At 66.2% G+C, this 55,452-nt stretch carries 63 protein-coding genes (2 of these 63 cut by a window edge); 38 read left to right on the forward strand and 25 right to left on the reverse strand.

Going from position 1 to position 55,452, the window contains the following annotated elements; all coding sequences use genetic code 11:
• The 4 genes from R4P95_RS22140 to R4P95_RS22155 form a co-directional block, all read left to right on the forward strand.
• Positions 1-235, forward strand: partial view of a metallopeptidase family protein gene (locus R4P95_RS22140; protein ID WP_109326000.1) — the 3' portion only. Its footprint begins 116 nt before the window's first position; only the last 235 of its 351 coding nucleotides appear in the window; its start codon lies off the left edge, out of view; the stop codon is at positions 233-235.
• Positions 236-386: 151 nt separating this feature from the next.
• On the forward strand, positions 387-692 hold the full coding sequence (locus tag R4P95_RS22145; protein ID WP_159918788.1) for a PE family protein: 306 nt from the start codon (positions 387-389) through the stop codon (positions 690-692).
• A 34-nt stretch (positions 693-726) separates the two neighbouring features.
• Positions 727-1,932: a PPE family protein gene (locus R4P95_RS22150; RefSeq protein WP_317745281.1), complete on the forward strand. Its 1,206-nt coding sequence runs from the start codon at positions 727-729 to the stop codon at positions 1,930-1,932.
• Positions 1,929-2,720, forward strand: a complete 792-nt coding sequence (locus tag R4P95_RS22155) for an ESX secretion-associated protein EspG (protein ID WP_397517701.1) — start codon at positions 1,929-1,931, stop codon at positions 2,718-2,720. Before R4P95_RS22150 ends, R4P95_RS22155 begins: the two co-directional genes overlap by 4 nt.
• Positions 2,721-2,737: 17 nt before the next feature.
• Here R4P95_RS22155 and R4P95_RS22160 read toward each other — a convergent pair whose 3' ends face one another.
• From R4P95_RS22160 to R4P95_RS22175, 4 genes are all read right to left on the reverse strand, one after another.
• Positions 2,738-4,132 carry a lipase maturation factor family protein gene (locus R4P95_RS22160; protein ID WP_317745283.1) on the reverse strand — a complete coding sequence of 465 codons (1,395 nt, stop codon included), beginning with the start codon at positions 4,130-4,132 and terminating at the stop codon, positions 2,738-2,740.
• Positions 4,133-4,196: 64 nt separating this feature from the next.
• Positions 4,197-4,868: a histidine phosphatase family protein gene (locus tag R4P95_RS22165; protein WP_317745284.1), complete on the reverse strand. Its 672-nt coding sequence runs from the start codon at positions 4,866-4,868 to the stop codon at positions 4,197-4,199.
• Positions 4,865-5,782, reverse strand: a complete 918-nt coding sequence (pheA, locus tag R4P95_RS22170) for a prephenate dehydratase (protein WP_213574760.1) — start codon at positions 5,780-5,782, stop codon at positions 4,865-4,867. Before pheA ends, R4P95_RS22165 begins: the two co-directional genes overlap by 4 nt.
• A gap of 53 nt (positions 5,783-5,835) precedes the next feature.
• Positions 5,836-6,537, reverse strand: a complete 702-nt coding sequence (locus R4P95_RS22175; RefSeq protein WP_317745285.1) for a hypothetical protein — start codon at positions 6,535-6,537, stop codon at positions 5,836-5,838.
• Between the two features lie 93 nt (positions 6,538-6,630).
• Here R4P95_RS22175 and R4P95_RS22180 point away from each other — a divergent pair, with 93 nt between their 5' ends.
• The 5 genes from R4P95_RS22180 to R4P95_RS22200 all read left to right on the forward strand — a co-directional run bounded on the left by R4P95_RS22180 (position 6,631) and on the right by R4P95_RS22200 (position 10,999).
• Entirely contained in the window at positions 6,631-7,395 is a 765-nt protein-coding gene (locus R4P95_RS22180; protein WP_213574764.1) for a DUF2470 domain-containing protein, read from the forward strand.
• Between the two features lie 37 nt (positions 7,396-7,432).
• Complete coding sequence (locus tag R4P95_RS22185; protein ID WP_213574766.1) at positions 7,433-8,245, forward strand: CPBP family intramembrane glutamic endopeptidase; 813 nt, start codon at positions 7,433-7,435, stop codon at positions 8,243-8,245.
• A 264-nt stretch (positions 8,246-8,509) separates the two neighbouring features.
• Positions 8,510-9,733, forward strand: coding sequence for an LCP family protein (locus tag R4P95_RS22190; protein ID WP_283254044.1), 1,224 nt, complete (start codon positions 8,510-8,512; stop codon positions 9,731-9,733).
• Positions 9,734-9,757: 24 nt separating this feature from the next.
• Positions 9,758-10,309: a ferritin gene (locus tag R4P95_RS22195; protein ID WP_317745286.1), complete on the forward strand. Its 552-nt coding sequence runs from the start codon at positions 9,758-9,760 to the stop codon at positions 10,307-10,309.
• A 144-nt stretch (positions 10,310-10,453) separates the two neighbouring features.
• Complete coding sequence (locus R4P95_RS22200) at positions 10,454-10,999, forward strand: ferritin (RefSeq protein ID WP_213574770.1); 546 nt, start codon at positions 10,454-10,456, stop codon at positions 10,997-10,999.
• 68 nt (positions 11,000-11,067) lie between these two features.
• On the opposite strand, the gene R4P95_RS22205 is transcribed toward R4P95_RS22200, so the two are convergent.
• The 3 genes from R4P95_RS22205 to R4P95_RS22215 are packed head-to-tail and all read right to left on the reverse strand — an operon-like array spanning position 11,068 to position 13,745.
• Entirely contained in the window at positions 11,068-11,982 is a 915-nt protein-coding gene (locus R4P95_RS22205) for a DUF5926 family protein (RefSeq protein ID WP_317745287.1), read from the reverse strand.
• 33 nt (positions 11,983-12,015) lie between these two features.
• Positions 12,016-12,777, reverse strand: coding sequence for a glycerophosphodiester phosphodiesterase (locus R4P95_RS22210; protein ID WP_317745288.1), 762 nt, complete (start codon positions 12,775-12,777; stop codon positions 12,016-12,018).
• Entirely contained in the window at positions 12,774-13,745 is a 972-nt protein-coding gene (locus R4P95_RS22215; RefSeq protein ID WP_317745289.1) for a DUF4328 domain-containing protein, read from the reverse strand. Before R4P95_RS22215 ends, R4P95_RS22210 begins: the two co-directional genes overlap by 4 nt.
• Positions 13,746-14,206: 461 nt before the next feature.
• Between R4P95_RS22215 and R4P95_RS22220 the strand changes: the two genes are divergently transcribed.
• A complete protein-coding gene (locus tag R4P95_RS22220) occupies positions 14,207-15,994 on the forward strand; it encodes a hypothetical protein (RefSeq protein ID WP_317745290.1) in 1,788 nt (595 codons plus the stop codon).
• 17 nt (positions 15,995-16,011) lie between these two features.
• Here R4P95_RS22220 and R4P95_RS22225 read toward each other — a convergent pair whose 3' ends face one another.
• Positions 16,012-16,881 carry a S49 family peptidase gene (locus tag R4P95_RS22225; RefSeq protein ID WP_317745291.1) on the reverse strand — a complete coding sequence of 290 codons (870 nt, stop codon included), beginning with the start codon at positions 16,879-16,881 and terminating at the stop codon, positions 16,012-16,014.
• A gap of 41 nt (positions 16,882-16,922) precedes the next feature.
• On the opposite strand from R4P95_RS22225, the gene R4P95_RS22230 reads away from it, so the two are divergent.
• Complete coding sequence (locus R4P95_RS22230) at positions 16,923-17,852, forward strand: LLM class F420-dependent oxidoreductase (protein ID WP_317745292.1); 930 nt, start codon at positions 16,923-16,925, stop codon at positions 17,850-17,852.
• 29 nt (positions 17,853-17,881) lie between these two features.
• Positions 17,882-18,373 carry a metallophosphoesterase gene (locus R4P95_RS22235; RefSeq protein WP_317745293.1) on the forward strand — a complete coding sequence of 164 codons (492 nt, stop codon included), beginning with the start codon at positions 17,882-17,884 and terminating at the stop codon, positions 18,371-18,373.
• 12 nt (positions 18,374-18,385) lie between these two features.
• Here R4P95_RS22235 and R4P95_RS22240 read toward each other — a convergent pair whose 3' ends face one another.
• Complete coding sequence (locus R4P95_RS22240; RefSeq protein WP_213574782.1) at positions 18,386-18,979, reverse strand: hypothetical protein; 594 nt, start codon at positions 18,977-18,979, stop codon at positions 18,386-18,388.
• Positions 18,980-19,079: 100 nt separating this feature from the next.
• The gene (locus R4P95_RS22245; RefSeq protein ID WP_317745294.1) at positions 19,080-20,051 is read right to left on the reverse strand and encodes an AraC family transcriptional regulator; all 972 of its coding nucleotides are present in this window, start codon (positions 20,049-20,051) and stop codon (positions 19,080-19,082) included.
• A gap of 81 nt (positions 20,052-20,132) precedes the next feature.
• Between R4P95_RS22245 and R4P95_RS22250 the strand changes: the two genes are divergently transcribed.
• The 3 genes from R4P95_RS22250 to R4P95_RS22260 are packed head-to-tail and all read left to right on the forward strand — an operon-like array spanning position 20,133 to position 21,000.
• Positions 20,133-20,270 (forward strand): hypothetical protein, encoded by a 138-nt coding sequence (locus R4P95_RS22250; RefSeq protein WP_317745295.1) that lies wholly within the window; start codon positions 20,133-20,135, stop codon positions 20,268-20,270.
• Positions 20,267-20,533 carry a hypothetical protein gene (locus tag R4P95_RS22255; protein ID WP_317745296.1) on the forward strand — a complete coding sequence of 89 codons (267 nt, stop codon included), beginning with the start codon at positions 20,267-20,269 and terminating at the stop codon, positions 20,531-20,533. Before R4P95_RS22250 ends, R4P95_RS22255 begins: the two co-directional genes overlap by 4 nt.
• 2 nt (positions 20,534-20,535) lie before the next feature.
• The gene (locus R4P95_RS22260) at positions 20,536-21,000 is read left to right on the forward strand and encodes a DUF1772 domain-containing protein (RefSeq protein ID WP_317745297.1); all 465 of its coding nucleotides are present in this window, start codon (positions 20,536-20,538) and stop codon (positions 20,998-21,000) included.
• 1 nt (position 21,001) lies between these two features.
• Here the strand turns inward: R4P95_RS22260 and msrA are convergent, their stop codons facing one another.
• Together msrA and R4P95_RS22270 are read right to left on the reverse strand one after the other, a co-directional pair.
• Positions 21,002-21,712, reverse strand: coding sequence for a peptide-methionine (S)-S-oxide reductase MsrA (msrA, locus tag R4P95_RS22265; RefSeq protein WP_213574788.1), 711 nt, complete (start codon positions 21,710-21,712; stop codon positions 21,002-21,004).
• On the reverse strand, positions 21,672-22,865 hold the full coding sequence (locus tag R4P95_RS22270) for an acyltransferase family protein (RefSeq protein ID WP_213574790.1): 1,194 nt from the start codon (positions 22,863-22,865) through the stop codon (positions 21,672-21,674). Before R4P95_RS22270 ends, msrA begins: the two co-directional genes overlap by 41 nt.
• A 255-nt stretch (positions 22,866-23,120) precedes the next feature.
• Between R4P95_RS22270 and R4P95_RS22275 the strand changes: the two genes are divergently transcribed.
• Positions 23,121-23,744, forward strand: a complete 624-nt coding sequence (locus R4P95_RS22275) for a superoxide dismutase (protein ID WP_109334800.1) — start codon at positions 23,121-23,123, stop codon at positions 23,742-23,744.
• 124 nt (positions 23,745-23,868) lie between these two features.
• Positions 23,869-25,305 (forward strand): amidase, encoded by a 1,437-nt coding sequence (locus tag R4P95_RS22280; protein ID WP_213574792.1) that lies wholly within the window; start codon positions 23,869-23,871, stop codon positions 25,303-25,305.
• Here the strand turns inward: R4P95_RS22280 and R4P95_RS22285 are convergent.
• The gene (locus R4P95_RS22285; protein ID WP_317745298.1) at positions 25,290-26,654 is read right to left on the reverse strand and encodes a hypothetical protein; all 1,365 of its coding nucleotides are present in this window, start codon (positions 26,652-26,654) and stop codon (positions 25,290-25,292) included. The two genes, R4P95_RS22280 and R4P95_RS22285, sit on opposite strands and share 16 nt — an antisense overlap.
• Positions 26,655-26,870: 216 nt before the next feature.
• Here R4P95_RS22285 and R4P95_RS22290 point away from each other — a divergent pair, with 216 nt between their 5' ends.
• The 5 genes from R4P95_RS22290 to R4P95_RS22310 all read left to right on the forward strand — a co-directional run bounded on the left by R4P95_RS22290 (position 26,871) and on the right by R4P95_RS22310 (position 31,960).
• Positions 26,871-27,398 carry a peptidase gene (locus R4P95_RS22290; protein ID WP_213574795.1) on the forward strand — a complete coding sequence of 176 codons (528 nt, stop codon included), beginning with the start codon at positions 26,871-26,873 and terminating at the stop codon, positions 27,396-27,398.
• 284 nt (positions 27,399-27,682) lie between these two features.
• The gene (locus R4P95_RS22295) at positions 27,683-28,381 is read left to right on the forward strand and encodes a TMEM165/GDT1 family protein (protein ID WP_317745299.1); all 699 of its coding nucleotides are present in this window, start codon (positions 27,683-27,685) and stop codon (positions 28,379-28,381) included.
• A gap of 100 nt (positions 28,382-28,481) precedes the next feature.
• A complete protein-coding gene (locus R4P95_RS22300; RefSeq protein ID WP_109334799.1) occupies positions 28,482-30,158 on the forward strand; it encodes an FAD-dependent oxidoreductase in 1,677 nt (558 codons plus the stop codon).
• A 13-nt stretch (positions 30,159-30,171) separates the two neighbouring features.
• Positions 30,172-31,620: an ATP-binding protein gene (locus R4P95_RS22305; protein WP_213574799.1), complete on the forward strand. Its 1,449-nt coding sequence runs from the start codon at positions 30,172-30,174 to the stop codon at positions 31,618-31,620.
• A complete protein-coding gene (locus R4P95_RS22310; protein WP_159918760.1) occupies positions 31,613-31,960 on the forward strand; it encodes a UBP-type zinc finger domain-containing protein in 348 nt (115 codons plus the stop codon). Before R4P95_RS22305 ends, R4P95_RS22310 begins: the two co-directional genes overlap by 8 nt.
• 9 nt (positions 31,961-31,969) lie before the next feature.
• Here R4P95_RS22310 and R4P95_RS22315 read toward each other — a convergent pair whose 3' ends face one another.
• From R4P95_RS22315 to R4P95_RS22325, 3 genes are all read right to left on the reverse strand, one after another.
• Positions 31,970-32,323: a hypothetical protein gene (locus R4P95_RS22315; RefSeq protein ID WP_213574801.1), complete on the reverse strand. Its 354-nt coding sequence runs from the start codon at positions 32,321-32,323 to the stop codon at positions 31,970-31,972.
• Between the two features lie 58 nt (positions 32,324-32,381).
• Positions 32,382-32,972 (reverse strand): dihydrofolate reductase family protein, encoded by a 591-nt coding sequence (locus tag R4P95_RS22320; protein ID WP_213574803.1) that lies wholly within the window; start codon positions 32,970-32,972, stop codon positions 32,382-32,384.
• Positions 32,973-33,090: 118 nt separating this feature from the next.
• Complete coding sequence (locus tag R4P95_RS22325) at positions 33,091-33,381, reverse strand: type VII secretion target (protein ID WP_317745300.1); 291 nt, start codon at positions 33,379-33,381, stop codon at positions 33,091-33,093.
• Between the two features lie 98 nt (positions 33,382-33,479).
• Here R4P95_RS22325 and R4P95_RS22330 point away from each other — a divergent pair, with 98 nt between their 5' ends.
• The 9 genes from R4P95_RS22330 to R4P95_RS22370 all read left to right on the forward strand — a co-directional run bounded on the left by R4P95_RS22330 (position 33,480) and on the right by R4P95_RS22370 (position 42,411).
• Positions 33,480-35,132 (forward strand): alpha/beta hydrolase, encoded by a 1,653-nt coding sequence (locus R4P95_RS22330; RefSeq protein WP_317745301.1) that lies wholly within the window; start codon positions 33,480-33,482, stop codon positions 35,130-35,132.
• Positions 35,133-35,236: 104 nt separating this feature from the next.
• Positions 35,237-35,722: an LppA family lipoprotein gene (locus R4P95_RS22335; RefSeq protein WP_317745302.1), complete on the forward strand. Its 486-nt coding sequence runs from the start codon at positions 35,237-35,239 to the stop codon at positions 35,720-35,722.
• A 102-nt stretch (positions 35,723-35,824) separates the two neighbouring features.
• Positions 35,825-36,592, forward strand: a complete 768-nt coding sequence (locus tag R4P95_RS22340) for an SDR family NAD(P)-dependent oxidoreductase (protein WP_213574809.1) — start codon at positions 35,825-35,827, stop codon at positions 36,590-36,592.
• An 84-nt stretch (positions 36,593-36,676) separates the two neighbouring features.
• Entirely contained in the window at positions 36,677-37,306 is a 630-nt protein-coding gene (locus tag R4P95_RS22345; protein ID WP_317745303.1) for a class I SAM-dependent methyltransferase, read from the forward strand.
• Between the two features lie 54 nt (positions 37,307-37,360).
• Positions 37,361-37,696 (forward strand): hypothetical protein, encoded by a 336-nt coding sequence (locus R4P95_RS22350; protein ID WP_317745304.1) that lies wholly within the window; start codon positions 37,361-37,363, stop codon positions 37,694-37,696.
• A complete protein-coding gene (locus R4P95_RS22355) occupies positions 37,693-39,978 on the forward strand; it encodes a hypothetical protein (protein ID WP_317745305.1) in 2,286 nt (761 codons plus the stop codon). The genes R4P95_RS22350 and R4P95_RS22355 overlap by 4 nt, the downstream gene beginning before the upstream one ends.
• Before the next feature lie 28 nt (positions 39,979-40,006).
• Positions 40,007-40,768: a hypothetical protein gene (locus R4P95_RS22360; RefSeq protein ID WP_317745306.1), complete on the forward strand. Its 762-nt coding sequence runs from the start codon at positions 40,007-40,009 to the stop codon at positions 40,766-40,768.
• 73 nt (positions 40,769-40,841) lie between these two features.
• Positions 40,842-41,591 carry a hypothetical protein gene (locus tag R4P95_RS22365; RefSeq protein ID WP_317745307.1) on the forward strand — a complete coding sequence of 250 codons (750 nt, stop codon included), beginning with the start codon at positions 40,842-40,844 and terminating at the stop codon, positions 41,589-41,591.
• Between the two features lie 73 nt (positions 41,592-41,664).
• Complete coding sequence (locus tag R4P95_RS22370; RefSeq protein ID WP_317745308.1) at positions 41,665-42,411, forward strand: hypothetical protein; 747 nt, start codon at positions 41,665-41,667, stop codon at positions 42,409-42,411.
• Positions 42,412-42,451: 40 nt separating this feature from the next.
• On the opposite strand, the gene R4P95_RS22375 is transcribed toward R4P95_RS22370, so the two are convergent.
• Positions 42,452-43,126, reverse strand: coding sequence for a YoaK family protein (locus R4P95_RS22375; protein WP_159918731.1), 675 nt, complete (start codon positions 43,124-43,126; stop codon positions 42,452-42,454).
• Between the two features lie 36 nt (positions 43,127-43,162).
• Positions 43,163-44,719 (reverse strand): TM0106 family RecB-like putative nuclease, encoded by a 1,557-nt coding sequence (locus R4P95_RS22380; protein WP_317745309.1) that lies wholly within the window; start codon positions 44,717-44,719, stop codon positions 43,163-43,165.
• A gap of 162 nt (positions 44,720-44,881) precedes the next feature.
• Between R4P95_RS22380 and R4P95_RS22385 the strand changes: the two genes are divergently transcribed.
• The 5 genes from R4P95_RS22385 to R4P95_RS22405 are packed head-to-tail and all read left to right on the forward strand — an operon-like array spanning position 44,882 to position 48,258.
• The gene (locus tag R4P95_RS22385; protein WP_159918729.1) at positions 44,882-45,535 is read left to right on the forward strand and encodes a DUF6474 family protein; all 654 of its coding nucleotides are present in this window, start codon (positions 44,882-44,884) and stop codon (positions 45,533-45,535) included.
• Between the two features lie 19 nt (positions 45,536-45,554).
• The gene (locus R4P95_RS22390; RefSeq protein WP_317745310.1) at positions 45,555-46,073 is read left to right on the forward strand and encodes a hypothetical protein; all 519 of its coding nucleotides are present in this window, start codon (positions 45,555-45,557) and stop codon (positions 46,071-46,073) included.
• 45 nt (positions 46,074-46,118) lie between these two features.
• Positions 46,119-46,784 carry a YcnI family protein gene (locus R4P95_RS22395; RefSeq protein ID WP_317745311.1) on the forward strand — a complete coding sequence of 222 codons (666 nt, stop codon included), beginning with the start codon at positions 46,119-46,121 and terminating at the stop codon, positions 46,782-46,784.
• Positions 46,781-47,314 (forward strand): copper resistance protein CopC, encoded by a 534-nt coding sequence (locus R4P95_RS22400; RefSeq protein ID WP_317745312.1) that lies wholly within the window; start codon positions 46,781-46,783, stop codon positions 47,312-47,314. Before R4P95_RS22395 ends, R4P95_RS22400 begins: the two co-directional genes overlap by 4 nt.
• Positions 47,315-47,319: 5 nt before the next feature.
• Positions 47,320-48,258 (forward strand): CopD family protein, encoded by a 939-nt coding sequence (locus R4P95_RS22405; RefSeq protein WP_317745721.1) that lies wholly within the window; start codon positions 47,320-47,322, stop codon positions 48,256-48,258.
• 32 nt (positions 48,259-48,290) lie between these two features.
• Here R4P95_RS22405 and R4P95_RS22410 read toward each other — a convergent pair whose 3' ends face one another.
• Positions 48,291-49,208 (reverse strand): NADP-dependent oxidoreductase, encoded by a 918-nt coding sequence (locus tag R4P95_RS22410; RefSeq protein ID WP_213577424.1) that lies wholly within the window; start codon positions 49,206-49,208, stop codon positions 48,291-48,293.
• A gap of 113 nt (positions 49,209-49,321) precedes the next feature.
• Complete coding sequence (locus R4P95_RS22415) at positions 49,322-49,966, reverse strand: UdgX family uracil-DNA binding protein (RefSeq protein ID WP_317745313.1); 645 nt, start codon at positions 49,964-49,966, stop codon at positions 49,322-49,324.
• A 102-nt stretch (positions 49,967-50,068) separates the two neighbouring features.
• On the opposite strand from R4P95_RS22415, the gene R4P95_RS22420 reads away from it, so the two are divergent.
• Together R4P95_RS22420 and R4P95_RS22425 are read left to right on the forward strand one after the other, a co-directional pair.
• Positions 50,069-50,434 (forward strand): RidA family protein, encoded by a 366-nt coding sequence (locus R4P95_RS22420; RefSeq protein ID WP_109325915.1) that lies wholly within the window; start codon positions 50,069-50,071, stop codon positions 50,432-50,434.
• A 138-nt stretch (positions 50,435-50,572) separates the two neighbouring features.
• Complete coding sequence (locus R4P95_RS22425; RefSeq protein ID WP_317745314.1) at positions 50,573-51,100, forward strand: MarR family transcriptional regulator; 528 nt, start codon at positions 50,573-50,575, stop codon at positions 51,098-51,100.
• 36 nt (positions 51,101-51,136) lie between these two features.
• On the opposite strand, the gene R4P95_RS22430 is transcribed toward R4P95_RS22425, so the two are convergent.
• The 5 genes from R4P95_RS22430 to R4P95_RS22450 all read right to left on the reverse strand — a co-directional run.
• On the reverse strand, positions 51,137-51,802 hold the full coding sequence (locus R4P95_RS22430; RefSeq protein ID WP_249354113.1) for a TetR/AcrR family transcriptional regulator: 666 nt from the start codon (positions 51,800-51,802) through the stop codon (positions 51,137-51,139).
• A gap of 42 nt (positions 51,803-51,844) precedes the next feature.
• Entirely contained in the window at positions 51,845-52,876 is a 1,032-nt protein-coding gene (locus R4P95_RS22435; RefSeq protein ID WP_317745315.1) for an aromatic ring-hydroxylating dioxygenase subunit alpha, read from the reverse strand.
• A 2-nt stretch (positions 52,877-52,878) separates the two neighbouring features.
• A complete protein-coding gene (locus R4P95_RS22440; RefSeq protein ID WP_159918720.1) occupies positions 52,879-53,094 on the reverse strand; it encodes a recombinase-like helix-turn-helix domain-containing protein in 216 nt (71 codons plus the stop codon).
• A 12-nt stretch (positions 53,095-53,106) separates the two neighbouring features.
• Positions 53,107-54,066, reverse strand: a complete 960-nt coding sequence (locus R4P95_RS22445) for a PDR/VanB family oxidoreductase (protein ID WP_317745316.1) — start codon at positions 54,064-54,066, stop codon at positions 53,107-53,109.
• A gap of 141 nt (positions 54,067-54,207) precedes the next feature.
• Positions 54,208-55,452: the 3' portion of a catalase gene (locus tag R4P95_RS22450; protein WP_317745317.1), read on the reverse strand. It continues 897 nt past the right edge of the window; the window shows 1,245 of its 2,142 coding nt (coding positions 898-2,142); the start codon falls outside the window, past its right edge; the stop codon is at positions 54,208-54,210.

The raw sequence follows: 55,452 nt of genomic DNA on the forward strand, positions 1-55,452 counted from the left end.
CAACGAAGACGATCCGCATCTCCTCGGGCTGTACCACGGAATAGCGCTGACCGAACGGGACAGTCATTACGGCGGTTCGCTACCCGATACGATTACCATCTACCGCGACGCCCTCCTCGAAATGTGCAGTTCAGAGGAGGAAGTCGTTCACGAAGTGGCCGTTACCGTGATCCACGAGGTTGCACACTACTTCGGGATAGAAGAAGATCGCTTGCACGAGCTCGGCTGGGGATGAACGGTTTTCCCGAGAATTTTTTTCTCGGGATCGGGGGGAACCGAAGAGCGCGTGGCGGCGTCCAAGGAAGTAGGGACGCTGCACCATGCAGTTCGCTTGCCGGGGGGCAGCTGCCTTCCGCACCCGCCTAGGTCAGAAGGAGTTCGACGCAATGCCAGCTCTGCACGTCGCACCCGAAGCTCTTGTCGCCGCCGCCGTGGAACTCGACGCGCTCGCCGCGCGCCTCGAGGCTTCGGTCGCACTGAACTCCGCAGCAATCCGGGTACTCCCGTCGGGGAGCGAAGAAGTCTCCCTTCATGCCGCCGGTTACTTCAACACGGTCGCAGGAACGTTCACTCCTGCTGTCGCCCAAGGAATTCTCGAGATGCGGGAGACCGCGAACACGCTCCGCACCCAAGCCGCTCTGTACGCCGCCGAGGACCTTGCCCTGGGCGCGTCGCTCGCTGCGGGCATGTGACCGGAACGCCTCGAGACCAGTAGGAGAATCGCACATGACCATGGGACTGACAGGTGTCATCTGGTTGCCCCGCGGGGCCACCGTCAACTCGACCACACTCATCGCGGGCGCAGGCCCGGTGCCGCTCAGCGTGGCGAGCGCTGCGTGGACTGCGCTGTCCACCAGCTTCGTCGACGCCAACCTCACGCTCGTTCGGGTGATGGCCGAGCTGGCGGCCGGCTGGCAGGGCGTATCGGCCGTGGCCGCACTCGCCAAGATCACGCCGTTCACGGTATGGACGGCCGAGTGCGCCGAACTGGCGGCAGACACCGCCGTCAAGGCCGGACTCGAGGCGGGCGCATACACGACGGCCGCCCTCATCATGCCCAGCATTCCCGAGATCGTGGCAGTCAAGACCGCGAAGGCCACCGCCTACTCGACGGGCGGTGCCCTCAACGGTTCCGCGGCAGTCGCCGAGGCCGCCGACCGGGCGATGGACTTCCGGGCCGGGCTCGTGATGGAGGGGTACGAGGCCGCATCCAACATCCTCGCGCTCAAACGCACGTACAAGCAGCCCCCGCGCATCGTCACCAAGGCCGATTCCAAAGAGGTCGGAACCTTCGAGGACGTCCCGCAGGACGGCAACTTCGACCCGACACGGGCCGCCGCCGCCGCGTTGATGGCGGCCGGTCAGAATCCCGCGGTCACCACCGCCGCATCGCAGGTCGGCAGTATCGCCGGTACCACCGTGTCCACCGCCACGTCGGCGGCGAGCAACATCGGTGGGGCGGCGCTGTCCGCAGCCACCAGCTCGGCGGCCACCCCGATGATGGCTGGTGCGCCGATGCTGTCGGGTGGCTCGTACAGCGGTGGCGGCGCAGCTTCCACGTCGACGGCGGCAGCACGGACGTCGGCCGGTGCGCTCGGTGCCGGGACGGGAGCCGGCGGTGCGACGCTTCCCGACGGCTGGGGAAAGACGGATGCCCTGGGCCAGGGTGCTCGGCCCGGAGCGCCCGCGGCCACACCGGGCGCAGTGATCGGAGACGTCCGGGCCGACATGAATCCCGCTACGGCGGCACGTGGAGCAACGGGTAGCGGACCCATCATGAGCGGGCGCGGCGCGGGTACGGCCGGTTCGCAAGACGACGAAGAACGGGACACCCCCGATTATCTGAAGAACTTCGAGCACTTCGCCGACGGACGTACGGTCATTCCTTCGGTGATCGGCGCCAACCCCGACCACCCGGAGAGCGGACGTTGATAGACCTGGGCACCCAGGCGGGTCCGACCCTGCCGGCGGTGACCCTGAGCCTCGACGAGATGGCTGTCCTCGTCGACCGGCTCGCGCTCGACGTCCTGCCGGTTGTGCTCGACGCCGGCCCGCGGTACGACTCGTACGCAGCCAGGGACACAGCGTTTCGCGACGCCGTCGCCGGCCTCACCGCCCGGGATCTCCTCCCGGGCGGTGAGGTTCGCGCCGAGCTTGCTGCGGGACTGCAGGTTCTTGCCCGCCCGCGGTGGGAAATTGCTCTGCGCTGGTACGTCGACGGAAGCATCTCGCGGTTGTGTGTGTCCCGGGGCGACATCATGTCGGTGCTCACCATGCGCGCCGGCGACACCTACGTGGTGCAGGACGCGGGCGTCGACATCTTCGCGCCGGTCATCGCTGCCCTCGGCACCGCGGAGCCGATGGACCTCGGCGTGGTCAACGCACCCACTGCCCAACTCGGTGAGGTGTTCGATGCGGGGGGTGACGGTAAAGCTCTCGCGGCCGGCCTCACCGCACTCGGTGTCGCGCCGTTCGATGCCACCGCGTTGGGCACCGCGATGGCAACCTGCAACACCTACGCCGAAATAGTGGGAATCGTGTACGGCGACGGGCAGTACGACCCCGTCGGTGGTCCCGTCACCGTATTCGACACGCACAAGGGGCGAATCGTCGGCACGTCCAGCGTGTCCGCGCACGGCGTCGCCTGGTCTTCTCTGAGCCCGGGTACACCACAACGTCTGCGCCAGGCCCTCGAGTTCCTGGCCGACAGATTGCACTGAGCTCAGATTGCACTGAGTTATACCGGTTCACGCTTCCACCACGCCCCCGTCTCGCGGCGCTCCTTCCAGGTAGTGAACCGGTAGCGGTACAGACGTGCACGCACATGTTGCGGAGGAGAGTCAGGGAAAGGATTGTGCCGCAGCAGTTTCAGCGTGTCGTGGTCGTTCCTCAGCAGCCGCTCCACGAAGTCGGGAAACCATGGATCGGCGTAGCCCGGTGAGATCGGAATGAACCAGAACAACCAATCGAGCCGCAGATGGTACGGCGCGAACTGCCGTGGCCGGCGATTCACATCGCCGGGTTTTCCCTTGAACTCGTACTCCTTCCATTCGGACTGCGCGGTGATCGCCGAGTCGGACGTCCCCTCCACAATCACTTCGTACCGAACCTTGGTGACGCTGCCGAAGGCACCGTAGGTGTTCACCAGATGCCACGAGTTGAACGACGCATTCATCCGCTGACCGTGCGAGATCATGTTGCGGATCGGCCAGTAACTCAGCACCACCACCAACGCTGTCACGGCGACCACCAGGACGACGAAATACAACGGCGCCGACGAACTTCCCTCCGGGAGCGATACCGGAACAAGCATCTCGAACACGCTGTCCGGGATGACCGACAGGGCCAGCACGATCGTGATCCAGTTCAGCCAGGAGAAGTTACCGCTCGCCACCAGCCACAGTTGAGTGATGATCATGACGGCCGCGGCGATCGCGGCCACCGGTTGCGGCGCAAACAGCCCGAACGGCATCACTAGTTGCGCAAAGTGATTCCCCAACACCTCCAGCCGGTGGAATCTTTTCGGCAATCGGTGGAAGTACCAGCTGAGCGGTCCGGGCATCGGCTGGGTTTCGTGGTGATAGTAGAGGCAGGTGAGATCACGCCAGCATTTGTCACCGCGCATCTTGATCAGTCCGGCGCCGAACTCGAGCCGGAACAATAACCACCGCACCGCGATCAACACCAGAATCGGCGGACCGACGGAGGAGTTACCGAGGAAAATCGCCAGAAACCCGGCTTCGAGGAGGAGCGACTCCCAGCCGAAGCTGTACCAGATCTGCGAGACGTTGACGATCGACAGGTAGAGGATCCACAGCACCAACCACACCAGCATGCAGGCGGCAAGCGGGATGAACTGCGTCGCGCCCAGCAGAGTCGCGAGTGCCAACCCGGCGCCGGTCCAGGCAACTGCCGCGAAGAACCGATCCGAGTAATGGAAGTGGAAGACACTAGGTGCACGCGCGAAAGGGACTGCCCTCAGGAACCGCGGAATCGGCATCATTCCGTCACTACCGACAAGCGGCCTGAACTGATGCACCGCGCCCAGGAAGGCGACAAGGTAGATCGCCGCGAGCCCCTCGGTGACGAGCAGCCGCCCGAGGGAATAGTCTTCGGCTACGAACCATTCCATTGCCGTCACTCCTCGAGGACGGTTTTCTCCATCGTCGCGCAGCGGGTGGAAGTCCGCAACGCATTCACCCCATCGGGTCGTCGGCCCCGGGAATCACGCGATGTTCGAACGGCGGCTCGATCGTTCCCCACCGCACACATTCCCAGCCTCCGCCGGGGGTCGGTACCAACTCGACCGACTCCGTGTTCGCGAGGTGGTTATTGGCGGCGAACAGCCCGGGAACATCCGCCAGCTGTGCGGCGACGAGGCGGATCGCGGCGCCGTGGCTGACGAGGACGACATCTCCTGATCGGTCCGGATCGTCGAGATACTCCGCGCGGAGGGCATCGACGACCGGCACGTAGCGGTCGAGGATGTCGTGAGCGGATTCGCCACCGGGTACGCGGGCTCCCAGCTCACCCGCGTGCCACAGGTGGAAAGTCTTCATGAACAGAGCGTGCGATTCATCGTCACGGCGATCCTCGAGTTCACCCGCCTGCGCTTCGTACAACCCCTCGCGGGTCTGGGCGGAAAGCCCAGTGGCACGTTCGACCGCACCCGCCGTCTGCCGGGCGCGCAGGGCCTCCGAGTTGACGAGCGCAGCGAGCGACGCACGGGCCGCGAGCCGGGCCCCGAGAGCGTCGGCCTGGGCCTGCCCCTCGGTTGTCAGCGGTGCGCCGGGTAGACGGGTGTCGAGTCGGCGTTCGACGTTCGCCTCGGTCTGTCCGTGCCGTACCAGAATCAGCTTGCCGCTCACAGTTCCCTGTCTCCCTGACGGATTCGTTCGATCCAGTCCGCCGCGTCTCCGTCGGACGGCGGGGGCGGACCACTCGGGTTCGCGGCCGGCCACGAGCCGAGGAACCGCACGGTCGACTTGCGGTGCAGCGCGCGGAACGCCTCGGCGACCAGCGGATCGTCGAGGTGACCGATGCAGTCGACGAAGAACCGGTAGGAGCCGGGTTCGGTGCGAACGGGCCGGGATTCGATGCGAATGAGGTCGATTCCGCGAGTGGCGAACTCGGAGAGGACGCTGACGAGCGATCCGGGTTCGTTGTCGGGCTGCAGAACCGCGGAGCTCCGGTCGCTACCGGTGCGCGGCGGAACCCGCGTCGGGGCGGTGACGAGCACGAACCGCGTCCGCGCGCCGGCGACATCCGCGACACTGCTGGCCAGTGCGTGTAATCCGAGACGCCTGCCGGCCAGCGCGGTCGATACCGCGGCATCGGCGAGACCATGCGAGACGTCCTCGGCCGCACCCGCATTGGACGATGCGGTCTGGATCTCGGCGCCGGGGCAGTTCTTCTCCAGCCAGGTCCGCACCTGGCCGGCGGCGACGGGATACGCGCGCACGGTCCGCACCTGGTCGAGGCGCTCGATTCCGGGTCGACCCAGGATTTCGAAGGCCACGTCCAGTTCGGTCTCGGCGACGATCTGTAGCCGTTCGCCCAGGGCGAGGGAGTCCAGCGTAGGCACCACAGCCCCTTCGACAGAACTCTCGATGGGGACGACGGCACCGTCGACCACACCGTCGCGCACCAGCTCGAGCGTGGCAGGGGGGCTGGACGCGGCGACGCGTTCGACCGGCCCGTCGAAGGCGCCCGCCCCCTCGAGTTCGGCGAGCGCCATTTCCGTGAAGGTTCCCGAGGGTCCGAAGTACGCGATCTTTGGCACGCCTATGAGATTACGCACCGAGAGTTGACGGCCCGGCGCTATGCGGTGAATCTTTATCGCAACCCGGCGGCGGCGAGTTCGCGACTCACCCGGGCGGGATCGCTCACCTCGATGCCCAGCAGCACTTCCCGGACTGCCTCGGCCGCCTCCGGACCGAGCGCCGCAAGCTTCTCCGCGGTCGGGTCGGCGAGAGCCGACCGGACGTTGTCTCCGCGCAGCGACGCGACGGTGCCGGACAGCAGGGCGAGCACCTCGGCGGCGTCACGCGCTCTGGCCACATATCCGACGTCCGCATGGGCGAGGACCGCCAGGAAATCGGCCACCTCCCCGATGGAGAATCCACTGCCCAGGCCGGGGATGCGTCCGGCATCGGCGAGTTGCTGCGCCGATTCTGCGAGTCCGAGGTCGCCGCCGCCGACGAACACGGCGAGCGGCGAGGGCAGTCGCAACGCGAGTGCGTCGCCGAGCTGCGCCGCGGGGCAGTCGAGGTGGAATCGGACCGCCTCGTAGGACGCCTGTTCTCGGGTACGCAGCTCGGCGGGGTCGATGTCGAGGCCGACGATGATGCGGCCCGCGTCGGTGCCGTGGCAGCCGATCAGAGTGGACGCAAGAACCACCCGGGGCCCGACTGTTCCTTCGACCGTGTCCGCGGGGTCCGCGGATATTCCGGCGGTGGGTGCCCCGCTGAGCAAGCCTTCGAGCAGCGACTGCGGTCCGCGCGAACGCGGAACTCCGAGTGAAAGAGGAATTGCCACCTTCACACCGTAATCCTGCGGTGGTCTTGCCAACCGACGCACGTCACATTAGGTTAGGTTTACCTCATTACCGCTGCTCCCGAAGGAGGCTCCATGCCCGTCACGACTACCGGACCGACCACCGCCGAGCGTGTGCGTAGTTCGTGCGCACGGACCCAGGAGGCAGTACTCGCTGTCGAGGGCAGCGCTCCTACGGTCACGTCCGTCCACCACCTGCGCGCCGGCGGAGACGTCGTCGTCGCGGTGCCGACCGACTCGGCGGCAGCCACCCTGTCCTGGTTGGCCGGTGGCGGCGGAATCCCCGCAGTCCTGGAGCTGACCGACAACTCACCGCTCCCACTCCGCGAACCCGTGCGATCACTCGTCTGGCTACGGGGCACCCTCCACTCCCTGTGCGAGGCGCACACCCGCGCCCTCGCGGACGAGGTCGCCTCCGAATACCCGCATCCCGGACTGCTCGACGTCGGGCATGACGCCACGCTGTTGCAGTTACGGCTCGAATCGGCCGTCGTCGCCGACTCGACCGGCGCCGAACCCGTCTCCCTTCCCGAACTGCTCGCGGCCAAACCCGACCCGTTCTGGGAAATGGAAACGGCCTGGCTTCAGCACCTCGACGAGGATCACACCGACCTCATCGACCTGCTCTCCCGCAAGCTTCCGCCGCACATGCGGCAGGGACGCATCCGTCCGCTCGGCATCGACCGCTACGGGTTGCGGTTGCGCGTCGAGAGCGACAACGGTGACCGCGACATCTGGATGCCGTTCGCGAATCCGGTGGACGACGCCCTGTCGCTGAGCCGGGCGATACGACTGCTCGTCGGTTGCCCCTTCGTCAACGGTCTGCGCGCCCGCGGCTGATCGGCGAAACCACGGACCCGCGCGCTAGCGTTGCCGCGTGATCTCGCGGACAACGCTCGACTCCTGGTTACGCCCCGCATCACCCGAGATACCGGTGGTGCCGGCGAGGGAACGCCGCGGGCTGTGGATCGAAATCACGATCGTCCTGCTCGTCACCTTCGGGACCAGCGGGTTGTCGGGACTGCTGTCGCTGACCGAGTCCCTGCTGACGCCCGGTGACCTCGCCGACCAAGCGGTGGCGCTGAACGTCGCACGCGCGGAGAACCAGTCCATCGATGCGGCACGGCAACTGCTCGGTGTCGTGAAACTGCTGTCCTGGGCGGCGCTGGGTCTGTATCTCCTGTGGCGTGGCGGCATCAGCCTCGCCTCGGTGGGGCTGGGGCGGATCCGGTGGCGACCCGACGCGGTACAGGGTGTCGGGCTGGCTGCGCTGATCGGGCTCCCCGGCCTCGGCTTCTACTTGCTGGCGCGTGCGGTGGGCGCCAACCTGACCGTCGTCCCGAGCACGATCGGTGACCATTGGTGGCGGCTTCCCGTCCTCGTCCTCTGGGCGATCGCCAACTCGGGGGCCGAGGAGGTACTGGTCGTCGCCTATCTCGTCACCCGACTGCGGCAACTGGGGTGGAGCGAGAACTCGTCCCTGCTGGCGTCGGCGCTGCTGCGTGGCACCTACCACCTCTACCAGGGCTTCGGCGGCGGGCTGGGCAATGTGGCGATGGGTGTGGTGTTCGGCCGGTACTGGCAGAAGACCGGCCGGCTGTGGCCACTCGTGATCGCGCATGCCACCATCGACTCGGTGGCTTTCGTCGGCTACGCGGCCCTGCGTGGCCACGTCGGCTGGATTCCGTAATCCTTCGAGACCAGTAAAGTCGTGCGGGTGACCGGCGACGCACCCTATCCACCGCTGCCACCCCGTCCGCCTCGGCGGACGCAGGGCGGCGGACCCGCGCCGCAGTCGCCGAACCGCCGGACCCCACCTCCCGGCCCGCACGGTTCCGCCCCGCCTCCGCCTCCTCGCGTTCCGCCACGAGGATCTCCGGGACCGCCGCCGCCGCGACCCCGGCACCCGGCGCCCCGCCCCGGCCCGGCAGGTCCGCCTCCGGAGGGAACCCAGGTGATCCGGCGAGACGGGCGAGGCACCCCACCCGCCCCGCAGCAGGCGTGGTCGCAGGCGCCCGAACCGCGATTGTCGCGGTCCGCGCCTCCTCGCCCGGACGGCTACGCGCCCACCCAGACGCCGCAGCCCTATCGTGAGCCACCGCAGTATCGTGAGGCGCCGCAGAACCGACAGGCGTATGCCCCGGATCGGCGCACCCCTCGCAACCCGCCGCCCCCGCTCGCACCTCCCCGCAACCCCGAACCACCGCGTCAACGCAGACCCAGACGCCGGCGAAACTGGGGCAGTCGCATCGGCATCCTCTTTCTGGTGTTGATCCTTGCCCTCGCCGGCATGACCTACTACCTGGACACCTCCCTGAACCGGGTCGACGCACTCGCCGATTACGACGGCCGGGTCGGCGACACCCCCGGCACCAACTGGCTGCTGGTCGGGTCGGACAGCCGCACCGGGCTGACACCGGAACAGGAGCAGGAGTTGTCGACCGGCGGCAACAGCGGTCCCGACCGCACCGACACCATCATCGTGATGCACCTCCCGAGCAGTGGCGGGCCGGCGACCATGGTGAGCATCCCCCGCGACTCCTACGTATCCATACCGGGCTACGGCGAGGACAAGATCAACGCGTCGTTCGCATTCGGTGGTCCGCAATTGCTGGTGCAGACGGTCGAGGAAGCGTCCGGGCTGCACATCGACCACTACGCCGAGATCGGGTTCGGCGGTTTCGCCGGGATCGTCGACGCCATCGGTGGTGTCGAGATGTGCCTGGATGCCCCCATCGACGACCCCCTCGCCGGCATCAATCTGGCGCCCGGCTGCCAGGAGCTGTCCGGCTCGGACGCCCTCGGATTCGTCCGCACTCGCGCAACGGCGCTCGCCGATATCGACCGCATGAACCACCAGCGGAAGTTCATGGCCGCGCTGATGGCGAAAGCCACCAGCCCGGCAACGTGGCTGAACCCGTTCCGGGTGTGGCCGCTGGTCACCGACACAGCCAAGTCGTTGCGCGTCGACGAGGGCGATCACATCTGGAACCTCGCAATGCTCGCCTGGGCCGTGCGCGGTGACATGGTCACCACCACGGTCCCGGTGGCCGGCTTCGAGGACGTCGACGGTTCGGGGAACGTGCTGGTGTGGGACGACGAACGGGCCTCGCAGTTCTTCGGCGCTCTCGCCGAGGATCGGCAGGTTCCCGCCGAACTGGTCACCACAGGCCAGTGACGCCGCATCCGTAAACTGAGCCGCATGACACAGTCGGCGCCTACGAAACCCAGTGAATTCCACCACCTGCTTCAGCAGCAGATCCGCAACGAATTCACGGCGTCACAGCAATACATCGCGGTGGCCGTCTACTTCGATTCCCATCATCTCCCGCAGCTGGCGAGGCGGTTCTATACGCAGGCCACCGAGGAACGCCGCCACGCGATGATGATGATCCAGTACCTCCTCGACAATCACGTGGACGTGACCGTTCCGGGTATCGACGACGTGATCACGGAATTCGACTCGGTGCGGGCACCGGTGGAACTGGCGCTGAAACAGGAAGAAGCGGTCACCGAGCAGATCACCAGGCTCGCCCGCACCGCCCGCGACAACGGGGACTACCTCGGCGAGCAGTTCATGCAATGGTTCCTCAAGGAGCAGGTCGAGGAAACTGCAGGCATGAACACCCTGCTGACCATCGTCGACCGCGCGGGCCACGATGTGTTCAACATAGAAGACTTCGTCGCCCGGGAGATGAACGCCGCCCCGCGCGCCGATTCGACCGCGCCCAAGACCGCAGGTAGCGGAGCTTGAAGGCACCCCTGATAAACCCGAAACGGTGCGCGATAATTCGGTGGAATTCGCGCCGAATTAGGCCGCATTAAGTTTGGGAACCCTTGCCATAATTAGGCAGAACTTGCATGACAACGCCGTCTGACCAGCTATATCGTGTGTCCCATGACTTCCGTTGACGCGCACAAGACAAAATTCCACGCCCTGCTGCACGACCAGATTCGCAACGAATTCAACGCGTCACACCAGTACACCGCGACTGCCGTCTATTTCGATAATGCGGACCTTCCGCAGCTGGCCAAGCACTTCTACAAGCAGGCCGTCGAGGAACGCAATCACGCGATGATGATCATCCAGTACTTCCTGGATCGCGGAATCAACGTGGAGCTGTCGGGTGTCGACGCCGCGAAGGGCAACTTCGAGAATGCGCGTGAGCCGATCGCGTTGGCTCTGACGCAGGAGAAGACGGTCACCGAGCAGATCGTGCAGCTCGCGAGCACCGCCCGCGAAGAGGGCGACTACCTCGGCGAGCAGTTCATGCAGTGGTTCCTCAAGGAACAGGTCGAGGAGGTCGCCAGCATGACCACCCTGCTCGCCATCGCCGACCGCGCGGGCGCCAACCTGTTCCATCTGGAGGACTTCGTCGCTCGCGAGATCAGCGTCGTCGACGACACCGCCGGAGCACCTGCCGCTGCCGGCGGCGCCATCTAGGCGGCTCCGCCGCTCGTGAGTGGTTAACGAGTGTCCGCACTCCTTAACCACTCACGGGCCCGGAGGGCCTAGCGCAACGTGACCTGGCGACCGCGGAGGCCGTCGCGGGCGCGTCGCTCGTCGGTGGTGAGCGGAGCATCGACGGCCAGCGCCTGCGCGAGGCGGTCACCGAGCTCGACCGTGGCGGTTGCCCACTCGTTGGGGTGCTTCTCTCGATCCAGGTCGAAGACCGGAACGAGAAGGCCGTGCGTCCGGAAAGAGCCGGCATAGCGCGACCCTTCACCCAGGTGCAGCCCGCCGGTGGCGTGGACCCGCGCCAGCGCCAGCATCAGGTCGTCCTCGTTCTCGGGACGCACCCAGCGGATGTGCGCCTTTTCACCCGCATCCACCCACCACGCCGCCACGACGCCTTCGGCTTCGACCCGCGCGGACGGCATGATTGCCGCGTTGGCGTGCTGCACCGTGGTCGCGACCTCGGGTGCCGGTTCCACCCCTTCAGGGATCCACCAGTTGAAATCCTGGTGCACCGTGATGTCGAGCAGAGCGTCCGCGTCGATCACCTCGGCCGGTGCGGGGGTGTCGGCACCGGGGTTGGCGGAGGCCAGCGATTCTCCGGCCGCGGCGTCTCGAACCCATACGACGGAGGCCGCCAAGTCGGCACCGAGGTCCGCAGAGTGTGCCTGGACCTGCACACCGACGAACCCGGTGGCGTCCTCGCCTTCGTCACGGACGAGCGCCGCCACGGCACCCGGCAGGACGGTCGCCAACGTCACCGGACGCGAAGAGTCCTTCACCGGCAGCGGTGCTGTTGCGGAGGGGACGAATTCACGCAGCGCGACGAGGTCGCATTCCGCGGCGAGGCCTTCGAAGGGTCGCGTCACGGCCGCGGCGGCACTTTCCCGTTCCGCCTTCCGCTGCGCGAGCTTCTCGGCGCGGGCACTGTCGGGCTTCGGTCCACTGTTTCTCTTGCTCTTCTTTGCCACGACGCCAAAACCTACACGCCTGAAGAGGCTCGGTCAGGAGGCCAGCCAATTCTTGGTGCGCCCGGGGTGGTTGGTAGCCACCCAGCTGACACCGAGTTCGCGACACAGAGCGACATCGGTCCGATCGTCGACGGTCCAGCAGTAGGTGGCCCGCCCTGCGGCCGCGGCCTTGTCGACCATGTCGGGGTGCTCGTGCAGGGTCTTGACCGAGGGACCCACCGCGGTGGCGCCGACCGTCGTGGCCGCTCCTCCGCCGAGATAGCGGGCCGACTCCCCCAGCAGCACGGTCGGAAGCATCGGCGCCGATCTCCGGATCCGCCACACGGCTCCTGCCGAGAACGACATCACGACGGCGCGCGAGTGGTCGGCCGACGGCGGGGACGCGATGCCGAACCGCTGCAACTCGGCCAGGACCTTGCTTTCCACGAGCCCGCCGAACCTGACGGGATGCTTGGTTTCGATGAACACCTTCACGGGCCTCGCCGAGTCGAGAGCGAGCTCGATGAGCGCACTCAATTCGAGAAGTTCGGCGGGGTCTTCCGCGGTGCCGTAGTTGTATTGGGCGAGCTCGTCGCGCGTCATCTCGCTGACGACGCCTACGCCGTCGGAGGTGCGATCGATCGTGCGATCGTGGACGCACACGAGGTGGCCGTCCTTCGTGAGCCGCACATCGCATTCGAGCCCGTCGGCACCCTCTCTCAGCGCGAGTTCGTACGCGGCGAGGGTGTGTTCGGGCTTGGCTGCGGACGCACCACGATGCGCGACGACGAGCGGTCCGCGCCGATCGGGGCTCACGAGGCGAACGCTTCCTGATCAGGTGTTCCCGAGTTCTTCGCCGGTGGTTCCGATTCGGACGGCGGATCGGTGGCAATCACCCAACGGGTGACCGCTTCCTTCGTCCCCTTCAGAGTGCGGCCCTCGAGTCTGCGCAGAACCAGCAGGGCGAGCAGCGCGGTGGCCGCCGCGACCATTGCGGTGAACGCAGACAGGAGGACGCCGTCGGCCATGGCCTGCAACCCCGGACGGGACCGCCAGAACCAGTTGAAGACGAGGAGGACGACACCGAAGACCCACATGGCCCACCAGGCGCGCACGAGCGTGACAGCTCGGGGATCTCGCCGAACGACCTCCAGTAGGAACACACCCGGCATCACCAGATTGAGCCCGGGGACGGCGCAACCGACGATCAGTTCACCGGCGGAACGCGGATCCGACCTTCGCTCCCGGGCGAACGTGCGGCGGCGGATCCGCAGCAGCCAGCACACGCCACCGATGCCGGACAGCAGGGCGAAGAGCATTCCACCGGCTTGGGTGACGAAGACGGCGGCGTCCGAGACGGCGAGCACGGTCGGGTCGACCAAACGGGTCCTGTTCCAGACGAGGACGGCGTAGCGACCCAGTTCGGCCGGCACGGCCAGCGCGTACAGGCCGGCGGTGACGATCAGGAAGGTGGCGGCCTTGTCGGCGAGTGCTTCCGGCCAGTTCCTCCCCCCACGAGACGCATCGACATGGTCGTGAAGTCCCCAACGCGGAACGTCGGTGTAGTGGGGTGTCGGACTGGGCGCAGGAGGATCAGCGGCCAGCCCCCCACGCCGGAGCGGTGGTCGCGCCACCCAGCGGAAGCCTCGCTGATCGGGAGAAAGCTGCTGCTCGGTCCGGATCGGTGCGAGGAGCACGCCGTGACAGCGAGGACACCACTGTGCCGGGGCGCCGAGAACTGGCCACCGGCCGGCGCATCGTGCGCACACCTGAATGACGCTCATGCCGTCCGCACCCACTTCACAGTTCCGATTCTGTCACGACACACCTGTTGGGGTCGGGCAGCGACCGATTCGTCCCTTTCCCACCAATTTTGTGAGCTGCGCCACGGGGATTCTCGAGTTATCCACAGTTTCCACAGGTTCATCCACAGTTATGAACACTGCTCACACCGCGCAATTCCTGGTCAGAAGGCGTGGACAATCTCCGTTGTTGACAGCCTCGACATGAACGGTCCACAACCGTGGATGAACTTGACACCGCAGGTCGGTGAACGATGCGATTCGGCTGGGCGACGGCGCGGCCCGGAATTACCCCTCCATGCCGGGTTGCCCGCGAAGCAACCCGAAAACTCCGGACCGGCCGTCTTCTCCCCCACCGCCTGCCGGGGCAGATTTTCCCCGACACCTGATCTGACGCAGCCCGGCGCCGTTTGGTTCCACTCGATCTGTAATCTCGGAAAACGATGACGGACGACGTCGGATCGCGGTGGCAGCTCGGACCCGCCCGCGTCCTCCACCTGGCTCTGGGCCTCATCGCCGGTTCGCTACTCGTCCGGTCGTGGGTGGCAGCTCGCAGCGACTTCTACTGGGACGATCTGATCCTCAGTGGGCGGGGCGGGAGCCTGCCGCTCCTGTCAGCCGACCTTCTTGTCTACGACCACGACGGTCACTTGATGCCCGGCGCCTTCCTGGTCGCCGGTATCGCGACACGAATCGCGCCCTACCAGTGGGTCCTGCCGATGATCACGATGATCGCGCTTCAGGCGGCGGCGTCCTACGCGGTCTTCCGATTGTTGCGCAAGATCCTGGGACTGCGGCCCGCGGTGCTGATCCCTCTGGCGCTGTACCTGTTCACGCCGTTGACGGTGCCCGCGTTCGCGTGGTGGGCGGCGGCGCTCAACGCACTACCTCTGCAGATCGCGCTGGCCTGGGTGGCGGGTGACGCACTGGAGCTGTGCCGGACGGGACGACGCAGATACGCGATCTCCGCCATCCTCGTCACCGTCGCGGGGTTGCTCTTCTTCGAGAAGTCTGTGGTGGTGCCTTTCGTGGCGTTCGCGACCGTGGCGTTGCTCGCGCACGTCGACGGCGCTCCTCGACCGCTGTGGTCCACACTGCGGCGCGGCGCTCTCCTGTGGATCGGTTCGGGAGTGGTGCTCGGTGGGTGGGCGGCGCTCTACCTGTTCACCGTGGAGTCGCAGTTCGAGTGGGCAGGACCGTCTCGGGCGTTCCAGTTGTTCCACCACGCGACCTCGCTGGGTCTCGTGCCGACGCTGCTCGGGGGGCCGTGGACGTGGGACCGCTGGATTCCGAGTCCGCCGTGGGCGTCTCCGTCCCCGGCTCTCGTGGTGGTGAGCTGGCTGGTTCTTCTCGCGGTGGTGGTCGCGACGATGCGATCGAAGCGTCGCATCGGTGCGGTGTGGATTCTCACTGCCGCGTATTTCCTGCTGTCGGTGGCCGCGATGGTGGTCACCCGGTGGGGTGCCGACACCACCTACGAGCTGGCCCAGACTCTGCGTTATTTCACCGACACGGCGGTCGTCCTGGCGATCGGTACCGCGCTGATCGTGCGGGCACCCGCGCGGGGACCCGTCCCGGTCCCGTTCCTCACCCGGCCGGTCGTGGCGGCGACCGTGGTCGCCGCGGTCGTGGTCGGCAGCCTGTGGTCGACGTACACGTTCACGCGGAGCTGGGCGGAGAACCCGACCACCGACTACCTGACCACGGCCCGCGCCTCCCTGGCCGAGCATCAGGACGCCGCTCTGCTCGAACAACCGGTGTCGATCTGGGTGCTGCTTCCGGTGGCCTATCCGAACAATCTGGTCAGCAGCGTCTTCGCGCCCCTCCCGGACCGTCCTGCATTCGCCGACAGCACCGACCGGCTACGGATGCTCGACGACTCCGGGAAGTTGGTCGACGCGCAGGTGACGTGGGTGCGGTCGCTCGAGCCCGGGACGGTACCGGACTGCGGGCATCTGGTGGACCAGCGCAGCTTCGTCCCAGTCGCTCTCGACGGCCCGCTGACGGGATGGGAGTGGACGGCCCAGCTGAACTATCTCGCCAGTGCGGACGGTGAGCTCTCCGTGGCCATGGAGGTCGGTGATCCCGTGCGGGTGCCGGTGCACCGCGGGCTCAACTCGGTGTATGTGCGCCTCACGGGCGGCGGGCAGAGTCTGCGGGTGAAGACGCTGACTCCTGACCTGTCGGTGTGTGTGGGTGTGGGCCCGGTCGGGGTCGTCGTACCGAAGTAGCCGGGCGTCCCGGGAGATCAGAGGCCGTACCGGGACCAGGCGACACGGGCCCTCGTCGCCCCGACCACGGCTGCCACGGCGTCGTCCCATCCGGCGGCGGGCACACCGAGTTTGGCGAAAAGTGACCGGCGCGGGCCCGTCAGTTCGATGGTGGCGTCGGGGAATCGCTTCTCCACCACCTCGCGAAGGGTACCGATTCCGTCGACGACGCCGAGTTCGACGGCCCGTCGCCCCAGCCACACTTCGCCGTTGAACAGCTCTTCCTCGGTCGCCTTCAGCTTGTCACCGCGACGTTCGATCACCCAGTTCCGAAACTCGTCGTGGATGCCCTCCTGGATCTGTTCGAGCCACCGCACGTCCTCCGACTTCTCGGCGAAGAACGGGTCGAGGCGGGCCTTCGCCTCACCTGCGGAGTGCAGCCGCCGCTCGATGCCCATGCGGTCGATCAGTTCGGAGAATCCGAACCCCGCCGAGATCACGCCGACGGAACCGACCACCGACGTCGCGGTGGCATAAATTTCGTCGGCCGCACACGCGAGCCAATATCCGCCGGACGCCGCGACATCTTCACAGAACGCGAGCACCGGCAGTTCGTGCTCGGACGCGAGCTGCCGAATGCGGGCGCCGATGTACTCACTCTGCGTCGGCGAACCACCGGGACTGTTGATGAGGAGTGCCACGGCCTTGGCGCCGTGTGCGGTGAAGGCCCGGCGAAGCGGTTCCTCGACCGACTCCGCGCTCAGGACCCGCCCGAAACCGGCGCCTCCCGACGCGATCATTCCGTGCAGGCGCACCACCGGGACCACGCCCGCACCGCCGCCACCGAGTGCGTCGGGCAACCTGTCGGCCAGCGGTTTCGGCAGGGAGAGCGGGATCTTCTTGGCCATGAATTCAGCGTACCGACGACGCATCGGGCAAAGTGGCTGCCATGGAGTTGCGAATCTTCACCGAACCTCAGCAGGGCGCTACCTACACCGACCTTCTGGCCGTGGCGCAGGCCGCCGAACGATTCGGCTATGGCGCATTTTTCCGCTCCGATCACTACCTCGCGATGAACAGCGAGGGCTTGCCTGGCCCGACGGACGCGTGGATCACCTTGGCCGCTCTGGCCCGGGAGACCTCCACCATCCGGCTGGGCACCCTTGTCACCTCTGCGACCTTCCGCCATCCGGGACCGTTGGCCATCTCGGTGGCGCAGGTCGACGACATGAGTGGTGGACGCGTCGACCTCGGGATCGGCGCCGGCTGGTTCGAGGAAGAGCACAAGGCCTACGGCATCCCGTTCCCTGTTCTGAAAGAGCGTTTCGAACGACTCGAAGAGTCGCTGGCAGTGATCACCGGGCTGTGGCGCACACCTCGTGGTGAGTCCTTCTCATACAGCGGGAAGCACTTTCAGATCGAAAACTCACCTGCCCTTCCCAAACCTCGACAGCCGCAGGGCCCTCCCGTCGTGATCGGCGGTGCGGGCAAGAAGAAGACGCCGGCTCTGGCCGCGAAGTACGCCGACGAGTTCAACGTTCCCTTCGCCTCCATCGAGGACACGCGCGACATCATCGAACGAGTCCATCTCGCGTGCAAGGCCATCGACCGCGACCCCACCGAGTTGGTGTACTCCAACGCGCTGGTGTTGTGCTGCGGCCGCACCGAGGAGGAAGTGTCCCGACGGGCCGCGAACATCGGGCGTGAGGTGAGCGAACTGCGGGAGAACGGACTCGCCGGGTCGCCCGCCGAACTGGTCGACAAGATCGGCCGTTACACCGAAGCGGGATCACAGCGGATTTACCTGCAGACCCTCGACCTGAGCGACCTCGACCACCTCGAACTGGTCGCGAGCGAGGTACTTCCGCAGCTGAGCTGAAACAGGACAACTTACAGCACAATCAAGGTATGAGGTTGCTGCTTCTTGCCGACACCCATGTGCCCAAGCGTGCGCGGGATCTCCCCGCCCTCGTCTGGGAGGAGGTCGACAAGGCCGATGTGGTCATTCACGCCGGGGACTGGGTGGACGTGGCGCTGTTCGATGCCCTCGAGGAACGGTCCACCCGGCTCGTCGCCTGCTGGGGAAACAACGACGGCGACGACCTGCGGGCGCGGATGCCCGAGACGGCTGAGGTGACACTGGAGGGGGTCCGCTTCACTGTCGTGCACGAGACCGGGGCGTCCACCGGCCGGGACAAACGGATGTCCGCCGCATACCCCGACACCGACGTTCTCGTCTTCGGGCACAGCCACATTCCGTGGGACACGGTCTCCGACACGGGTCTGCGACTGCTCAATCCGGGGTCACCCAACGATCGGCGTCGTCAGCCGTTCTGCACCTACATGACGGCCGAGGTTCGGGACGGGGAACTGCGCGAGGTCGAACTGCACCGACTGTGACGGGCCGCCCGGTCAGTGGCGGGTGGTCGAGTCCAGGAACTGGCGGAGGTCGCGGTCCCACTGGGCGTCGCGGGCACGGTTGAGGGACGCCCGGGTGATGAGGAATCCGGACATCGCGATCATCATCACCACGAACCAGGTGAACAGTCCGGCGATCACTCCGGCCACTCGTGCGGCCGACGCCGACATCGGCTGGGTGGTCAAGTTCCCTTCGCCGTCGACCCAGATTTGTTCCTCGGTGCCGGCGGGGGTGGCGGGATCGACGGTGATGTCGGCGCGGCGGGTCTGGTCACCCCACGTCCACTTGGCCGGGGCGGTGTCGACTCCGGACGGTGCGACATCGGAGGACATCGTCACTCCTGTGGAGTCGGCGAGGGTGGTCGCGGTGACGGTCCGGAACTCGGAGGTCTGCTGCTCGGCCAGCACCTGTTGGCTGGCGGCGGTCTTCGCACCCGCGAAGATGGCGAGCGGAAGCATCGCGAAGGCGAGAACGATCACTGCAAGCGTGAGAAGGTTCTCGATGCGGTCGGAACGTCGCATCAGTGGGTTGCGCCGGGTGGAGCCGGGCCGCAGCGGCAGCCCTCCCGCTCGAGAGTTCTTCCACATGTCGTTCCGGTCCTCTCGCCGACAATCTCCTGCTTCCAGGGTCGTACGCTTCGCAAACAAGATCAAGTCATCGAGGTGTGTGTTTGGGCACTGTGTGGTATTACACCTCCACTGATACTCCTCCCGGGGTTCGTCCGCATAGGGCCAGTTCCCGGTGTTCTTTGGGGCTCATGCCCCGTACTCGCTTGAATGCCGCACTCAGCGCGAAACCGCTGCCGTACCCGACTCGTTGGGCAACCGCGGCCACGGTGGCGTCGGGCTCGCGGAGCAGATCGGCGGCCAGAGCAAGCCGCCAATGAGCCAAATAGGTCATCGGCGGCTCCCCGACCAGTTCGGTGAACCTGCGGGCAAGGGCGGCCCGGGACATCCCGGTCTCGGCGGCAAGCGAAGCGACGGTCCACGGTTGCGCCGGATTGTTCTGCAGGATGCGCATCGCCTTGCCGACCACCGGATCGGTCTGTGCCCGCACCCACGACGGCGCCTCGACCGCAGGCCGGGCGAACCACACACGCAGCACGGCGATGAGCAGTAGATCGAGCAGCCGGTCGAGAACCGCTTCCTGACCGGGCTCGTCGCGCACCACCTCGTCGTGCAGAAGGGTGACCAGCCGGGAGTCCCAGTCGGTGCGGCGTTGCACCACCAGCGGGGGCAGCGCCGACAGCAGACGGCGGCTGATTTCGCCGGGAGTCGTATACGTTCCGGTCAACAGCACGGTGCGGCCGCTGGGGTTGTTTCCCCACGTCCGGACGCCCAGATCCATCGATTCGGCGAGCGGTTCCCCGTGCAGCGTCGTGCAGCTCTGGTCGGGATTGATGACGACGCGCGGCGCCCTCGCCGGGTCATCCGCGACGACGTAGCGTTCCGGTCCACGCACGACGGCGATGTCCCCCTCGGTCAACCGGATGGGTTCGCCGGCATGGGGGGAGATCCACGCCTCGCCGCGGCCCACGGCCACGAGACTGAGCGGTGCACGGTCGTCGATCTGCAGTGACCACGGTGGTTCCATGATCGAGCGGAGCACGAAGGCTCCGGTGGCCCGGGGACCGCTGATGAGACCGGCGAGGGGATCCATAGTCGCGATCGTAGACGCTGGCGTATGGATGAGCGCTTCTCGACCATGGATAGTCTCATCACTTCCGTCTTGACTGGACGCATGACAACGACAACCTCCACCCTCGTCCTGACCGGCACCGGCAAGATCGGCGGTCGCGTTCTCCGCGGACTCGCCGCCGCGGGAGCGTCCGCCCGCAGTGGTTCACGATCCGGCCTGGTTCAGCCAGAACTTCAGTGAAAGTTTCATGGCCGACTCGTTGCGCAACGGGGCGCGACTTCCGTTATGTCGCCACCACTTCGGCGGACTATGCGTCACTGCTGGCCGCGGCAGGGTTGGCCACCGATGCGATCGGTCTGCTCACCTACCTGTTCGAGGACGTTCTCGACGGGCGAAATGCATATCTCACCGACGGTGTGGAGCGGGATCTCGGACGGGCACCGAAGGACTTCGCCGACTACGCCCGCGCCGCGGCGGCAGCGGGCGTCTGGAAGGAGAGGTGACGGTGCGTTCACTGCTGATCGTCACGGCCGTGGGGGCGGGGTTGATCGGCGGTGTGATGTTCGCGTTCTCGACATTCATCATGCCGGCACTGAGCCGCCTCGAACCGCGACAGGGCATCGCGGCCATGCAGGCAATCAACCGTGCAGCGCCGAATGCGTTCTTCATGACTGCGTTGTTCGGAACGGCGGTGACCTCGATTGCGCTGGCGGTGGCGACGGTGGTCCGGCACGACGCGTCGGCGAGCTACGCAGTGGTTGCGTGCGTTCTCTATCTCACCGGGATCGTGTTGACGGTGGTCTATCACGTCCCGCGCAACAACGCGCTGGACGCGGTCGATCCCGGCGGGAACGACGCAGCGGACGTCTGGGGAAACTACGTGCCCGGGTGGACTGCATGGAACCACGTGCGCACGGTCAGCGCACTGTCGGCCTCGGCGGTGCTCGTATGGGCGGCGACCGGAACCTGAGCTACGACGGCGGAAGCACGTCCGTCTGAGAGGGGACCTCGTCCTGCTTCAGCACTCCGACGGGGCAGCTGACTCCGGTGGCGTGCACCGGGCAATAGCCGCCGGGGTTCTTGGCGAGGTACTGCTGGTGGTAGTCCTCCGCGTAGAAGAACTGGGTGAGCGGGGCGATCTCGGTGGTGATTGCCCCGTAACCGGCTTCGGCGAGGCGTTTTTCGAAAGCCTCGGCCGTCGCTTCCGCGATCTCGACCTGCGACTCATTCATCGTGTAGATCGCGGACCGGTACTGCGTGCCCTGGTCGTTGCCCTGCCGCATGCCTTGGGTGGGATCGTGATTCTCCCAGAACTCCTTCAGAACTTCGGCGTACGAGATGACCTGCGGATCGAACACCACGAACACGACCTCGGTGTGCCCGGTACGGCCGGAGCAGGTCTCCTCGTAGGTGGGATTCGGGGTATAGCCACCTGCGTATCCGACAGCGGTCGTGTACACGCCGTCGAGCTGCCAGAACTCTTTCTCGGCGCCCCAGAAACATCCCATCCCCAGCACCGCGGTCTGCATTCCTTCGGGGAACGGCGGCTGCAGCGGATGACCGTTCACGAAGTGCGTCGCCGGAACCGGCATCGGCCGATCCCGGCCGGGGAGCGCACCCTCGGCGGTGACCATCGTCGACTTAGCGGTTGCCCGACCCAGCAGCTCGTCGTACCAAGACATGACTCGATGCTACGCGCGCAGTCGCAGGCGTCTCCTCGACCGATGTCGCCGTTTCACCCGGGTCCGGAACGCGAGCGGCGACCCACCGCGAGGCAGGCAATTCCACCCATCGGTACAGCGCCTCCGAGATCAGCGCGGTCACCAGGAGGAAGACGACGATGGCACCGGTCGCGCCGAAATGGCCGACGGTGTGCTCGTACACCCGGTACAAAACGAGCGTATGGACGAGGTAGATCGCGTAACTGCGCGTCGCCGTCCAGCGGACGACGGCCCAGTGGGCGGCCGGTCCGTCGTACCGGCCGACGAGCACGACGCACGCGGTGACGACGGCGAATGTCCACAGGTAGTGCTCCCCTGCCCAGTACACCCGGAAGTCGGTGGCGAGGTGGATGACGTTCACCTGGGCGAGCCCGGCGATGATGATCCATCGCGGCTCCGCGAGCCTGGCCCAGCCGAGGTAGATGAGTTGACCGAGCAACACGGCGGGCATCGTCGCGGCGATCTTGGACAGCATCGGGACCGTGTAGGGCTGCGGTACGTACAGGTTGTAGAGCAGGATCAGCGAGCAGATCGCGGCGCCGGCGAGAGGCATCGCAATGGGTGTGGCGCGTAGGACCGGCCGCGCGGCGACGCAGGCCACATAGAAGAAAATCTGCACGGCCAGGGTCCACGTGACGCCGAGTACCGCGACTTCCGGTTTGAGGAAGAATCCGCCGAGCACGAAGCTCAGGAGGGCGTCGACGTTGGAGATTCCGTCCTGCCCGCTGAACATGCCGTTGATTCCCAGGCGTACCAGGACAACGGCGGCGAGAATCGCCACCCAGAATGCGGGCAGGATGCGCCCGAGCCGGTTGAACAGGAATCGCCCGGGAGGGTGACGAATAGCCGAACGGGTGATCAACACACCGGTCAGCATCATGAATACGGCGACACCGAGAAAAGACAAATGCTGATTCAGTCCGGCCCGTTCGATAAATATCTGATAGACGACGTCGATGAACCACCATCCCGTTCCGAGATCGTCGATCAGATAGAACGAGATGTGCGAATAGATGACGGTCAGGACCGCGAAGAAACGCAGCAGATTCGCGCCCGTGAGCTCCACGCGCGGTGCGGCCGCGTGTGAATCTGCAACAGGTATCAGCAAAGGCACCGCGACAGCTTAAGGTTCCGTTCACCGGGCAGACGAATTTTCACGACCGCCGGAGCCGCCGTGTCAGATTTTTTTCGGGTAGCCGAACTTTACTGTGAGGGAATCGCCCCCTGTGCCCCGGTGTTGCGCACGGTGTACCAATGAGATTGGGTATACACCCGAGAACGATTGGAAAAGGCGGGTGCGTGACGCATGCTCACGCGGCGTTCGCACCCGGAAGAATCAGGGCCACACGCCCACAAAGAAGGGACCCTCGTGTCTGAATACACGCTGCCGGAACTCCCCTACGATTACGCAGCTCTCGAGCCGCACATCTCCGGCAAGATCATGGAGCTGCACCACGACAAGCACCACGCCACCTATGTCAAGGGCGCCAACACCGCCCTCGAGAAGATGGCCGAAGCCCGCGAGGACGGCACCATCGCCGACAAGGCGCTGCTGCTCTCCCGCAACCTGGCCTTCAACCTCGGTGGACACACCAACCACTCCATCTTCTGGAAGAACCTCTCGCCCAACGGTGGCGACAAGCCCACCGGCGAGTTGGCCGCCGCGATCGACGACCAGTTCGGTTCGTTCGACAAGTTCCAGGCTCACTTCACCGGTGTCGCGACCACCCTGCAGGGTTCGGGCTGGGCACTGCTCGGCTACGACACCATCGGCCAGCGCCTGGTCATCGAGCAGATGACCGATCAGCACGGCAACATCACCGCCGCGCTGATCCCCGTGGTCATGCTCGACATGTGGGAGCACGCCTTCTACCTCGACTACCAGAACGTCAAGCCGGACTACGTCAAGGCTTGGTGGAACATCGTGAACTGGGCAGACGCCGAGGAACGCTTCACCCGCGCCCGCACCCAGGGCGCCGGCCTCATCGGCTGATCTCCTCTCTTCTCTCACGAGCGCACAGAACGCCTCCGGGCATTTCTGTGCGCTCGTGCCGTTCCGGTACCCTCACCACTCCGGAATTCGTCCGAGTTGGCCGTGCGTCCAATAGCCTTGATCCGTGACCGACAACAGCACGCCACGTAAAGACTCCGCCGTCCACGCCTTCCGCGACGATGCGCTGGGCGATCTGGACGCCACCGGTATCGCGGAGCGGATCGCGTCCAAGGAAGTCTCGGTCCGTGAGGTGACCGAAGCGGCAATCGCCCGAGCCGAGTCGGTCGAACCATTACTGTGCGGGCTGGCGTTCCCCGACTTCGACCGCGCCCTGACAGAATCGGGACGCCCCCACGAAGGCGTGTTCGCCGGGGTGCCGACGGTCATCAAAGACAACGTCGACGTCGCCGGCCAGCCCACCCAGCACGGCAGCGCAGCGTTCACCGCCACCCCGGCCCGGGCCGACAGCGACTTCGTGGCGCAATACCTGTCCACCGGAATCGTCTCGCTCGGGAAGAGCCGGCTACCGGAATTCGGGTTCAGTGCCTCGACGGAATTCATGGACGCAGAACCGGTGCACAACCCGTGGAACCTCGCGTACTCCCCCGGCGCCTCCTCCGGCGGTTCGGCCGCGCTCGTCGCGTCCGGGGTGATTCCGATCGCCCACGCGAACGACGGCGGCGGCTCCATCCGCATTCCCGCCGCGGCCTGCGGGCTCGTCGGACTCAAACCGTCCCGGGGTCGCACGGTGCCCGATGCCATGGACAAGACGCTGCCCGTCAGGATCATCTCGCAGGGCGCCGTCACCCGGTCGGTCCGCGATACCGCTCGGTGGATGGCCGCGGCCGAACGCTACTACCGCAACCCGACGCTGCCGCCCATCCGATTGGTGGAGGGGCCCAGCACCACCAGGCTCCGCATCGGCGTGGTCGTCGATTCCGTCACCACGTCTCCCACCGACGACGAAACGCGAAAGTCGGTTCACGCCACCGCCGACCTGCTCGCAGCGCTGGGACATCACGTCGAGGAAGCACCGATGCCGGTGAACCAGTCCTTCGTCGACGATTTCTGCACCTACTGGGGATTTCTCGCGTTCGTCATTTCCAACAACGGCAAGCGGATGCTCGGGCCGGATTTCGATCGAGCAGGTACCGACAACCTCACACGCGGGCTGGCTGCGATGTACCGAAAGAAAATGGCCAGGACACCCCAGATGCTGTATCGGCTGCGTCGTACGTACCGCGAGTACGCCCAGGTGTTCCAGACGTACGACGTGGTGCTCTCACCCACTCTTGCACACACGACGCCCGAACTCGGATACCTCTCCCCCAGACAAGGTTTCGAGGAACTGTTCGACAAGCTCATCGCCTACACGGCGTTCACGCCGCTCAACAACGCATCCGGTGGCCCTGCCATCTCCCTTCCGCTGCACGAGACGTCGCAGGGGCTTCCGCTCGCCTCGCATTTCTCCGCGAACCACGGGGACGAGCGCACCCTGCTCGAGTTGGCGTTCGAGTTGGAGCAGGCAACTCCCTGGCGACGCATTCAGGATGCGCGCTGAAAGTTACCTCTTCGCAGGCTCATCCAGACAACGATGCCGGCGAGTAGCACCGTCGTGCACCCGAATCCGACGGCCAGGTGACCGGCGGTCAGGATCGGTGTCGAGCCGCTGACGCTGCGTGACACCGCGACCGGGTCCGCGAGAACTGTCGCCAATTGCGTCTGCTGCGCCCCGGACCGGGCAGGCATGGCGGCCACCCCGGCATTGAGGTCGGTCGACAGTTGCCCCGACAGTGCCTTCAATTTCGCAAAGCCGTCGACGATCTGCGTGGTGGCACCGGCCAGCAGCTCGGGAGCCTGATCAGCGATCGGGACGATGCCGTCGTTCAGTTGGCGCGCGCCACTGCTCAGTTCGGCACTTGCGTCGGTCAGCTGTCCCATCGCCACCCGGACGAGTTCACCCAGGTCGGTGTCGGGGCCGACTTGCTCACCCAGAAGCCCCGGGACCGAAGTCAGCTGACCTGAAAGCAATCCCAGGTCCGCACTCACCTGCTGTAGGGCCGGAACCACCTCGGGCGCGACGGGAGTGGCCGCGAGAACGCGGATCGCCACATCGATTCTCGTGCGCATCTGCACGGCACTGTCGTTCGCTTCACCCAAGGTCAATCCCAGCGCGCTCAGCCGATCTGCCAGGTCGTTCGCCGTTCCGGCCGTCTCGTCGACCACACCCGCTACCTGATCCGCCACACCGAGGAGTTGCACTGCGCCCGATCGCGCCGTCTCGAGGTACGGCAGCAGCGTGTCGGCGCCTGCGGTGAGTTGCTGTGCCGCATCGTCCGCCGCGGACGTGCCCGCCGCGAGAAGTCCGGCTGCCATCCCCGCCTGCTGAAAGGCAGTCCGCGACTTCGACATGTCGGCCAGCAGGTCGGCGACACCGTCGGCACCGACCTGAGAAGACACCACCTCGGACAGCCTGATGGCTGCCACCTCGTCTGCGCCCTCCACGTCGAGACCGAGGGTGGCCTGCCGTGGTTTCGAACCCCAGATCGACGACACGGCAGCACTGAAGTCATCGGGCACGGTGACGGTGGCGAAATAGTTGCCGGCCTCCGCCTCGTCGGCCGACACCACCCGCCAGTCGAAATCCTGATTCGCTTCGAGATTCCCGATCAGGGATTCCCCGGCCCGCACTGCCTCCCCTTCGACCGTGGCACCCGCATCCGCGTTCACGATCGCCACCGTCCGGCTGTCCGGCGCGTCACCGAGAAACAGGGCGCCGAGGCCGGCCGCGGAGACGGCGACGAGCGCGGTCAGGCCGAGTGCGGCGGTACGCCGGGGCGTGAAGAACTGTCGCATCGTGTCGGTTGCGGCGTGGTGGCCGACGGATTTCCCTGGGCGCTCAGACGTCATTCCGGTGAGGGTAGGAGGCTTTGATAGCGCGGGCTTGTGGGCTTTCTGAGGGTTCTCTGAGGAACGGGCGCCGTCCGCCGCCCGATGAGCACTCCTGTGCGTTAGCACTCATGTGCACTTGTGTGCCAGGCATTGTTCGGTGCATTCTTCAAGTACCCAACGAGGTGTGCGCACGAGGCATGTTTCCAGCACGTCATTCACACCGAGGAGGCAGAGATGAACAGGGACGGCTACATCGGCATCTCGCCCTTCCAGGCCGCAGGTACTTTGCGCGGATTCGTCATTTCGGGGCGTTGGCCCGACACCACCAAGGAATGGGCGCAGCTACTTGCCCTCGCCGTTCGGGTGGCGTGCATTCCGGGGCTTCTGCACACCACGACGGTGTTCGGCGCCCGCGAGGATCTGCCGGAGGAACCGGAGCCCGAGACCGTCGGCCTCGTGGTTGCCGAGGGCACGGTCCTCGGTGAGTTCGCGCTGTCTCCCGGGCGGTTCGCGGACCATCAGCCACCGGCGTTGATGATGCTGCACCCACCGTCGGAGACCACGCCGTCGTTGCCGGAATGTGCAGGTGCGGCATCCGGTTGCGTCCTGCTGCCCGGCCTGCCTCACCTCGGTCTCGACCACCGGGCGGCGTGGGTGGAGGCGGAGGCGGACGGCACGGTCACCTCCATGGTCAGCCGAGTCGGCATCGACCCGATCAGCGACCCCGACACCGCTGTTTTGGCGATGCTGCTGGCGTCGTGAGGGTTCCCGAAACCTCACGACGCGGTTGTCCAAACTTATTGTCGCCTTTGTGTTTTCGGATCCTCCCCGCTAGCGTGAAGGTCAGCGAAGGGGAGTAGCCCCCAATCGCCAGTGTCGACATATCGGTACTGTGACGCGAGTCACCGGACCCGGCCTGGTGAACCGGCACCGTGACGTCTCTCGGTGCCGGTGGGCGAGACCTTCGGCCGAGTGGGCGCGTCAGTGCCTGCCACGCCGGGGGACCCACCTGTCAATCCTCCGACCGACTGCTCTAGGAGGATGTTGTGCTGGCCGCGGTGCTGCTGAGTTTCGGGGTGATCTTCGTCGCCGAACTGGGTGACAAATCCCAGCTGATGGCGATGACGTTCGCGCTGCGCTACCGGTGGTGGGTGGTGATCTCGGGCATCACGGTCGCGACGACGGTGGTGCATCTGGTGTCGGTCGCCGTGGGTCACAGCCTCGGAGTCGCCCTTCCCACCGGCGCGATCAGTGTGGTCGGTGGGGTCGCGTTCCTGATCTTCGGTGCGTGGACACTGCGCGGTGACCGCCTCAGCGACGAGGAGCAACTCAAGGCCGGCCGCACCGCCCGTTCCGCGTTTCTGGCGGTGACATCCGCTTTCTTCCTCGCCGAACTGGGCGACAAGACGATGCTCGCCACCATCACCCTCGCCACCGACCACGACACGGTCGGCGTGTGGATCGGCTCGACTGTCGGCATGGTGGCGGCCGACGCCCTGGCCATCCTGCTCGGCGCGGTCCTGGGCAAGCACCTGCCGGAGAGAGTCATCCGGATCGGCGCCGCGGTGTCGTTCTTCGCCTTCGGGGCCTGGTTACTGCTGGCAGGTCTGCTACCGGGCAGCGCGGCGGGCCCACTCGCGGCCGGCGCCGTCGTCGTCACCGCCGTCGCTGTCGCAGCGGGTCGTACCGTGTGGTCCCGTCGCCGGACGCACGCTCCGGTGAAGGATCAGGAGTTGCTGCACTGACCGCAGTCCGGCGCCTTCCCGGTGAGTCGACAAGGTCACGCAGTACGGGCGATACTCGACGCGAAAGTTGCTCTATGTTCTCCGCGGACGAGAGGCGTGTGTGAACCATCCCGTTGCGAGCGCCAAACCCGCGCTTCTCACAGTCGACGACGATCCTGGAGTGTCTCGCGCCGTCGCGCGGGACTTGCGGCGCCGGTACGGCGAGAAGTACCGCATCATCCGCGCCGAGTCCGGCGAATCCGCACTGGAAGCGCTGCGCGAGCTGAAACTGCGCGGCGACCCCGTCGCGGTCATTCTCGCCGATTACCGCATGCCGGCCATGAGCGGAATCGAGTTCCTCGAGAAGGCCATGGACCTCTACCCGGTGGCCCGGCGCGTGCTGCTCACCGCATACGCGGACACCGATGCGGCGATCGAGGCGATCAACGTGATCGACCTCGACTACTACCTGCTCAAACCCTGGGATCCGCCGGAGGAGAAGCTGTATCCGGTGGTCGACGCGCTGCTCGACGCCTGGGCGTCGTCGGAGCGGCACCCGGTGGAGGAAACCAAGGTGATCGGCCACCGTTGGGCGGCCCGGTCGTCGGAGGTGCGCGAGTTCCTCGCACGCAACCAACTCTCGTATCGCTGGTACATGTCGGACGAACCGGAAGGCGAGCGACTTCTCGCCGCCGCAGGTGCCGACGGACTTCGGTTGCCTGTCGTCATCTGCCCGGACGGTGACGTCCTGGTCGAGCCGGCCGACACCGAGCTGGGCAATCGGCTGGGGTTACGGACGTCGCCGTCGGAGAACTTTTACGATCTCGTCGTCGTCGGAGGCGGTCCCGCCGGGCTGGGCGCCGCGGTCTACGGCGCCTCCGAAGGTTTGCGCACCGCGCTCGTCGAGCGGACGGCAACCGGCGGGCAGGCGGGTCAGAGCAGCCGTATCGAGAACTACCTCGGATTCCCCGACGGCGTGTCCGGCGCTCAGCTGGCCGACCGCGCCCGTCGGCAGGCAACTCGGTTCGGGGCCGAGCTGATCACCACGCGCGACGTGGTGGCTCTCGAGGTGAACGGCTCGGCGCGCACGGTGCGATTCGCCGACGGCCACACCATCGACGCGCATACCGTGATTCTGGCCACCGGGGTCTCCTATCGGCGCCACCCCGCGCCCGGGATCGACGAGCTCACCGGACGTGGGGTCTTCTACGGGTCGGCCGTCACCGAGGCGGCCCGCTGCGCGGATCAGGATGTGTACATCGTCGGCGGCGCCAACTCTGCGGGGCAGGCCGCGATGTACCTGGCGCGGGGCGCGCGCACCGTCACGATCGTGGTCCGGGCGAAGTCGCTCGAAGACTCGATGTCGTATTACCTGATCCAGCAGATTCAGCAGAACCCGCGAATACGCGTCCGGCCGTGCACCGAGGTGGTCGGAGTGGAAGGGGACGGCCACCTCGAGAGGATCCGGCTGCGCGACAATGCGGGTGGGTACGAGGAGACCGTCGATGCCGGGTTCCTCTTCCTGTTCATCGGGGCCGCCCCGCGCACCGAGTGGCTCGACGGTGTGGTGATTCGCGACGAGCACGGATTCGTGGTGTCCGGCCCGGATCTCGTCGTGGACGGGAAGGCGCCGAGCGGCTGGCCACTCGACCGGCTACCGCACCACCTCGAAACCAGCGTCCCCGGAATCTTCGCCGCGGGCGACGTTCGGTCGGAGTCGGCCAAACGGGTGGCGTCGGCAGTCGGTGAAGGGGCGATGGCTGTCATGCTCGTGCACCGCTACATCGGACAACCGTGATCGGGGGCAGACCGTGACCACACTTTCCTGTTCCCCGGAAGAGCTCAGAACGCTCTTCCTGTTCGAGAAACTCGACGATCGCCAGCTCGGCCAGCTGTGCGGAAGCGGTCGCGTCGAGCTGATCGAACCGGGTCCCGTCTTCGCCGAGGGCGATGCCGCGACCTGCTTCTACGTGCTGATGGACGGCGAACTGGTCCTCGGCAAGTTGTCCGGGGGCGAGGAGATCGAGGTCAACCGAACCTCTCAGCGCGGCGTGTATGCCGGGGCGTGGCAGTCGTATCTCGGCGATCGCGCACCTCAGACGTACACGGCATCGTTGCGGGTCACGACGCCGTCCCGGTTCTTCGTGTTGGACGCCGACCGCTTCGGTGCCCTGATGCACGAGTGGTTCCCGATGGCAGTTCACCTGCTCGAAGGGTTGTTCTTCGGCACTGAGAACTCCCGTCAGATCGTCGACCAGCGCGAGCGGCTCCTCGCCCTCGGCTCACTGTCTGCGGGACTGACGCACGAGCTCAACAACCCGGCGGCCGCCGCAGTACGGGCGACGGCCTCGCTCCGCGACCGGGTGTCGCACATGCGGCAGAAGCTCGGTGTCATCGCGTCCGGGGTGTACGACCGGCAGGCACTCGCGACACTGATCCGGTTACAGGAGGAAGCGGCGGAACTGGTCGCGAAAGCCCCCACACTCACACCGCTGGAAGCCGCGGATCGCGAAGACCAGCTCGGCGACTGGTTCGACACGCATGGCGTCTCCGGCGGCTGGGACCTCGCTCCCACGTTCGTGCAGGCAGGCCTCGACATCCCCTGGCTCGAGCGGATCGTGGCGAGCGTCGACGACGACGCGGTGGTCGAGAGCACGATCCGGTGGCTCAACTACACCATCGAGACAGAGCTTCTGATGAACGAGATCGCCGATTCGACCGCCCGGGTGTCGACTCTGGTGAATGCCGCGAAGCAGTATTCGCAGATGGACCGTGCCCCATACCAGCGCGTCGACCTTCGCGAATTGCTCGACAGTTCGCTGGTGATGCTGGGACGCAAGATCGGCGACTCGGTCGCGGTGGTGAAGGACTACGACGCTTCCCTGCCTCAGGTTCCTGCCTATGCGGCGGAACTCAACCAGGTGTGGACGAACCTCATCGACAATGCCGTCGCCGCGATGCAGGGGCACGGCACTCTCACCGTCCGCACCCGGCGGGACGGCGACATGGCGCTCATCGAGATCGGCGACACCGGTCCCGGTGTGCCGGAAGAGATCCGCTCGCGTATCTTCGAGCCCTTCTTCACCACGAAGCCCGTCGGAGAAGGCACCGGCCTGGGCCTCGACATCTCCTGGCGCATCGTGGTGAAGAAACACCGCGGCGATCTCCGCGTTCACTCCGAGCCGGGTGATACCCGCTTCCAGGTTCGCATCCCGATCGAGCCGGAAGTGACAGCGATGGAAGGAGACTCGCATGGGTGAAGTGGAAGGCATCGACACGAGCGTCGCACCGAGCGGTACCGGTTGCGTCGAATGCGACGCCGCCGGTGGGTGGTGGGTTCACCTGCGGCGCTGCGCACTGTGCGGACACGTCGGATGCTGTGACTCCTCGCCGGCGCAGCACGCCAGCCGGCACGCCGCCGACACCGGTCACCCGGTGGTGCAAAGCTTCGAGCCCGGCGAATCGTGGTTCTGGAACTATGCCACCGATCAAGTGTTCCAGGGCCCCGAACTGGCTGCACCGCAACATCATCCGCTCGAGCAGACCATTCCGGGCCCCGCCGACCGCGTGCCGCAGGACTGGCAGAAACACATCCACTGATCTGCCGAGCTAGAGACCGGCACTGTTCACTTGTGCCGCGGTCGCGGCGTCCTGTTCGTCGTAGCGGGCCAGCGTCGCCTCGAACGTCGCCTTCATCGCCGCGGCGTGGCGTTCGTGCGCGGCGAGAACACCGACCGCGGTGTTCTCGTACGCCACACCGGAACCGCCCACGGCCGTCGCCCGAAAGCGCTCGGCCAGCGCCGCCGCCGACCGCAGATGCGTTTCGCCCAAACCGAAGTTGTCGGGCGCGAGTTCCCGGTAGGCCCGCAGTCGCAACTCCGCCATGTCCGACGCCAGCGCGTCACACGCCGCGATGCAGCGCAGCAGCGCCTCGCGATCGACTTCCATCTGATTCCCGGTCATCCGTCCCCCCACCGTTTTGCCTGCGCCTCCCGTGCGCACGCGAAGACAACCTACCCGGCTACTCCACAGGCCGGTAGGTGCACACGTGCACGCCCGTGTTGCTCGTGACCGAGGAGACCAGCTCGAGAGTCCGGAGCCCGCCGTTCTCGGGGAAGATCGACTTGCCGCCGCCGAGGATCACCGGCTCGATCATGAGACGCAGCTCGTCGAACAGGCCTTCACTCAGGAGGGTCCGCGCCAGTGTGGCGCTTCCCATCACCAGCAGCGAGCCGTCACCGCCCTCCCGCAGCTTCCGGATTTCTGCGACAGCCTCGTCACCGGGAATGCGGGTGGTGTTCTCCCAGGTCAGCTCGTCGTCGCCGAGTGTCGAGGACACCACATACTTCGAGATGGCGTTCATCTGGTCGGCGAACGGATCGCCTGCCCGCTCCGGCCACGCCGCGGCCATCGTCTGCCATGTGCGCCGCCCGAACAGCAACGCCTTCGCCCCGCTCAACGCGTCGGCGAAAGCGTTGCCCATCGCCTCCGGATCGAAGAACGGATGCGACCAGCCGCCGTGGGCGAAACCACCGTCGGTGTCCTCCTCCGGGCCGCCGGGCGCCTGCACGACACCGTCCAAACTGATGAAGTCCATGATCACAACGCGCACGGGACTCACTCCTCTTTTTCGTTACGGGGATGACGAAGGGATAGACCATCGAGCCGTTCGAAACTCATCGCGCCCACTGTATCCGCGAACAGAACGGTATCCGGGCTCTTCTCCGCACTCAGGAGAGGACGCGCGACACGGTGTCGGTAGTGGCCCTGTCCTGCCCGTCATAGCGAGCGGCTGCACCGGCGAGGTTGTCGGCGATTCTGGCGAGGTCGCCGAGAAGCGCCTCTCGCCGCGTATCGAGATAAGCGCAGAACTGCGGGAAAGCCGCCCGCGACGTGGCAGCCCACGCCGCAGATGACCGGGCGATCACCCCGTCGGTGGCCGCGAGCGCCGTATTCGCCTCCGTGAACATCCCCTCCATCTGCCCTGCTGCGAGACGCAGTTCCACGACATCGACGTTCACAGTTTGCCACTCCCCCACGACATCCCCCTTTACGAATCCGCTCGTGCTCCGCTACCTTACGTGCACAGTGGCACCCGGGGGGGACCGTGGATCTGAAGATGATTCGTGAGTGGGACACCGTCGCGCTCGAACAGTTCGAACAGGCTCTGTCGGCACGCATCACCGCCATCGACGACGTGCGGCGGCGGATTACCGAACTCGGTGATCTGCGCGGTTGGGAGGGCGAAGCCTCGCAGGCAGCACGACGTGCTTTTCAGGTGGCAGTGCAGGACCTCGCCGACGAGAGTGCGGTGATCGGCGCGGTTCGGCGGGTCACGGCGGACACGTTCGACGCTGTTCTGCATGTCCAACTCGAGGTCGCCGCGCTGATGGCTACGGCCGACGACAATGCGTTCGTTGTGTCCGATGCCGGCGCGGTCACCGATGCGCCGAATTCTTCCGAACGGCGGCAGCACGAGTCCATAGTTCGGGCCGCCCGCAGAGCCGACCTCGAGGCGAATGCGCGGGCGCTGATACTCGAGGCCGAGGGCATCGACGTCGACGCAGCCCACGTGCTCACACACGCGATGAGCGGTGGCATCGGAGATCGGGGCGCCGGAGGCTTCAAAGCAGCCGATCAGCAGGGCAGACTGTCTGCCCCGGCGCCACCGCAGAACGCCTCCCCGCTGGAAAACCGGAAATATTGGGACGCAATGCCGGAGTCGCAACGCAGGGAAATACTCGAGCGCCATCCCGAGTGGGTCGGAAGCAGTGACGGCCTCCCCTCTGCGGCGCGGCATCAGGCGAACGTCAACCAGTTCGACGACGAACGGGTCCGGCTGACAGCAGAACGCGACCGGCTGCAGTCGATCGTCGACGACGCTCCGTTCGGGGGCGCATTCACCAATGATGATGCGGCGCTGTGGTACACCGAACAGAAGCTGAGCGATCTGCGCACACTCGAGCAGGTCGTCGCGAAGAATCCGGACGGCCGGCTGATGCTGCTCGACCTGAAATCTGGAGAGCGGGGCATGGCGGCCTTCGCGGTGGGTGACCCCGATACCGCCGAGCACATTTCGGTGACGACGCCCGGACTGAACACCACCATCGTCGACTCGTTCGAGGGAATGGTCGGCGAGGCACGTTCGTTGGGAGACACCAGCGTCGAGCAGTTGCGTCTTCAGGGCCGGCACGACGAGACGGTCGCGACGATCGCGTGGTTGGGATACGAGCCGCCGCAGACAATGGGACCGGGGACTTTCGACACGGTTCGAGGCATGCTGGATGTGACACAGAGCGACCGGGCCGCTGCCGGAGCGGTCAAGCTCGCCGCCTTCTATGAAGGAGTGAATGTCGCCTCTCGACAACCGGATCCGCACCTCACCGCACTCGGACATTCGTATGGTTCCTACACGACTGGCCTGGCACTCCAGGATCCCGGCCCCGGCCAGCCGGTCGATGACGCAGTGTTCTACGGTTCCCCTGGCGTCAACGCCGATGACGAGTCCGACCTCGGGCTGCGCGACGGGCACGGATACGTGATGGAAGCCGCCGACGACCGGTTCGTCACCGAGGTAGGCAAGACGCACAGGTTCGGCCCAGATCCGGGTACTGCAAGTTTCGAACACCTCTCGGTCGACGAGGGAATGAGCCCGGACGGAATTTTTCGCGACGGCGCTCTGGGGCACAGCGAGTATCCGCACCGGGGAACCATGTCGGAGTACAACATGTCGGCAATCGTGGCCGGGCTGCCGGAGAGGGTGGTTCGGTGATTGCCGACCGCCGTCGCCCGGCTCACCGGGCCGCCGCAATTGCCGTGGGAATTTTTTTGACGGCCGTCACGGGATCTGCTGCCGTCACAGGATGTGGGAGTGCAATGACAGACAACCCGTACAACGGCACTGCCGCCGACATTGCGGCCGCAGAGGGGCGGATGCGCCAGTGGCCTCCGCTCGAGGACACGGAAGCGACGGTCGCGAGCGTGGTGCGCCAGATCGCTGACGCCGCCGCAACCATCGTGCCCACGCTTCGCTGGGTGTCGGCGGGCGAGCGGACTCAGGGAAGCTGCCCAGCGCCGTTTGCGAGTACCGCGGGGATGTCGGTCTTTCTTCCCGACATGTACTCGACGAGTCCCATCCCCGACGCCGAGTGGCCGGCGGTGCTCCAGGTGGCTCGAGACATCGCGTCGGTACATGGATTAGCGGACATCGAGGTACGGGCAGATCGACCGGGAGACCACAACGTGCGACTCCACAGCGGTGACGGCAACGAGATTCGCCTCGGCACAGCGCGAGCCGCACTGGTCAGCGGTCGAACAGGGTGCCGCTACCTGCGAGCGGATTCCGGGAAGTCCACGGAGTAGCCGGTCGGGCGCACCTTGCCTCTGCTGCCATGAGCTGGCCGCGTTATGGTGCAGGTCACCAGGGTTGACCAACTCGGGTCGCCGGAGAGAAGGATTCGAACAGTGGAAATTCAGGGAACCGCCGCACTGGTCACGGGAGCAGCGTCGGGCCTCGGTGCCGCCACCGCCAAGCGCCTCGTCGACGCCGGAGCCACCGTGTTCGGCCTCGACCTGCAGCAGTCCATCGAGCGCGCCGGCGACACCGTGCCGGACGGCGTGACCCTCCTCGCCACCGACGTCACCAGCGGTGACGAGGTCCAGGCCGCAGTCGAGAAGATCGTCGAATCGGGACTGCCGCTGCGCATCGTCGTCAACTGTGCCGGTGTCGGCTGGGCGGGCCGCATCCTGTCGAAGAAGGGCCCCCACGACCTCGAACTGTTCCGCACGGTCATCACCGTCAACCTGCTCGGCACGTTCAACGTCATGCGGCTGGCCGCCGACGCCATCTCCAAGACCGACACCGTCGACGAGTCCGGGCAGCGCGGCGTCATCATCAACACCGCATCCGTCGCCGCGTTCGAGGGCCAGATCGGCCAGATTGCGTACTCCGCGTCCAAGGGTGGTGTGCATGGCATGACCGTCCCCGCCGCCCGCGACCTCGCCCAGTTCGGCATCCGTGTCAACACCATCGCCCCCGGCATCATCGACACCCCGATGCTCGCCGGCGTCACCGACGAGTACCGCAAGGGACTCGAGGCCGGGGTCCCGTTCCCCTCACGCCTCGGCCAGCCCGCCGAATACGCGCAGCTCGCTCAGATGATTGTCGAACACGACTACCTCAACGGTGAGACCATTCGTATGGATGGTGCGCTGCGTATGGCCCCGCGGTAGGCGGCTCCGCCGCCCGTGCGCGGTTAACGAGTCTCTGGACTCTTCAACCGCGCACGGGGCGCGAAGCGCACGTGAGAGGACGGCATGGGTTTCTACACTGACCGGATCGTTCCGCGGCTCGTCGACATCAGCTGTGGATTGAAATTCACGGAACCGACGCGCCGACGGGTCTGCGCCGGACTGCACGGTCGCGTTGTGGAGATCGGCTTCGGCTCTGGCCTCAACGTCCCGTTCTATCCACCGGATCTCGATTCCGTGAGCGCCGTCGAACCAGCCGATCTCGGCTGGAAGCTGGCCGCGAAAAGGCTGAGCGGGTCCCCGGTAACTGTCGACCGCGCCGGTGTCGACGGTCAGTCGCTCCCGTTCCTGGACAACAGCTTCGACAGTGCATTATCCACCTGGACGATGTGCACCATTCCCGATATCGACGCCGCACTGCGTGAGGTACGCCGAGTACTGAGGCCGGGCGGAACCCTGCATTTCGTCGAGCACGGCCTCGCCCCCGACGCCGGGGTCCAGAAATGGCAGCACCGGCTGGAGCCCATCCAAAAGACCGTGGCCGGTGGTTGCCACCTCACCCGCGACATCCCCGCCCTGCTCACCGACGCCGGTTTCGACATTCGGGAACTCGACGTCTTCTACGAGAAGTCCACTCCCAAGGTGGTCGGCGCCTACTCCCTCGGGTACGCGGCCGCACCGCCCGCTAGGCTCTAGCGCTGACGGTGGGGGGAGCCGGCCGAAGTGGCCGGCAGTCGAAGGGGGCCTTTTGTGGGGGCGTTGAAAGCTGATCTGGACCAGCTCGAAAAGCTGGGGGCAGTATTGCGCGGCCTGGCCGGGGAGGCGGGCAGTTTACGAGTCGGCCCCGCGGCAGGCCCTTTCATGTCGAGCCTGGGCGGCGTCATGAGTTCCGTCCTCGAGGCGTGCAGCATCTCGGGTGACCTCATCGAGGGGTCCCTCGTTCCCGCTCTCGAGGAGCGTCTCGGCGAAACCGGTGAAGTGATGATCAACGTCGCCCGGGAATACCGGGATCAGGACGAAGCGTCCGCCGACCGATTCGTCGCTGCGTACACAGACGCCACGGGTGACTGGAACGCAGAAGGATGACCGTCACCCGCACACAGCTCGAATCGTGGGATCCGTCGATGCTGACCGAGGTCGGTGACGCGTGGATTGCGCTCGGCGTCAAGGTCGAGGACCTGTTCGGCCGCTACGTCGACGGCGTCACGAAGGTGAACGACGCATACTGGGAGGGCAGAACCGCGGAGGCCGCCCAGGGTCGGGCGAATGCCGACAAGAAAACCGCCCTCGCCCTCGTCGATCACCTCGAGGCGCTCGCCAACCGGGCGAAGCAGGGTTTCCACGAAGTGGATGCGCCATTGCAACGCGCCCGTATGGCGATCGTCGGCGCGGAAGCGGCCCAGTTCCACGTATCCGAGGACTTGGTCGTGACGGATCCGATCAATTCCGAGGCGGACACCGACCGAGCGAACGACATGGCCGCCTGGCAACGCGACCTCTCCGACGCAGCGACAGCGACAGTGAATGCCGACAGAACTGTCCGGGACGCCCTGAACACGGCACGTGACGGCCTGCGGGCGGCCTTCACGTCTGCCGCCGCACTCGGTGCAGATCAGGGCCGCACCGATGCGGCCGACCTCGTGTCCGACCCGGGCGGGTTGACCCCGGAGCAGGTCCGGAGGCTGGGCGAGGCGGGTGCCCTGACGCCCGCACAGCTCGATGCAGTGAACAGCGGAAATGCCGCTACCATCCCCGCGTCCCAGATGGAGTACCTGAACCAGGTGAGCCGGTCGCTCGACGGGAAGAGTCCGCAAGAGATCCAGCACATCATGGAGAAGCTGCCGCCCGACGCCCAACGCTCTCTCGCAAACTCGCTCCAGCTCATCTCGAACGAGAAACTCACGGCCACCGTCACCGGCGACTCCGAGGTGCCGACCAAGGGCGGAGGAGGCCTGCTGCCGGACAAGATGCGGGAATCGCTCACCCGGGACGACCTAGTCATCCGAGACTTCAAGATGGTGGGCTCCTCGGGCGCCTCCAGCGTCGAACTCAACGGTGTCGCGGACAATCAGGCCATCGCGAAGATCGTCGAGGCCGGTGATCCGCAGTACCAGGTCGGCAGCGGCCTCGATCAGCACCTACTCGACGTAGGTCGCCAGTACCTCGACGCCCAGGTCGCGCACGAACAGAACCCCAATCACAAGTTCGAGTACTTCACCGTCGACGGCCGCGGCACCGAGAACACGGCCATCACCGAAGGCATCTTCGCAGCCGTCGCGGACGACAAGATCGCCGTCGAGAATGCGGTCACTCATCCCGACATCGGCCAAGGACTGGTTCGCGATGTGCTGCTTCACAATTGGTCCGACAACGGGCAGGCAGCCTCGACGCTCTTCGAGTTCGGGGCTAGTGATGCAACCGTCGAAGACACGAACAACCCGGCGGACGTCGCCACCGCCACCCGCACCGGGAGCATCATGTCGGCCGTCGCGGAAAACATGAGCACCGACTGGGACACGCTGAGGAACATTCCCGGTACCGAAGGCCAGTCCGTCGGGCAGGTCAACCCGGACCTACTTCGGACCGTGTCCCACAGCATGAGCCCGTATGTCGGAGACCTCGCCGGTGCCGGGAGGCCCGAGACGCCCGGATTCGATATCGGCACCTGGGCAGATCCCGCCGACAACAACCACTTCGGCGGCTCGTCGAACGTTTTCGCGGTCCTCAACACCGACCCGGAGGCAGGAACACATTTCACCCAGTCGTCGATGCAGGAAATCCTCGCCGCAGAGGGTCGGTATGCGCACGACCCCTCGGCGCCCCTCTCCGGTGGCGACCTCTCCACAGCGGGTCGAATCCACGGCCTCATGGACAGAGGGCTGCTCCTCTCGACCGAGGACAGCTACAGCGACAAAGCCGAACAGGCGCAAGCCATCTACGACCGCAAAGCAGCGGCGTACGGCGCCCTGACGAGCCTCGGAGGCCTCGGAATAGACAGACTCCCAGGCGGTGAATACATCAACACCATGATCGACGCGGGCGGCGACCCTCTGAAGGACGCCATCATCGGCAAGGCACCCGGCCCGGCACCGTCAGTCGCCCTCGAAGCACCCGACTTCTACCGCGATTACTACAACATTCTCCAAGCCGCACCCGTCCTTCCCGAGTCGTTTCGACGGGAGTATTCGTGGGCGTTCGATGGGTCCGGGAATCTACTGCCGTGGGATGACGTGCGGTCGAAGCCCGACTTGGCCTTTAGTATGAAAGATGGCTACCAAGACATGTTCAATCAGCTCGGAGACCCTGCCGACGGCAATGGCGAGCGCATCCGCAATGGCTACGACGATGTCGTCCGCAATGACGGTTAATCGGGGCGCGCTGATAGTGTGCAGCGCGGTGGCGACGCTGATTTTCGCATCAGGATGCGGGACCGAGCCTCATTTTGAACCGGCACCGACACTAGGCACGCAAGATCGAGAAGTATTGTATTCCCACGTTTGGTCAGCCGATCCGGGGATTGATCTATTTGGCCGTGGTGCCGAATTGGTAAGAGCTACTTACGAGGCCGGCAATTACACGACCTTCGTGGGTCTCGAGAACTCGTATTCTGGGTTCGGTAGAGCGGTGGGTGGCGAAGCCCACCACACCGATCCTGACATCGAATATTTCATGACCTCACGCACAGTCGAAAGCGATACGCAAGCCGAGGGAACAAGTTTCGGGCACATCACCGCCTATCAGTCCACCGAAACTTCGGTTGCCGCAACGGTCTGCCATTACTACCTTTTCCCGGAAAGCGGTACGAATATTTCGCTCAATCCGCTCAAGATGGCATTCCGTATCGAACTGGAGCGAGCCGGGGTGGACGCCGGGCCGGCTGGCATCCCCGATACCGACCCCGCCCGGAAGGACCCGCGCGCACACCGAGTACCGACATGGAATGTGTTCGGCGATTGGAAGATCACCAGGCTTCACTACTTGCGCCAGTTGAACGGAGACGTCATCCCCCGGGGCTGCACCGACTGGTGGCGGCAGCAGTTTCCGAACTTCAGCCCGAACGCGGGCGGCAACCTCGTTCCCCCACCCGGATTCGAACCCCCCACCATGCCGGTGGCCGTGCAGTATCCGGAGTGGATCGGGCCCACAGATGCCCAGTAGACATCCCCGTCGTGGCGAGCAAACCGACATACGCCGGTTCTCCTCGGGGGCCGCCACGGTTGCTGTCTTGGTTATGATGAGCGCATGCGGCACCAACGCCGAGGAGCAGGCGGTACCCCCGCCGACGACTTCGCAGCCGCCAGAGATCCTTTACACCAACGTGTGGTCCGCCGATCCGGGGATCGACCTCCTCAGTCGCAATGCCGAACTCGTACGCGCCACATATGAGGCTGGAGAGCTCACGTCCTTTGTCGGCTTGGAGAAGTCATATTCAGGATTCGCGGACGCCGTTGGCGGGCCCGCGCGGCGCGGCAACCCCGACAAGGACGATTTTTCCACCTGGCTCGAGCCTGAGGACACCCGCCAGGTCGCGGGAACGAACTTCACGCACCTCACCGACTGGGCAACCACTGATTCGCAGGTGGGAGCGACGGTATGTACATACGCACTCTTCACCGAGCCCGCCCCGAATATGACACTGAACCCACTCAGTGTGGCTTTCCGCATCGAACTCGAGCGAACGGACGAGGAGCCCGGGCAAGCTGGCATCCCCGACACCGACCCCGCCCAGGAGGACCCCCGCGCACACCGAGTACCGACATGGAACGTGTTTGACGGTTGGAAAATCACAAAACTTCTCTACCTCCGGCTGCTGACCGATGACGTCATCCCTCAGGGCTGCACCGATTGGTGGCGGCAGCAGTTTCCGGCTTTCACTGAGAACCCTTCGGGCACTCTGGCCGCTCCACCCGGATTCGAACCCCCCACCATGCCGGTGGCCGTGCAGTATCCGGAGTGGATCGGACCCACAGATGCCCAGTAGACATCCCCGTCGTGGCGAGCAAACCGACATACGCCGGTTCTCCTCGGGGGCCGCCACGGTTGCTGTCTTGGTTATGACGAGCGCATGCGGCACCAACGCCGAGGAGCAGGCGGTACCCCCGCCGACGACTTCGCAGCCGCCAGAGATCCTTTACACCAACGTGTGGTCCGCCGATCCGGGCATCGATCTGTTGCAGCGAGGTCCAGAGCTGGTGCGGGCGACGTACGAGTCCGCTGACTACACAAGGTTCGCCGGGCAGTCCCGCTCCTTTCCGGGCTATCCCGAAGCGGTCGGTGGCCCCACACGACGAAGTAACACCGACAAGGAAGACTTTTTCACCTCGGCCGAACCAGGTGGAGACGAGCAAACCGCCCTCACCAACTTCCTCCACATCACCGGCTACGCCGAGACGGCCACCGGTATCGGGGCGACCGTATGTAGCTACAACCTGCATGCCGACCCCGGTGTGAATCTCAGCGTCGAAGGTCTCAACCTCGCTTACCGGATCGAACTCGAGCGGATCGGCGAGGACGGCCTACCCGGCATTCCCGATACCGACCCCGCCCGACACGACCCCCGCGCCAACCGACTGCCGTTGTGGAACGTATTCGACGGCTGGAAAATCACCAAGCTCCGTTACCTGCGACCGATGAAGGGAGACGAGATGCCGCAGGGTTGCATTGATTGGTGGCTACGACAACTCCCGGGTTTTACGCAGAACGCGTCCGCGGTCGTTGTCCCCCCACCCGGATTCGAACCCCCCACCATGCCGGTGGCCGTGCAGTATCCGGAGTGGATCGGGCCCGCGACGCCGGAGTAGGCGACGTCACCGCCCGGGAGTGCAGGTGCTCGTCAACCGCTCAGAGTCGGCGGCGTCGCCGGTCGTCGATGTAGAACAGCACGAGTGCCCCGCACAGAAGGGCGGCTGGGATCCAGGCGGCGGCTCCGCCGAAGTAGCGGGTGGCGAACGCCCCGAGGACGGCTCCACCGGCGAAGCTGCCGACGATGGCGGCGTACACCCGCGTGTGCTGGCGCGATTCGGGGACCTTCTCGATGTATCCGGCGTACGCCGACTCGGTGAAGCGCATGAGGTTGCCCGTGGTGGCGACAGCGATGTACGAGAGTGAGCCGATGGTGCGGAACAGACCGAACTGCATGGCCGCCACGAAAGAGATGGGTACGGTCACCGCCGCGTTGGGGACGTTCGCGGGAACGAACGCGACCGCGACGAGGACGACGATCTGCGCGACCATGGCGATCCGGATGGGGTGATCGAAGACGCTGTGGGCGAGTTCGCCTTTGAGTAGGTGTGCGAATGCGACACCGACGATGAAGGCGAGGATCGGCCACAGGTGTGCCCGTGCGGCGTGGAAGTGCCGCTCCGACAGGTCGATGGCCATGAGGATGACGTTGCCGGTCTGGGCGTTCGCGAAAACTCCGCCGCGGCTGATGTAGGTGTAGGCGTCGAGGAAGCCGCCGGCTGCGGTGAGCAGCAGAGCGAACCGCAGCGTCGTGGATGTCTTCGGCACTTCCACCTGACCACCCCTACCCAGTCGGACTCGTCTTGCAGCCTAGAGGTCCGACGCCAGCGGGATCTCCGACTCCGCCCGATCCGACATCCACTCCCGCAGCACTTTCGTGGCGATCACATCGTCTTCGTTGTATTGCAGGAGCCGCTCGCGCTGGGTGAGGTCGGGTTCACCGTCGTAGCCGACGGCTTCGCGGTACCAACTCATCGAGGCCTCACCGCCGGCGTCGGCGTCACGCCACCTGAAACCTGCGACGGGAGCGATCTTCTTCAGTCCTTTGCCGCCCGGGCAGATGAATTGATCGCTGACCGCTTGATAGATGTCGACCCATTGCGGGCTGTCGATGAACTCACGGATCTCGCCCTCGGTGGGGATGCCCGGGACTCCGGCGAATCGGCGGGCCGAATCGAGCAACCATTTGTCCTCGGCCGCACGTGAATAGCAGTAGGCGGCGAACGTCTTGCCGCTCAGGGCTGCAGCCTCCCGTTCGGCCATCAGCCACGTCCAGAACTCGGCGAATGACCGCGCCTCGTCCTGTGTCGGTACGGGGTCCCAGCTGACGAACGATCGATATACCGACACCCCGTCCATATTGAGCAACGTTCCCCACAGGTAGGCACCGTGTTCCTGGTAGCTCTCCATGTCGACGTCGATCTCGATGTCGGCGCGGGTTACCCGGATCTGCGGAAAGCGCCGGACCAGTGGCGCACCCGCCAGCCAGGCTTTTGCGGTCACCACAGCGTCCTCGAACGCACCGTGCGGCCAGTCCTCGAGAGGTTCGCGGTCCCAAGCGGCAAGGTCGTCGATGGTGTGACAACCGGCCTCGCGCAGCATGTCTGCCCGCGACCCGGTGGCCACCAGGCTCACGTCGTGCGTCAGCGTCAACTGTTCTTCGCAACCGGGCCACCAGGGGCACGACCGACATTCGCCGATCCGGGACGGCACCGTCGCCGATTCCCCCCGCGCCACGGACAGTCGGTCGGCGAAACGCTCGTCGTAGTCCGCGAGGATGGTGCTGAGATCGTGCACGAAGATCACGTCGGAGCCGTATCCGATCGCCCCGGCCAGGCGGGCCGGACTGGCCAACCCGTGCCGCTCGAGCATCCGGTACACCTGTGCCACACGCATCTGGTCGCGGACCTGGCTGCGGGGCTTCCTGCTCGGATCCTCGCGTGGCTCCCACTCGAACATGCCGGACGTCGTCGCGCCCCGACCGGGATCGGTGACCTTGTGATTGACGACGATCACGGGGATGTACCCGCCGCGGTCCGCGTCGCGGATGAGGATCTCGCAACGGGCCTTGCGGCCGGTGTCCCGTTCGAGCGGCAGCACGGCGCCCCAGATCCGGTCCGCGCCTGCCCTGCACGCGGCCACCGTGTCTTCGGCACGAGTGCGCATGCTGCGTTCGGCGTCGATCACTACCCACCGCTCGGGATCGTGTTCGACGAGAAGCCGACGAATGTCTTCGCGGCGGGCGGCGGCCGCATCCTGCCGCTGTCGGACGCCGATGTCCTCCGGCGCAGCGGCGAGGGCTGCGGGGAAGGCGGCGTCGAGATGCACACGGTGACGGCACCGCGTCAGTGCGCTGGCATCGATCACCGGCCCGGGCACCTGTCCGGGAGAGGCGCCGGGTTCTGTTTGCTGACCGATATGGGAACACACGATGACGAAGATTATGTGCTCCCCTAGGCTGATCCCGAAGCACCGGATGCAGTTGGTAGCGTGGGCTGCGCAGAAACACCAGGAAAAGGGGTCTTTTCGATGGGGTTGTTGAAGAAACGTAAGTCCCGAGCCACCCGTAAGGCAGAAGCGAAGGCACTCAAGCACAAGGCGGGAGTGGAAGCGAAGCTGAAGGCACGCAACGAACGCAGGCGGGACAAGGCCGCGTTCAAGTCCGCGCGCAAGCTCGAAGCTGCCGAACTGAAATCACAGAAGAAGATCGAGAAGGCTCAGATCGCTACCCTCAAAGCTCAGGAGAAGGCGGCCGCCCAGAAGGGCTTCACCGTAGCCTCCGTTCGCAAGTATCTCGGTGTCGCGCGGCTCCTCACGCCCGTGCTGCTTCCCATCGTCTACCGCGCCGCAACCGTCGTGCGCGGCCAGATCGACGCCAGGCGCGCCGATCGCATGGGCGTCGGCATCGACCAGCTCGCCAACTTCACCGGTCACGGTGCCAAGCTCAGCGCCCGCATCGCCGGTGCCGAAAGCTCCACCACCGAGATTCTCGGTCAGAAGCCTGACGACGCCGAGACGCAGAAGTTCGCCGGCGCAATCCGCGAGCGCCTCGGTGATCTGAATACCGCCGTCCGCGCGGCGGAACAAATGCCCCAGGCGCGCCGGAAGGCCGCTCACCAGGCCATCTCGTCCGAACTCGACGGTGTCGAAGCGGATCTCCTCGCCCGCCTCGGCGTGCGCTGACCGACTTCGGCGCACTTTCATGTCCCCCGCCCGCTCCGACGCGACCGCCACCCTCAGAGGCGCGGCCGTCGGTGCGCTTTCGGCCGGTCTCGCGGTCGCGGCGCACGGCGCGGGTGGGGGCGGATTTCCCGCATCGGCAGCACTGACGTTGCTGCTCCTCGCCTGTAGCGGCGTGGGCGCGATTACCGCGAACCTGCCGCCACGTTTCCACAGCAACTCGGCCCTTCTCGGCGCGCTCGGTTTCGGACAGGTCGCCGGCCACCTCACGCTCGCAGCTACAGCACACGTGCACGCAGTTCTCCCCACTGCTCCGATGCTGCTGGCGCACGCAGCCGCCACCGTCGTCTGCGCGTTGCTCATTGCCAGCGCCGAACGGCTCTACCGTTCGCTGGTCCACGTATGGCGGGTGGTGTTACGCGGGGAACCTCGACCCGTCGCGGTCGCTGCTGCCCTCCCTCACCCCGTCCCCCGCAGAAACCCCGTCGACGCACTGCTCCGAGCGAGCATCTCCCGTCGCGGTCCCCCTGTTCTGGTCTGAACCTTCATCTCACTTCGCCTTCAGACCAGTAAGGACCTTTCTTCGATGAACTCCCTAGTTTCGCGTGCCCTTTTCACCGCCGGCGCCGCCGGTGGTGCCATGTTGCTCACGGCCGGTGTTGCCGCCGCACACGTGACGGTCGCGGCTCCGGGCGCCGAACAGGGCGGCTACTCCGTCCTGACGTTCCGGGTGCCCACCGAATCCGAAACGGCGTCCACCACCGCGCTCACCGTGACACTTCCCGGCCTCAAATCGGCTCGCACCGAACCGCTGCCGGGCTGGACGGCCGTCGTCGCCAAGGACCCGGGATCCAAGCTCGCGACCTCGGTGACGTGGACGGCCGATCCCGGTGTCGGGGTGGGACCCGGCCAATTCCAGCAATTCGTGCTGTCGGCCGGACCTCTGCCCGAACAGGACGAGGTGTCGTTCCCGGCAGCACAGACCTACAGCGACGGCAACGTCGTCAACTGGGATCAGCCCGCCGGCCCGGACGGTGCCGAACCGGACAAGCCGGCACCCACGCTCACCCTCGCGGCCTCCAGCGGGGAAGACGGCAGCCACGACGTCGTGTCCTCGTCGGCCGATGACCACGAGGTGGCGGCCGCGGGAACCGACGACACCGCCCGTTGGTTGGGTGGCGTCGGACTCGTCCTCGGCGCGCTGGGTGCGGCCCTCGGTCTCGGCGCACTAGTTCGAAGTCGTCGCTCATGATGGCGCGCGCAACGCTCACCTCGGCCAAGGTGATCGCCGTCGGACTGCTGGCGATGCTGGCGAGCATGCTCGGTGTCGGCTCCGCCGCCGCCCACTCGGTGGTGCTCAGTTCCAACCCGGAGAACGGTGCGCAGATCGCGGCAGCGCCCGAACGGGTGAGTGTCACGTTCAACGAGGCGCTCCAGGAGTCGTTCGCGTCGCTCACCGTGGTGGGCCCCGACGGCAACCTGTGGACCAAGGGCGACCCCTCGGTCGAAGGGGCCACCGTGAGCGCGGAGCTCGGTGAACTGGGCCAGGCCGGTGACTACACCATCGCCTTCCGCGTCACCTCCGCCGACGGACATCCGGTGAGCGGAACCCGAACGTTCACGCTCACCCAGGCGGGGTCGGGAACACCGGGCGCCGCCGCCGACAGCTCAGGTGATTCGGGCTCCGGAGGCATCCCGTTGTGGCCGTTCGTCGGCGCGGGTGTGCTCGTGTTCGGTGCCGGGCTGTGGTTCGCGCTCCGCACACCGCGCGAGCGGAACTGAGCACGGTGGGCACGGTGCGGCAGTGGTGGCTGCTGTTCGCCGTGCCCACCTCGCTCGTGGGTGTTGCCGGTGGGTGGGCGCTGGCTCGACCGGAAGACCCCAGCCCCTCGAGCGCTGTGCGGGCTCTGTGCCTGATCCTGGGGTCGGTGGTCCTGGGACTGGCCGCACTCGGGTGGTGGGGCCGGACGGACATCCGTCCCCTCGTGCAGGACGCCAACCTGTGGCGACTGTTGACGGCCGTGGCCGGATCGTGGATGGCCGCCGAGGCGGTCGTGTTCGCCATGACGGCGGCGGAAGCCGACGCCCTCCCCCTGTCCGGATTGACGGTCGGCCGGTTCGGTGCCTACGTCACCGACATCAGTGCCGGACGTATCGACCTCGCCGTCTTCGCGTGCACTGCAGCGGTCACCGCATGGTCGCTGTTCGCGTTCCGGCATCCCGGGGCTCGTCTTCCCGTTGCGGTCGCTGTCTTGACGGCCTTCGCCATCGTCGCGCGCCCCGTCACCGGGCACATGTCGCAGCAGGTACTCGGTTCGGTACTCGACGCCCTTCACGCCCTGGCAGCCGCCACCTGGTTCGGTCTGCTGACCGCCTTGGCACTGACGCTCCGTTCACGGGGGGACTGGTCGAGGTGGCTGCCCCGGTACTCGGACGTCGCGGTGTGGTGCGTGTGTCTGCTCACCCTGACCGGTGTCGTGGACGCTGCTGTCCGATTGGGCGGGGTGTCGGCCCTGACCGACACCGGCTACGGCCGCATCGTGGTCGCCAAGGCCGTGATGCTCGCGGCACTGCTCGCACTGGGGTGGTGGTGGCGTCGCACCTGGGTCGGCCGAGCCGCCGCGCACCGGATGAGCGCAGACGACTCCTTGCGGCGCGCCACAGTCGAGGTGGTGGCGATGGCGGTGGCCTTCGGTCTCGCCGCCGCCCTCGCCACCACTGCCTGACCCCCCTGTGAGTACTTATCAACAACCTGTTGTTAATAAGTACTCACAGGGGTCAGAACGAGCTTCCCCCGGCTGCCGCCCTTTTCACTCTCACGATGGGCGTCCGCAGCACCGGCGAGGGCAAAGGTGCGGGCGGGTGGCAGTGCCAGTGCGCCGGCCGCGGCCGCACTACCGAGGCGTCGCAGGATTTCGGCGCTCCAGTCGTCGGAGGTGCCGGAGGAGAAGGTGATACCGAGCTCGAAGGCCGCCCCGTCGGACAACGTCACGATCCGCTCGGTACCGCCGCGCAGCTCGACTGCGGCCGGCAGCCCCCCGACTCCGGCATCGAGGACGGCGTCGACACCCTGCGGTGCGAGTTCACGCACCCGCTGGGCCAAGCCGTCACCGTACGTCGTCGGGACGACGTCCAGTGCGCGGAGTGCGTCATGGTGGCGTTCGCTGGCGGTGCCGATCACCGTGACTCCTCGTTGCCGCGCCAATTGGACGGCCAGGGTTCCGACTGTTCCCGACGCTCCGTTCACCAGGAGTGTCTCGCCCTCACGCAGGTCGAGCAGTCGAAGTCCGCGATCGGCGGCTTCCCCGGCCACCGGGATCGTGACGGCGTCCGTCCAGCTCAATTCGCGCGGTTTGGGGACGATGACGGTGGCGAGCACGTAGTCGGCGTAACCGCCGGTGTCGGACCAGCCGAACATTTCGTCCCCGACCACAGCTCCGGTCGCAGACGGACCGACGGCATCGACGACGCCGGCCACCTCACTGCCCGGAACTTTCGGAAACTGCACCGACATCACCTCGGCCATCGAACCCGACCGGACCTTCCAGTCGATCGGGTTCACCCCGGCGGCGCGGACAGCGAGGCGCACCTGGTTCCCCGTGGGTTCCGGAACGGGAACGTCGACCACTTCGAGTACGTCGGGACCACCGTAAGAGGAGTAGGAGACGGCCTTCATGGTCTGCTTCGGATTCGTCATAACCACCATGTTGTCTCGCAGGGCGGTCGCTCGCCTACCCCTGTGAGTATTTATCGACAACGGGTTGTTAATAAGTACTCACGGCAGGGCCCTCACAGGGCAAGGGCGGCCTTCTTCAAATCCTCGACGAGTCCGGAGAACGCCTCGTCTCGATCCGGTCCGCGCAGGACGGCGGACGGGTGGATGGTCACGAAGACGTCGGGATCGCCGGCGACGTCCACTTCACCGTCGAGATGCAGCCGCTCCCCGCGATGCTCGGTGAGCCGGAACGCCGGTCCGAGCAGCGCCTGGGCGGCGGTGGCGCCGAGGCACACCAGGACATCGGGTTGTACCGCGTGCAGCTCGGCGACGAGCCACGGCCTGCACGCCACGATTTCGGTGCGGTTCGGTTTCTTGTGGATGCGGCGCTGACCGCGTTCGGCGGGTACGTACTTGAAGTGCTTGACCGCGTTGGTGACGTAGGTGAGATCCCGGTCGATGCCCGCCGCTTCGAGGGCCTTGTTCAGCAGCTTGCCCGCGGGCCCGACGAACGGTTGCCCCGCGCGGTCCTCCTGATCCCCCGGTTGTTCGCCGATGAGCATCATCCGGGCGGAGCGCTTGCCGGCGCCGAAGACGGTCTGCTCGGCGTCGCGGTAGAGATCGCAGCCGCGGCATCCGCCGGCGGCGTCCGACAACGCGTCGAGGTCGACGGTGTCGGGCACGAACGGCGCTGCCGACTGCTTCGTGGCTCGTGGCATGCGGGTCGAGTACCCGCGGGAGGGGTATTCATTCGCCGGACCTGCCAATTAGTTTAGCGCTAAGATATACTGAATCGACGCCTACTTCGAAAGCGAGTCCCCATGTCCATGACTGAAGTCTCCGCCCATCACCCCTACAGCCCGGCCGTGGTCGCGGGAGGGTTGGCCTTCGTTTCTGGTGCCCTGTCCGTCGACGCCGAGGGCGTTGCCGTACCCGGGCGCACCGAAGCTCTCGACGCCGCCGTGGACAGGATGGTCGATCGCCTCGCCACCGTGGGTGGACAGCTTCAGGACGTCGTGAAGCTGACCTACTACGTCACCGACCTGACCCTGCGTGAAGAGGCCAACCGGCAGTTCGAGCGCATCTTCGACGAACCGCGCCCGGCCCGCACCTTCCTCGAGGTGAGCAGCCTCCCGTACGGCGCGATCGCCGAGATCGATGCCGTCGCCGCAGTCGGTGGCCGCTGAGCGACTCCCTCGACCAGACGACCGCGGGTCCCCGTCCTCGATACACCGGACGGGGACCCGCGGCGCGTCCCCTCCTCCCGGCAATCCGATACCTTGGGACTCAACAGTTCAGGACCACAAAGTTCAGGAGGTGCCCCGGTGACGCAACGCCCGGTTCCCGACCGTGACGCCGTCGACGACATCGTCGATCAGTGGGCACGCCAGTGGCCTGAACTGGATGTGAGTCCACTGAAGGTTCTGGGCCGCTTGCACCGTTCGTACCTGCGTTACCAGGCCTCGCTGGCTGTCGTGTTCGAAGAGCACGGCATCAACATGGCGTCGTTCGATGTGCTCGCCGCGCTGCGGCGTTCGGGTCCGCCCTACCGGATGACATCCGGGCAGTTGGCGGAGTCCGCTCTCGTGACGACGGGCGGCGTGACCCTCCGTGTCGACCGACTGGAGAAGGCGGGTCTCGTCGAGCGTGAGCGGGACGCGGAAGACCGCCGGATCGTGTACGCACAGCTCACCGACGAGGGCCTTAGGGTGATCGAGAAGGTGGCGGAGGCACACTTCGCGAACGAGGCGCGAATTCTCAGTGGTATGTCCGCGAAGGATCAGGCGTCCCTCGCGGAACTGCTCCGCAAACTCGAACATTCGATCGTCGACAACCAGACGCCCCTCACCTAGGGAGACAACCAGACGCCCCTCACCTCGGGACCTGGTTCAGCAGGCCGGCCTCTCGACGAGTCCGGTGTCGCAGTCGAAGCCGATGAAGCGTTCGGCTGCGGCCGTCATCTCGACGATGAACCGACGTTGCTCGTCCGGGGAGGCGCCGATCAGGTGGGCGGCTCCCCGCCACTGCGCGTCCGACAGTTTGCGGGCGAGCTGGGCGGCCTCGGCGCAGGGCCGTGCGATCCCGGCCTCGTCCAGCCCTTCGATGAAGCGGGTGTACCGGGCCAGGATCCGGGTGTGCGCCTGCAACAGCTGCTCACCGACCACGGGGTCGACGGCCGCCCGCGCTTCGATAAGGGTGAAGAGCCGGCCGACGCTGTAGACGGTGTCGATGAATGCGGCAGTGGCCGCGCCCAGCACGGTACGAGGGTCCGCGTCCGGCGGTACCGCGGTGCGCTGCGCTTCGAGGAACTTCTCGAACACGGCGGCGGAAACCGCATGAAATGCGTCCTTCGTGGACCGGAAGTGCCGACGGAAGTCTGTCACCGACCTGCCGGCGTTCTCCGCGATGACCGCCTCCGTGGTCTTGTCGTATCCGAGCTCCGCGAAGCAACGACCCGCCGCCTCGATCAACGCACACCGATCCGCAACGCCGTCGTTTTCGTGCACCGCTCGCGCCTCCTCGTACCGGCCGGCTCCCGACGTGTCGGCCGTCACACATTCTTGGTTGACACTTCATTCAAGTCAACCCGCGCGACCTTACGCTCCAGCGAGCGCCTCCGCCTGCGCTACGGCCTGGCTCCGGTAGAGACGGCGCAGGCGGATGACCCCGAGGTCGTGCTGGTAGAGGTTCTCGGCCTGGTCGGCGTCGGCGGCCATCGCCTCGAGCATGACACGGTCCTGTTCGAGAACCGCCCAGTGCCGCTCCTCGAGTTTCGTGCGGTAGAGGAAGCGCCAGACGTCGCGCTCCCAGCCCTCCACCCGGCGGTACCGCCAGAAGAAGACGGCGGTGGTCTCGGCGTCGATGGGTGTTCCCATCCCGACGATGCCGAACGATCCGCCGGGGCCTGCGGTGGGCGGGTACGGGATTTCCAGGTCGACCCAGTCGACTCCGGTCCGGCAGAATTCCACCCAGTCGAAGTTCACGCCGCGCTGGTCGGTCTTCTCGAAGAAGAACCCGCGATCGGTTTCCCGGATGCGGAACTTGGCGGACGTTTCCCCGCCGAACATCGAATGCGACTCGCGGTGCAGGAACGCGCCGTGCATCGGATCGAGGAGGTTCTCGAGGGTGAAGCGCCAGGGCGCCTTCCATTCGGCGTAGCAGAGGAAACGGGAAATACCGTCGTCCACGAGGCGTTCGGGGAGTTCGAGGGGACCCGGTTCGGCGTCCGGATCGGTGCCGAACCATGCCAGGACGGCGCCGGCCACCTCACGGACCGGGAGGCTGGTGACGAGCCGCTTGCCCTCGAGATTGCACCCGGGCATTCCCGGCACGGACACGACGGTTCCGCCGCCGTCGACCTGGACCCCGTGATATTTGCAGGCAACCCGGTCACCGAGGTGCTGTCCCTGCGACAGCGGTGCTCCGCGGTGCGGGCACCTGTCGGCGAGCATGCGGAGGCTTCCGTCGGACTGACGAAACAGAAGCCAGTCCTCGCCGAGGCGTCGCACCTTCTTCATGTCGCCACGCGCGACGAAGTCCGAGGGACAGACCGCGTGCCATTGGTTCCGCATGCCGGTGGCGAAGATTTCGTCGCCGGTCAGTGCCGTCTTGTTCAGTCGATTCACCATGTTCAGGCCGCCATCCGTCGCATCTCGTCCGTGAACGTGTCGGGGGTCCACGGTTCCCCACTCGGGCTGCAGATACCGAGGTCGTTCAACCCCTTCACCAATCCCTCGAGGTGGTGCACACCGGTACCGAAGACCTCTTCGATGGCACCGGCAAGCTTGAGCTCGTACGGAGTGGGGCCCGCCGTGCCGGCCTGCCGTGGTTGCAGGTAAAGACTCATGGTTCTTCCCTTCTAGAGGTCCAGCACGAGCTCGTCGGAGCGGGCGCGGGAAACGCAGATCATCATGGTTGTGCCGGACTCCTGCTCGGCGCTCGAGAGCAGCGAGTCACGGTGATCGGGGGTGCCGCACAGGACACGGGTTTCGCAGGTACCGCAGATGCCCTCCCGGCACGAGTTGGGGACGTCGACACCGGCTTCCTCGAGCGCGTCGAGGACGGTCCTGTCGGCGGCGACGGTGGTGGATATGCCCGACCGCTCGCAGACGACCCGGACCGGCCGGTCACCGGCCAGCGTGTCGGCGGGTATTTCCTTGGCTTTGAAACGTTCGAGCTGAATGGACCCTTCGGGCCACGCGGAGGCGACGTTCTCGAGGGCGGCGAGCAGGCCCTCGGGTCCGCACGCGTAGACGAGGGTGTTTTCGCGAACCTCGCCGAGGAGAGCGTTCAGGTCGAGGATGCCGTCCACGTCTTCGGTGACGACCTGCACCCGTTCGCCGTGCGCGGACAGTTCGTCGAGGAACGCCATCGACGCGCGGGAGCGTCCGCCGTAGTGCAGTTCCCAGTCGGCGCCCATCCGCGTGGCTTCGCCGATCATCGCGAGGAGCGGTGTGATCCCGATTCCACCGGCGACGAACAGGTAGCGGGGAGAGGGGAGGAATTCGAAGTTGTTTCGCGGTGGGCTCACGTGGACGGTGTCGCCGGGACGCAGCGTCTCGTGAATGTGCCGGGATCCGCCGCGACCGTGTGCCTCGTGCAGGACCGCGACTCGGTATCCGGTCTTGTCGTCGGGATCGCCGCAGAGGGAGTACTGCCGCACGGTGCCGGCGCCCAGGTGCAGATCCAGATGGGCACCCGGGGTCCACTCGTGGACGGCCCCGCCGTCGGGCCGTTCGAGGCGGAGCGAGACGACGCCCGAGGACTCGACCCGCATCTGACGGACCATCATGGGGATGGTGTCTGCGTCTGTTGTCATCGATACTCCTGCACTCGGCATTTCCTTAGTGCTCAATAATTTAGCACTAAGATGTATCGTGCGCCACAGTTGCAGGAATTTCGTTCCTACGAACGAGCGGTGACCCGGCCGTAGGGCCGGGTCACCTGGTACTGCTGTCGATCAGACGGTCCGCTCCCACACCCGGTGCGACCGCATCAGCGTCGTCATGCCGTCGAGCAGCTCCTCGGTCTCGTCCGCCACGACGATTCCGGGGACATCGGCCGAGATGCCGGCGCTGACGAGCAGATCGCGGCCGGCAGGCCACCCGCCGATCGCCTTGCAGTGACGGAATGCCTCGGAGACGAGCACCAGAAGCCGAGGATCGGACGGGGATGCGGCGAGGAGGATCGCATCGAATTCCACCGAACGCATCGTCAGGAACGTGCGCGACACCGGTACCGCCTCCTTCCCCGACCCGAGTTCACCGCCGTGGGGTCCGATGACCAGCGGAACCATCCCGCCCGCATCGATCTTCTTTACGGCGGCGGCCACCTCGGCGAGGTCCGACGTCTCGTCCGCGACGATGCCGATGATCCGGCCGTCGACCGGCCACTCGGCGCCCACCTGGGACAGCGCGGGGCTGACGATCGGCGGCGCCTCGTGGGCGACGGTCGGCTCGGGGGCCGGGAGTCCGAGGCCGGCAGCAACCTCCGCACACAGGCCGGTATCGATCTCGGCGAGAACGCGGAGTGTCCGCTCCTTGATGGCCTGCTCGTAGCACTTCCCCAGTTCGAACGTGTACGCCTGCGCGACGTGGGCGCGTTCGATGTCGGTGAGGCTGGCGTAGAAGAGCCGGGCCTGCGAGAAGTGGTCGTCGTAACTCGCGGGGGCGCCCCGGAGTTTCGTCGACTCCGGCATCGGCACCGGCACCTCGACGAAGGCACTGGTGTCCGCTCCGGCCAGGAACGGGCAACCCCCGTCGAGCGAATTGGGCCGGTACGGCGCGACCCCGGGGTGCACTCCCGTCTGGTGCATGCCGTCGCGCAGCATGTCGTTGACCTCGGTGTGGGGACGGTTGATCGGTATCTGCCCGAAGTTGGGGCCACCGAGGCGGCTGATCTGTGTATCGAGATACGAGAACAACCGGGCCTGCAGCAGCGGATCGTCGGTCACGTCGATGCCGGGAACGAGGTGGCCGGGATGGAACGCCACCTGCTCCGTCTCGGCGAAGAAGTTGGTCGGGTTCGCCGTCAACGTCATGACGCCGATCGGCTGCACCGGAGCCAACTCTTCCGGCACGATCTTGGTGGGGTCGAGGAGATCGATTCCGTCGAACATCTGGTCGGGAGTGTCCGGGAACGCCTGGATTCCCAGCTCCCACTGCGGGTAGGCACCGGCTTCGATCGCATCGGCCAGATCGCGTCG

Origin of the sequence: Rhodococcus sp. IEGM 27 (assembly GCF_033142305.1) — a bacterium.
In the GTDB taxonomy this organism is placed as follows: domain Bacteria; phylum Actinomycetota; class Actinomycetes; order Mycobacteriales; family Mycobacteriaceae; genus Rhodococcus_F; species Rhodococcus_F oxybenzonivorans.

Bases quoted from the DNA above. Each gene is read 5' to 3' on its own strand.
- R4P95_RS22435 (WP_317745315.1), bottom strand. From the start codon at position 52,876: ATGGTGAATCGACTGAACAAGACGGCACTGACCGGCGACGAAATCTTC.
- R4P95_RS22365 (WP_317745307.1), top strand. From the start codon at position 40,842: ATGATGAGCGCATGCGGCACCAACGCCGAGGAGCAGGCGGTACCCCCG.
- R4P95_RS22145 (WP_159918788.1), top strand. From the start codon at position 387: ATGCCAGCTCTGCACGTCGCACCCGAAGCTCTTGTCGCCGCCGCCGTG.
- R4P95_RS22245 (WP_317745294.1), bottom strand. From the start codon at position 20,051: ATGGATCCCCTCGCCGGTCTCATCAGCGGTCCCCGGGCCACCGGAGCC.
- R4P95_RS22370 (WP_317745308.1), top strand. From the start codon at position 41,665: ATGACGAGCGCATGCGGCACCAACGCCGAGGAGCAGGCGGTACCCCCG.
- R4P95_RS22385 (WP_159918729.1), top strand. From the start codon at position 44,882: ATGGGGTTGTTGAAGAAACGTAAGTCCCGAGCCACCCGTAAGGCAGAA.
- R4P95_RS22420 (WP_109325915.1), top strand. From the start codon at position 50,069: ATGTCCATGACTGAAGTCTCCGCCCATCACCCCTACAGCCCGGCCGTG.
- R4P95_RS22230 (WP_317745292.1), top strand. From the start codon at position 16,923: ATGGAGTTGCGAATCTTCACCGAACCTCAGCAGGGCGCTACCTACACC.
- R4P95_RS22410 (WP_213577424.1), bottom strand. From the start codon at position 49,208: ATGAAGGCCGTCTCCTACTCCTCTTACGGTGGTCCCGACGTACTCGAA.
- R4P95_RS22315 (WP_213574801.1), bottom strand. From the start codon at position 32,323: ATGACCGGGAATCAGATGGAAGTCGATCGCGAGGCGCTGCTGCGCTGC.
- R4P95_RS22330 (WP_317745301.1), top strand. From the start codon at position 33,480: ATGATTCGTGAGTGGGACACCGTCGCGCTCGAACAGTTCGAACAGGCT.
- R4P95_RS22415 (WP_317745313.1), bottom strand. From the start codon at position 49,966: ATGCCACGAGCCACGAAGCAGTCGGCAGCGCCGTTCGTGCCCGACACC.
- R4P95_RS22195 (WP_317745286.1), top strand. From the start codon at position 9,758: ATGACACAGTCGGCGCCTACGAAACCCAGTGAATTCCACCACCTGCTT.
- R4P95_RS22290 (WP_213574795.1), top strand. From the start codon at position 26,871: ATGAACAGGGACGGCTACATCGGCATCTCGCCCTTCCAGGCCGCAGGT.
- R4P95_RS22390 (WP_317745310.1), top strand. From the start codon at position 45,555: ATGTCCCCCGCCCGCTCCGACGCGACCGCCACCCTCAGAGGCGCGGCC.
- R4P95_RS22285 (WP_317745298.1), bottom strand. From the start codon at position 26,654: ATGACGTCTGAGCGCCCAGGGAAATCCGTCGGCCACCACGCCGCAACC.
- R4P95_RS22220 (WP_317745290.1), top strand. From the start codon at position 14,207: ATGACGGACGACGTCGGATCGCGGTGGCAGCTCGGACCCGCCCGCGTC.
- R4P95_RS22445 (WP_317745316.1), bottom strand. From the start codon at position 54,066: ATGACAACAGACGCAGACACCATCCCCATGATGGTCCGTCAGATGCGG.
- R4P95_RS22225 (WP_317745291.1), bottom strand. From the start codon at position 16,881: ATGGCCAAGAAGATCCCGCTCTCCCTGCCGAAACCGCTGGCCGACAGG.
- R4P95_RS22440 (WP_159918720.1), bottom strand. From the start codon at position 53,094: ATGAGTCTTTACCTGCAACCACGGCAGGCCGGCACGGCGGGCCCCACT.
- R4P95_RS22395 (WP_317745311.1), top strand. From the start codon at position 46,119: ATGAACTCCCTAGTTTCGCGTGCCCTTTTCACCGCCGGCGCCGCCGGT.
- R4P95_RS22240 (WP_213574782.1), bottom strand. From the start codon at position 18,979: ATGTGGAAGAACTCTCGAGCGGGAGGGCTGCCGCTGCGGCCCGGCTCC.
- R4P95_RS22355 (WP_317745305.1), top strand. From the start codon at position 37,693: ATGACCGTCACCCGCACACAGCTCGAATCGTGGGATCCGTCGATGCTG.
- R4P95_RS22235 (WP_317745293.1), top strand. From the start codon at position 17,882: ATGAGGTTGCTGCTTCTTGCCGACACCCATGTGCCCAAGCGTGCGCGG.
- msrA (WP_213574788.1), bottom strand. From the start codon at position 21,712: ATGTCTTGGTACGACGAGCTGCTGGGTCGGGCAACCGCTAAGTCGACG.
- R4P95_RS22180 (WP_213574764.1), top strand. From the start codon at position 6,631: ATGCCCGTCACGACTACCGGACCGACCACCGCCGAGCGTGTGCGTAGT.
- R4P95_RS22345 (WP_317745303.1), top strand. From the start codon at position 36,677: ATGGGTTTCTACACTGACCGGATCGTTCCGCGGCTCGTCGACATCAGC.
- R4P95_RS22335 (WP_317745302.1), top strand. From the start codon at position 35,237: ATGACAGACAACCCGTACAACGGCACTGCCGCCGACATTGCGGCCGCA.
- R4P95_RS22310 (WP_159918760.1), top strand. From the start codon at position 31,613: ATGGGTGAAGTGGAAGGCATCGACACGAGCGTCGCACCGAGCGGTACC.
- R4P95_RS22150 (WP_317745281.1), top strand. From the start codon at position 727: ATGACCATGGGACTGACAGGTGTCATCTGGTTGCCCCGCGGGGCCACC.
- R4P95_RS22400 (WP_317745312.1), top strand. From the start codon at position 46,781: ATGATGGCGCGCGCAACGCTCACCTCGGCCAAGGTGATCGCCGTCGGA.
- R4P95_RS22215 (WP_317745289.1), bottom strand. From the start codon at position 13,745: ATGAGCGTCATTCAGGTGTGCGCACGATGCGCCGGCCGGTGGCCAGTT.
- R4P95_RS22250 (WP_317745295.1), top strand. From the start codon at position 20,133: ATGACAACGACAACCTCCACCCTCGTCCTGACCGGCACCGGCAAGATC.
- R4P95_RS22160 (WP_317745283.1), bottom strand. From the start codon at position 4,132: ATGGAATGGTTCGTAGCCGAAGACTATTCCCTCGGGCGGCTGCTCGTC.
- R4P95_RS22200 (WP_213574770.1), top strand. From the start codon at position 10,454: ATGACTTCCGTTGACGCGCACAAGACAAAATTCCACGCCCTGCTGCAC.